Origin of the sequence: Azospirillum sp. B4 (genome assembly GCF_000333275.1) — a bacterium.
Classification (GTDB): Bacteria; Pseudomonadota; Alphaproteobacteria; order Azospirillales; family Azospirillaceae; genus Nitrospirillum.
In genome coordinates this window covers 1-42,882 of record NZ_BACU01000031.1, presented here as the reverse complement: position 1 = coordinate 42,882, position 42,882 = coordinate 1, and the positions used below count along the sequence as shown (strand labels likewise).

The window sequence follows — 42,882 nt, the reverse complement described above, 5'->3', positions numbered from 1 at the left end:
CAGATGAGAGCTGCAGCCGCAGGTGGAGGCGATCCGCAAGGCCGCCGGCGACGACAAGCAGAAGGCGTCGCTGGAGATGATGGCGCTGTACAAGAAGGAAGGCGCCAACCCCATGACGGGCTGTCTGCCCGTCCTGATCCAGATGCCGATCTTCTGGTCGCTGTACAAGGTGCTGTCGGTCACCATCGAGATGCGGCACGCGCCCTTCTTCGGCTGGATTCACGACCTGTCGGCGCCCGACCCGACGACCGTGTTCAACCTGTTCGGCCTGCTGCCCTTCACCCCGCCGCTGTTCCTGCACCTGGGCGTCTGGCCCATCCTGCTGGGCTGCACCATGTTCCTGCTGCAGAAGATGACGCCCACCCCGGGCATGGATCCGACGCAGCAGAAGGTGATGATGACCATGCCGTTGGTCTTCACCTGGATGATGGGCTCCCTGCCCGCCGGCCTGGTGATCTACTATGTCTGGTCCAACATGTTCAGCGTAACCCAGCAGTACGTGCTGATGCGCCGCATGGGTGTTAAGCCGACCTGACCCGGCGCCAAACGCCAGGTTTTCATACCGCCGGGGGCATGGGACAAGGTTCCGTGCCCCCGCGCCATTTCAAGCCAGTGAGAGAGTACGGCCCATGGCCACCAAGCCGCTGCCCCCCCTGCCCGCCCTGACCCCCATCACGCCCGAGGCGCTGGAGGCTGGCCGCCTGCTGTTCGCCAAGGAGTGCGACTTCAAGTGGGGGGCGTCAGCCAAGGACAACCTGCCGCCGGAAGGCCTGCCCGAGATCGCCTTCGCCGGCCGGTCCAATGTGGGCAAGTCCAGCCTGGTGAACGCCCTGACGGGGCGCAAGACCCTGGCCCGCACCTCCCATACCCCCGGCCGGACCCAGCAGCTGAACTTCTTCGACCTGGGCGACCGCGTGTCGCTGGTGGACATGCCGGGCTACGGCTACGCCAAGGAAAGCAAGGACAAGGTGGAAGCGTGGAATGAGTTCGTCCGCGCCTACCTGAAGGGCCGCGTGACCCTGCGCCGCTGCTGCCTGCTGATCGACAGCCGCCACGGCTTCAAGCCCATCGACATGGAGGTCATGGGCATGCTGGACAACGCCGCCGTGGTCTACCAGGTGGTGCTGACCAAGACCGACAAGCTGACCCGCCTGGCCCTGAACCATGTGCACGCCGCCACGCAGGCGGCGATCAAGAAGCACCCCGCCGCCCATCCCGAGGTGCTGTTCACCAGCAGTGAGACGGGCGAGGGCGTGCCGGAACTGCGGGCCAGCCTGGCGGCTTTAGCCAATCCGTAACACGCGGAAACCCTCGGGGGCGGTTATGCTGTCCCCAACGCCGCGGACCGGGAGACGGGGGATTGCCCTGGGCCCGGGTCGGGTATAGATACGAACCGCCTTTCCATCCCGTGACACGGATCCCAAGCCGATGACCGCTGCCACCGCCGCTTCCGCTTCCCTGGCCGCCACCCGCGAGGAATGGTTGGCCAAGGCCACGACCCTGTCGGAAGCGCTGCCCTACATGCGCCGCTACGCCGGCCAGACCTTCGTCGTGAAGTATGGCGGCCACGCCATGGGCGACGAGCGCCTGGGCGAGATGTTCGCCCGCGACATCGTCCTGCTGAAGCAGGTGGGCATCAACCCCGTGGTCGTGCACGGCGGTGGGCCCCAGATCGGCCAGATGCTGGACCGGCTGAAGATCAAGTCCGAATTCATCGACGGCCTGCGCGTCACCGACAAGGAGACGGTGGAGATCGTCGAGATGGTGCTGTCCGGCTCCATCAACAAGCAGCTGGTCCAGCTGATCAACGACCAGGGCGGCCAGGCCATCGGCCTGTCGGGCAAGGACGGTGAGCTGATCGAGGCCAAGAAGGTCATGCGCACCAAGCGCGACCCCGACAGCAACATCGAGCGGGTGCTGGACCTGGGCTTCGTCGGCGACCCCTACAAGGTCAACCCGGGCATGATCCGCCGCATCCAGGATGCCGGCCTGATCCCCGTCATCGCCCCCATCGGCTATGGTCCGCATGGCGAGACCTTCAACATCAACGCCGACACCGCCGCCGGCGCCGTGGCCGCCGCCGTGAACGCCAAGCGCCTGCTGCTGCTGACCGACGTGGCCGGCGTGCTGAACAAGGACAAGCAGCTGGTCCCCGAGCTGTCGGTGGACCAGGCCAGGACCCTGATCGCCGATGGCACCGCCAGCGGCGGCATGATCCCCAAGATCGAGACCTGCATCCAGGCGGTGGAGAATGGCGTCGACGCTTCCGTCATCCTGGACGGCCGCGTCCCCCACGCCATCCTCATGGAAATCTTCACCGAAGGCGGCGCCGGCACCCTGATCGGGCACAAGTAAGTTTCTTGTTCCCTCAATCGCCGGGCGCCGCCGTCCGGCGGCTTGGCTTCCTCCCTTTGCGATCCGCTTCGCTCCCCGCAAAGGTCCGGCGGACGCGGTCGCGTCCTACAGCGACATGAGGCGAAACCTCATGCCGCTGACGTAAGCACCAAAGTCGACTTCAGAACGCGAAACGCCGGGTGGATCGCTCCGCCCGGCGTTTTTGTTTGCGGTTCAGAACCCGCAATCGTGACAGCCCACCACCTCACTCCACCCCGAAGAACTCCAGCTGCCATTTCATCTCGTCGTCGGTCATGGGGTACTTGGTGCCCTCGCGCGCGTTCAGCACGTTGGAGGGGGGAATTTGGGCCAGGCGCATCTGCACCTGGCGCGCGGCGCGCATGGTCAGCTTGGCTTTCCAGCACAGCGAGGTGACGCCGCGCGGGCTCTGCCCGGCGATGATCTTTTCCACGATGGGCAGCGGCAGGCCGGACAGCAGCGCCAGCGAGGCCATGACGAAGCCCCGGTCGCCCTGGCCCAGGGCCATGGTCACCGTGTCCTCCGTCAGCTTCTTTTCCTTGTGCAGGCGCCGGGCGCGGTCGGCCGGGCGCTCCTTCGGCGCCTCCTCCTCCACCAGGCCGTTGCCATTGCCGGTACCGGCCTTGCCGGCGGGCAGGCGCTGGCGCACCGCCTGGGTGATGGCCTGGCGGGTTTCCAGCGGCAGGTCGGTACGGCCTTCCAGCACCTTGACCAAGCTGTCGGTGACGAAGCCGGCGATGCGGGCGGCGGCGGCGGCCGGCAGTTGGGGACGCCGCACCAGGGGGGCGTGCCAGGGTTCGTGCTTGGGCGCCAGATCAAGGATGCGGTCCAGCGTCTCTTCCCGGATTTGGGCGCTGGCGTTGCCCAGCAGGCTGGCCACCGCCGCCTCCCGCTCCGTCTGCACGATGGCGTCGGACACGGCGACGCTGACGTCCGCACGCTCGGCGATGGCGCACAGCCGTTCATCCTCGGGCGCGCCGGCGATGATCTCCAGCAGGTCGTCATCGGTCAGGATGGGAGAGTGGCGCAGCACGGGGCCAGAGATGGTGGCGTCCAGGTCGCGGGCCAACTGCTGGATGACGCTGGGCGGGGCGTTGGGCAGGTCCTTCAGCGCCGCCACCATGACACCGCGCACCGCCACGGCGCGGTCGCGGGCCAGCGTCTCCAGGATCTGCAGGGTCATGCGTTCGATCTGCCCCACCCGGTCGGCGGACAGCGAGGGTACCAGGGCGGCGATCTTGGTGGCCAGGCCGCTGCGCACGCCCTCATCCACGTCGGTGGACAGCATCATGTCCGCCTGGCGCGGGGTGGCGCTGTTCAGCGCGATCTCCCGCCGCACCTCCGCGCTCTGGTCCGTGGCCAGCAGGTACAGGATTTCCGGCCGGGTTTCGGCGCGCGAGGCGACGAACTTCCGGTCGGCCATGTCACCGGTGGCCAGCTTCTTGGCGGTATCGTAGTCCAGTCCGCCCATCACATGTCCTTTCCCGCCGACCCATCACCGGCGTAGGCGGGCGACAGGCTGCGGTGGCCCTTGCCCAAGCGCTTGGCGGCATACATGCCCTGGTCGCCGCGATCCACCAGTCCCTGCACAGGTTCCCCGCCGCCGCCCTGGTGCACGGCCACGCCCACCGACACGCCCAACGGCTTCTCCGGCCCGGCCGACAGGGGGCGCAGGAACTCCGCCGCCTCGCGCAACAGCCGGTCGGCCACGGACAGGGCCTGGGCCTCATCCACCCGGTCCACCCAAAGTACGAACTCGTCACCGCCCAGTCGGCCGGCCAGATCGCCCGGCCGCGCCATACGGCGCAGCAGGTCGCCCACGGCCCGCAGCACATCGTCGCCGGCGGTGTGGCCGCGCAGGTCGTTCACCGCCTTGAAGTTGTCCAGGTCGAAGTACAGCAGGGCGGAGGAGCCGCCGGTCTTCCCACCCAGCCGCTGCTCCAGCATATCCATAACGGTGCGGCGGTTGTAGAGGCCGGTCAGTCCGTCACGCTCCGACAGGGTCTTCAGCCGTTCCTGGTAGCGGGCCTGGGCGATGGCCGCCCCCACATGGTCGGCGATGGTGCGGGCCATGGACAGGTCATCCGCCGACCAGCCGTCCTGGCCGCCGGGCTTCTCGCCCGCGTCGTCCTTCTCCGAACCCTGGGCCGCCGGCCGCCAGACCAGGACGGCGCCGTTGACCTCATGCCGGAACAGGGTGCGGGCGGCCAGCACGTCATAGCCGGCGGCCGTGACCGTCACCGCCCCCTCGCTCAGCGCCGCGCGGTGGGGCAGATCGGCCAGGGTGGCCTCCAGTTCCGGCGGGATGCTCTCGGCCACGCCCACCGGAGCGTAGTCGCCCGTGCCCTCCACCCGGGCGCGCAGGGCGGAACCGGCGGCGCCGGTGGCGTTGACGGCCACGCCGGCCGCGATCTCCAGCGTGCGGGCGGGGTCGACGTCATCGCGGGTGGAGGAGACGATGTAGCCCAGATAACGTTCGCGCAGGCGCACCTGGGCCAGCTCCATGGCGCGCAGCCGGGCCTCGGTGATGTCGCGGCAGGCGCCGCGGGCGCCCACCCACTGCCCGTCCGGCCCCGTCAGCGGCAGGGCGGAGGAGATGAGGCAGGCGGGATGGCCATCGGCCGCGCGCAGCCAGACCTCCACCCGCTCGATGGCCTCGCGCGCCTCGAAGGGGGACAGGCCGTCGTCGAATTCCGGCAACAGGAAATCGTTGGGGTGGCGGCCCACCAGATCATCCGGGCGGTAGCCGATGGCGCCGGCCGGGGAGACGAAGGCGAAGCGCCCGTCCGGCCCCGTCTCCCAGGCGAAATCGCTGGAGATCTCCACCAGGTCTTTGTAGCGCTGCCGCGACTCGGTCAGCGCCTGGCGCAGGCGGCGCTCCAGCGTGGCCATGCGGCCCAGCAGCAGGTAGCGGGTGCGGCCCGGTTCATCGGTCTGCCCAGTGGCGGGGCCGACGGTCGGCCCACTGGAAGGCAGCGCCAGCGGCGTCCATTCCACCACCTCCTGGTCCGGCAGGGGGCTGGAATGGGTGCCCGGCTGCAGCACGCCGCCATCGACCACCCAGCGGGACAGCAACTCCAGCCAACCGTCGTCGCGCGCCAGCAAGGCCGCGCCGGCGCCGTTCATGCCGGTGACGCGGCCCCCGGCATCGATCTCCAGCCCCGGGCCGGCCCAGCCGGCCAGCAGCGCCTGCGCGTCCATCGCGGGCGCGCCCGACTGGGTATCGTGGAAATCGGATGCCATGCCCCGCCTCGCTCGCCGCCACCCCAGGTGCCCGGACGGGGCCACCGCCAGCCCCATGACCAAGCCCGTGGGACGAAAGGTTTCATTACCAAAGGAGTAGCCTACTCCCCCGGTGGCGGCAACTGGCCCGGACGGGCACCCTGGGCCGCGTGTGGATAGGTCGCGGCGTCTCCTGACGCGCGGGATCGCTTGCCCCCGGGCGGCGCCGGGCCCATGTTCAGGTCATGATGACGAACGCCCCCGCCGCCACCCCCGCCACTCCCCCCGCCGGCCGCAGCGCCCCCGGCGCCTTCGGCCATGTCGACACCTGGATCTTCGATCTGGACAACACGCTGTACCCGGCGGCGTGCAACCTGTTCGCCCAGGTGGACGTGCGCATCGGCGCCTATATCGCCCAGGCGCTGGGCCTGGACGCGGCGGCGGCCAAGCGGTTGCAGAAGGACTATTTCCGCCAGTACGGAACCAGCCTGCGCGGACTGATGCTGAATCACGGGGTGCGGCCGGAACCCTTCCTGGACTATGTCCATGACATCGACGTCAGCGCCATCCTGCCGCAGCCGGGCATGGCCGACAGCCTGGCCGCCCTGCCGGGGCGCAAGATCATCTACACCAACGGGTCCAAGGGGCATGCGGAGAACGTGATGCGGCGCCTGGGCGTGGCCGACCACTTCCACGCCGTGTTCGACATCGTGGCCGCCGATTTCACGCCCAAGCCGGAGGCGGCCCCCTACACCACCCTGATCCAGCGCCACGCCATCGACCCCACCCGGGCGGTGATGGTGGAGGACATCGCCCGCAACCTGGAGCCGGCGGCGGCCCTGGGCATGGCCACCGTGTTCGTGGACACGGGCTCCCCCTTCTCCCTGCCCAATCCGGAGGCGCCGTCCCAGATCCCGGCCTATGTGCAGCACCGCATCACCGACGTGCCGGCCTGGCTGGCCCAGGTGGCGGCCGAGGTTGGCGGCTGAGGTGGCGGCGCCCGCGCAATAAACTGTCGCGCGAGGGCTCCTAAAGTAGGGTCTGTCCTGTCCCCGGGGGCGTTGACAGGGGGGGAAGGCCCCCGCCATTGTCGCGACGCCCGTTGGACGACCCAGCCAACCGCCCCGATTCCAAGCCGCCGCCAAGGCGCCATCCGGACGACGCCCCATGACCGTTTTCACCGACCTGCAAAGCCAAATCGAGCACGCGTGGGATGCCCGCGACACCCTGAACGCCAGCACCAGGGGCGCCGTCCGCGACGCGGTGGAGGAGTCCCTGTCGGCGCTGGACCGCGGTGACCTGCGGGTGGCGGAGAAGGTGGACGGCGCCTGGGTGGTGAACCAGTGGCTGAAGAAGGCGGTGCTGCTGTCCTTCCGCCTGACCGACAGCGCCCCCATCCCCGGCGCGCCGGGCGGCAGCACCTGGTTCGACAAGGTGCCGACCAAGTTCGAAGGCTGGGACGACGCCCGCTTCCGCGCCGCCGGCTTCCGCGCCGTGCCGGGGGCCATCGTGCGCCGCAGCGCCTACATCGCCCCGGGCGTGGTGCTGATGCCCAGCTTCGTCAACATCGGCGCCCGCGTGGGCAAGGGCACCATGGTCGACACCTGGGCCACGGTCGGTTCCTGCGCCCAGATCGGCGCCAACGTCCACCTGTCGGGCGGCGTGGGCATCGGCGGCGTGCTGGAGCCGCTGCAGGCCGGCCCCGTGATCATCGAGGACAACTGCTTCATCGGCGCCCGGTCCGAGGTGGTCGAGGGCGTGGTGGTGGAGGAAGGCGCCGTCCTCTCCATGGGCGTCTACATCGGTGCCAGCACCAAGATCATCGACCGCACCACGGGTGAGGTGTTCGTGGGCCGCGTGCCCGCCTATTCCGTCGTCGTGCCCGGCAGCCTGCCCGGCAAGCCCCTGCCCGACGGCACCCCCGGCCCCAGCCTGTACTGCGCCGTCATCGTCAAGCGCGTGGATGAACAGACCCGCGCCAAGACCTCGATCAACGACCTGCTGCGGGACTGATCGCCCATGGCCGTCGTCAGCACCGCCGCCGCCCTGGACGCGACCGATCCGGTGGCGCTGACCCAGGCGCTGATCCGCTGCGCCAGCGTCACGCCGGCCGACGCCGGCGCCCTGGGGGTGCTGGAGGGGGTGCTGGGCGCCCTGGGCTTCACCTGCCACCGCCTGACCTTCACCCAGGAGGGGACGGCGCCGGTGGACAATCTGTATGCCCGCCTGGGCGACAGCGGTCCCAACTTCTGCTTCGCCGGCCACACCGACGTGGTGCCGGTGGGGGATGAGGGCGCCTGGAGCGTGGCGCCCTTCGCCGGCCAGATCGTCGACGGCCGGCTGTTCGGCCGGGGTGCTTCGGACATGAAGGGGGCCATCGCCGCCTTCGTCGCCGCCGTGGCCCGGCACCAGGCCGCCGGTCTGCCCCTGGCCGGCAGCCTCAGCCTGCTGATCACCGGCGATGAGGAAGGCCCGTCCATCAACGGCACGCGCAAGGTGCTGGGCTGGCTGCAGGACCGGGGGGAGGCGCTGGACGCCTGCCTGGTGGGGGAACCCACCAACCCCCAGACGCTGGGCCAGATGATGAAGATCGGCCGGCGCGGCAGCATCACCTTCACCCTGACCAGCCTGGGCACCCAGGGCCACGTCGCCTATCCCCACCTGGCCGACAATCCCCTGCCCCGCCTGGCCCAGGCCCTGGCCCGCCTGTCGGGGGAGCCGCTGGACGAAGGCACGCCCCATTTCCAGCCCAGCAGCCTGCAGATCACCACCATCGACGTTGGCAACCCCACCACCAATATCATTCCGGCCAAGGGCACGGCCGTCCTCAACATCCGTTTCAACGACCTGCACACGCCGGCCAGCCTGGAAGCCCGGGTGCGCGGCGTGCTGGCCGAGGTGGGCGGGGCGTGGGATGTGACGGTGACGGTCAGCGGCGACGCCTTCCTGACCCCGCCGGGGAAGCTCAGCGGCATCGTTTCGCAGGCGGTACAGTCCGTGACGGGGCTGGCGCCGGAACTCAGCACCAGCGGCGGCACCTCCGACGCGCGCTTCATCAAGAACCACTGCCCGGTGGTGGAGTTCGGCGGCGTGGGCGCCAGCATGCACAAGGTGGACGAGCATATCGTCGTGGACGATCTGCTGCGCCTGACCGACATCTACGGCCGGGTGCTGTCCGACTGGGTCGCGGCCCAGTCTGGTGCGGCCGCATGATGGGCGACCTGGGCCGCGGCCTGGCCGGCGCCCTGCGCCTGGCCTTCCTGGACAAGAGGGGGGCCGCCCTGTTCCCGGCCGACCGCGCCGGCGCCCTGCGCAGTTTCTGGGTGCTGCTGGTCCTGCTGCCGGGCGTGGTGGCGCTGGACACGGTGGACCGCTGGATGGGCCATCCGCTGCCCCCGCTGGAGGGGAGCGCCCCCGCCGCCATCGTGCCCCTGGCGCGCAGCGTGCCCGCCAGCCTGCTGGCCTTCATCATCGGCACCTTCGGCTATCTGCTGATGGTGGACCGCATCCTGCGCCTGCAGGGCATGGCGCCCCAGTTCGCCCGCTTCATCGCCGCCACCAACTGGTCCAGCGTCGTCACCCTGGCCCTGCTGCTGCCCCTGACGGTGCTGACCCACAGCGGCCTGGTCTCCCTGCCCCTGGCGGCGGCCATCCAGGTGGTGGCCTTCCTCTGGACCCTGTTCTACGAAGCCTACGTGGTGCGCGCCACCCTGGCCAGCGGCTGGCTGACCGCCATCGGCTTCGTCATTCTGGACGTCGCCACCACCGACCTGATCAGCACCCTGGTGCATGGTCCGCTGACGGCTGTCAGTTAGTTTTCCCTCAATCGCCGGGCGGCCACATCCGTGGCCTTGGCTTGTCCTCGATTTCCAGTCCGCTTCGCTCCCCGGAAATCTCCGGCGCCCGCAGTCGCGGGCTACAGCGGCACGAGTCAATATCTCGTGCCGCTGGTATCATTCATACCAGGCTTCGGTGAAGTACAGCCCGTCCGGTGGGGCGGTCTGGCCGGCAGCGGCGCGGTCGCGCGCTTCCAACGCCCGGGTGACGTCATCGGGCGTCCACTTGCCCTCGCCCACCAGGCGCAGCGTGCCGATCATGTTGCGGATCTGGTGGTGCAGGAAGGACCGGGCGCGGGCCACCATGTGCACCTCATCCCCCACCCGGCTGAGGGTCAGCAGGCTCAGCGTCTTCACCGGGCTCTTGGCCTGGCAGATGCTGGCGCGGAAGCTGGTGAAGTCGTGGTTGCCCACCAGGCGCTGGGCGCCTTCATTCATGGCGTCGGCGTCCAGCGCCACCGGCACGTGCCAGGCGCGGCCGATGTCCAGCGCCAGGGGCGCCCGGCGGTTGACGATGCGGTAGAGATAGGCGCGGCCCTTGCACGACAGGCGGGCGTGGAAGTCATCGGCCACCGCCTCCACCTTCACCACAGCCACCGGCTCCGGCCGCAGGTGGAAGTTCAGGGCGTCGCGCACCGTGTCGGGCTTGGTGGGCTTTTCCAGGTCGAAGTGGCAGACTTGGCCCAGGGCATGGACGCCGGCGTCGGTGCGTCCGGCGGCGTGCACCCGCACCGTCTCGCCCGAAAACCGCCGGATGGCCTCCTCCAGGCAGGCCTGGACGGAGGGGCCGTGCGGCTGCAACTGCCAGCCCTGGTAGGGCCGGCCGTCATATTCGACGGTGAGCTTCCAGCGTTGCATCACTGGGCGATCCGCTGGCCCACCTGATGCGGGAAGCCGCGCAGGAAGGCGGCACCGTCCACCGGACCCTTGCCCGGACGCTGCACGGTGACAAGGCGCAGGGCGCCCTCGCCGCAGGCCACGGTCAGGCCGGTATCCAGCAAGGTGCCGGGCGCGCCGGAGCCGGCCACCGGCTCGGCCGCCAGCACCTTGATCTTCTCAATCGCCCCCCCCTCGAGGGCCGCCTCGAACCAGGTGCCGGGCCAGGGGGTCAGCGCCCGCACCTGGCGGTCCAGCTCGGCCGCCGGCTTGGTGAAGTCCAGGCGGCCTTCCTCCTTGGCCAGCTTGGCGGCGTAGGTCACGCCGTCCTCCGGCTGCACGGTGGCCGGCAGGTCGCCGGCCGCCAGGCGATCCAGCGCCGTGACGATCAGTCGGGCGCCCGTGGCCGACAGGCCGTCGTGCAGCTGGCTGGCGGTCATGCGCGGGGTGATCGCGATGCGTTCCTCCAGCAGCATGGGGCCGGTGTCCAGCCCGGCCTCCATCTGCATGATGGTGACGCCGCTCTCGGCGTCACCGGCCAGGATGGCGCGCTGGATGGGGGCGGCCCCCCGCCAGCGCGGCAGCAGCGAGGCGTGGATGTTCAGGCAGCCCAGGCGCGGCGCGTCCAGCACCGGCTGCGGCAGGACCAGGCCGTAGGCCACCACCACCGCCACATCCAGGTTCAGGTCGCGGAACTCCCCTTGCGCCTCGGCGTTGCGCAGGGATTTGGGCGTGCGCACGGGAATGCCCAGCGCCTGGGCCCGCGCGTGCACCGGCGTCAGCTGTTCCTTGTGCCCCCGCCCGGCGGGACGCGGCGGCTGGCTGTAGACACAGGCGACCTCATGCCCCGCCGCGACCAGGGCGTCCAGCACCGGAACGGAAAAGTCGGGCGTGCCCATGAAGGCAAGGCGCAGGCGGGTCATGGCGACCTCCAACCAAAAAGTGAACCAAGCCTGCGACCGCAGGCCCCGGAGATTTCTGGGGAGCGTAGCGGACTGGAAATCGAGGATAGCCAAACGGCCGGACGGCCGCGCCCGGCGCCTGAGGGAACAGCGTCAGCGAGACGCCTTGGTGACCTTGCGCAGGATCATGTTGCGCTTCAGGGACGACAGATGATCGATGAACAGCACGCCGTTCAGGTGATCGACCTCATGCTGGATGCAGCGGGCCAGCAGGTCGTCGCAGTCACGCTCCTGCACGCTGCCGTCGCGGTCGACATAGCGCACGCGAATCTGCTTGGGCCGGACCACATCGGCGTAGATCTCGGGGATGGAGAGGCAGCCCTCGTTGTGCACGCTGGTCTCGTCCGACAGCCACAGCAGCTCCGGATTGGCCATGGCGATGGGTTCCTTGGCGCCTTCCTTGTGCTCCGACACATCGACCACGATGATGCGCTCCAGCAGACCGATCTGCGGGGCGGCCAGGCCGATGCCGGGGGCCTTGTACATGGTCTCCAGCATGTCATCCATCAGCTTCACCACGCGGCCGTCGACGTTGGCGATCGGGGCGCACTTCTTCTTCAGGCGGGCGTCAGGAACGGTGAGGATGGGCAGGAGGGCCATAGTGGTCGTGTCCGGATAAGGCGGCTAATGCCAGGTAAGGCGGTTAATGCCAGATAAGGCAGTTAATGGATGAGGGTGCCAAGTATAATCACTTGTTCCCCTGCGAGATAGGGGAAGGCGCGCGCCAGGGCAAGGGGCGGTTGTGACCGGGGGGTATGCGACCCGCCACAGGTCGGGAACAGGCGTTTCCAAGGGTTGATTCCGCCCATCCCTTATTCTAACGCTAGGTTCATGCGTGAAGGGGGAAACCGCGCGTGACCATGCACCATCGCCATCATTGCCTGCTTGCCGCCTTATGCCTGGCCCTGCTGCCGGCCATCGCCGGCGCGGCGGACCCGCCCGACCCGGCACAATCCCAGTTGGACCTCGCTTCCTTCAAGCGGCCAGACTATCCGGTGGAGTCGGCGCATGCGGGCGAGGAAGGTCGCGTGGGCATCAGTGTCCTGTGCGGGGTGGATGGTAACGTCACCGATCCCCAGCTGGTGGAGCCAAGCGGCTACGCCCGGCTCGACAACGCCGTGCTGGCGGTGGTGCCCGGCCTGCGCTGCTTCCCCGGCCACGATGCCCAAACCGGCGAGGCCGTCACCGGCCGCGCCCGGTTCCGCTACAATTTCAAGCTACGCGCCCCGCCCCTGCCGCCCTCGCATCAGACCACCCTGCAACTGGATCGGGAGGAAACGCTGGCCCTGATGGCCGAAGCCCGCGCCGCCAATCCGGACATCGCCATCCCGGCGGCAACAAACCAGGAGGGCTACAGCGCCGCCTGGTCCATGACCCTGGAGGCCCGCTTTAGCTCCGGCGCCTTCCAGCCGCCCCCCTACCCGGCCGACGCCCTGGCAGGGCGGGAAACGGGCACCGTCACCGCCGCCTTCCTCTGCGGCCGCGACGGCACGGTGCAGCGCGCGCGGCTGATCCGCTCCTCAGGCAGCGTGCACCTGGATGAGGCCCTCCTGCGCGCCTTCCCCACCGGCGCCGCCTGCCAGCCCGCCCATGCTTCCAAGAATGGGCTACCCGTCACCTCCTGGGGTATGATGGCCTACTTGTTCGCCCCGCCGGAGATGGCGTCGGCGGACAAGGCTGCACCGCCGCCCGGGGGAAACTAAGCCGCGACATGCTGGCCCGTGTTCGACAAAGATGGGCTCCACGAAAAGTGAGCGAAAATGGTCTACCGCTTTCAGCCTTCCAGCGCCCCGACCGCGTCCCCACTGAGTGGCGTTAACCCGCCATCCCAGGCTCATAATGGAGAACAGCGGTGAGGACATTGGCCGTCGGGCTGCTCCTTATGCTGACGCTGTCTGTCGGCAACGGCCGCGCCATGAGCCCGCTCGTTGAGACATGCGCCATCGCGCTGCCCGAGACGGTGCCCCTGGGGGTGGCGCCAAAATTCCTGAACGCGTCCTTCAAGGCGCCCAACTATCCGCTGGAATCGCGGGTCGGCGGTGAAATGGGGCGGGTAGCGTTGGGCCTGCTCTGCCAGCCGAACGGTCATATCACCGACGCCCAGATCCTGGCGTCCAGCGGCTACGTCCGGTTGGATCAATCCGCCCTGAGCATGGCGAAGGCTGACGTCTGGCGCTGTGTCCCAGGTATCGGTGCTGAGACTGGCCAACCGGCGGCCGCATGGTTGCAGGCCACATATTGGTTCGTCCTGTCCAAGGATGAACGCACTCTTCCAGGCGGGATCAAGGTGCGCCGGCCAATCCAGACCGTGCCGGCGGGCTCATGTCCGAATGATTTGCCCCCTCCCTTATGGGATCCCCCCGAACATGAACCGCTGAGCCAGCAGGCACGGATCTTCATCCCCACCTTCATACCACCGCCCTATCCAGCGACGTCCTTGAAGCGCCGGGAAGAGGGGGCCGTGACTTTCGCCGTCCCGTGCGAAGTCGACGGCCATATCGGGAAAAGCAGGCTCCTCCATTCCAGCGGCTATCCCCGACTGGACGCAGCCATGATGGATCACCTCATAAAAAACTCCTGGCGCTGCGATCCTGGAATCAGCGCCAAGACCGGTCAACCTGTCGCCACCTGGATAAAGGTCCGATATCGGTTCATACTGCCCGGGTCACCACCTCGCCAATGATGACGCCATTAGGCCCTCTCCCATCGCAGTGGTGCCTAGCTTCGCTGAATGCCATACCGGCCCAAGCCAGGGTCGCGATCCTGTCGCTATCCGGTCATGCTTGGTGGATAGGAGGTTACTGACGGCTGCCCGATCCGGCCAGTGGCGCTGCAAGCCGGCCTCCATAAATGGGCTACCAGAAACCTCATGGGCTAGAGCGAGCTTTTGGTTCCGTCTCAGCGATGTCGGAAAAGCCTGCGGACGCCAGGCTGTCGCTGGAAACACCTCACCCCAGGGTGCGCCGCGCCCGTAGGGCCGCCGTCAGGGTGCCGTCGTCAAGGTAGTCCAGCTCACCCCCCACCGGCACGCCGTGGGCCAAGCGGGTGATGGCGACGTTCAGGCCGGAGAGGCGGTCAGTCAGGTAGTGGACGGTGGTCTGGCCGCCGGCGGTGGCGTTCAGGGCCAGGATGACCTCACGCACCGGCGTGCCGCCCGCTCCCTGGGCGACGCGGGCCAGCAATCCGGGCACGGCCAGGTCGTCGGGGCCGATGCCGTCGAGCGCCGACAGGGTGCCGCCCAGCACGTGGTACAGGCCGCGATAGGCGCCGGTGCGCTCCAGCGCCCAGAGGTCGCCCACCTCCTCCACCACGCACAGGGTGGTGCCGTCGCGCGACGGGTCGCGGCAGACGCCGCAGGGTTCCACCGTGTCCAGGTTGCCGCAGACGGGGCAGGTGCGGATGCGGGCGGATGCCGCCGCCAGCGCCTCGGCCAGCGGGTCCATCATCTGTTCGCGCTTCTTGATCAGATGCAGGGCAGCGCGGCGGGCCGAGCGCGGGCCCAGGCCCGGCAGGCGCGACAACAGCTGTATCAGGCGGTCGATTTCAGGGCCGATCATGGCGCTTAAGATAAGAGGTGCGCCCGCTTCGTTCCAGCGATGAAACAACTGACCTCACCGAAGGCGAACGAGCCCCTTCCCAACTTTACTCGCCGCCATTTGGGACGAGGCGGCAATACTCCCCTTTCCAAGGGTGGGGTGCCGGAAGCGGCATTTCCCCGGACCAGGGCTCCGCCTTTTGGTATCGCTCCAGCGACTTGCATCCAGCGGCGGTCGCCGCCTGCAATTCCTGAAACTGCGGATCGGCCCGGGAGAATGGCTCCCGTCCTTCACAGAAGCGCTTCTCCACCTGCTCCCCGCAATTCAGGAATCGGGAAAGGGCGCGCTTGAAGCGTTTCCCCTCCAATTCCGTCTGTGTGATCGTGATGCTAGTAATACATTGACTTCCATAAACAAGCGTCATGGTCGTCTTCGAATAATCATCCCACTTCCCAACATAGGACCAATCTCTATAACCTTCTGATCCCGCATTAAATTCAGAAGACGGCAATACACTACGAATATCATTCGCTTTTATGCAAGAAAATGCATTGACGCCGGAAAAATATATCTGTGATTCTTTGTATCTTTCGGGCTTATATTCATAATTACGGAAAATACATCCGGAATATTCATGATGTTTATAATTAGCATAAGGACTGTCCAGAATCGTAACAATAGGATTCATGTAACCACCACCCACGGTTTCCACAATTCCCTCTTCCGTCCTCCTATACCAATCCGGAAAATCAAATATATAAAAATCATTCACCTCAGAACAGCCATAATACTCTTGGTCCAGAGTGCTATTTTGAATTTTCTTTTGCACACGCAGAGAAAGGGCATCAAACACAGCATCACGATCAAGAACGATTCCTTGATCCGCAATCATCTTAACGCGCTGCAGCAACCACACGGCGCGGCCTTGGTCCGGTGGCCGGGGCGCTTCCGAGATAGCCGAAAGGTGGCTGCATCCGGCGAGATACGCCATGCATGCCAGCAGCAACATCCGCACGCATCGCCCCATGGCCCCCTCCGCCAAAAGATAACGCCGGACCCGTCGCCAGGCCCGGCGTTCAAAACCACACCCTGAAGGGCGGCGCCGATCAGAATGGCAGCTTCATGCCCGGCGGCAACTTCAGGCCGCCCATGAGCTTGTTGGTCTCTTCGGCGATGTGCGCCTCGACCTTGCTCTTGGCGTCGTTGAAGGCGGCGACCAGCAGGTCCTCCAGCACCTCGATATCCTCGGGATCGACCACGGACTTGTCGAGCTTCACCTTCTTCAGCTCGCCTTTGCCGTTGACCACGACGCGGACCATGCCGGCGCCCGATTGGCCGTCGGCCTCGATCTCGCCCAGCTTGCCCTGCATCTCCTGCATCTTGGCCTGCATCTGCTGGGCCTGCTTCATCATCTGGCCGATGTTCTTCATGGCCTAAAAATCTCCTTCCCAGTCGCCATCACCCATGTCGGGCGGCGCGTCGAAATAGGGGTTGTCCGGGGCATCCATACCGCCATCCTCGTAAGAAGGGAAGGCGGGGGCGCGTGCGGCCTCTTCCGCGGCGGCCTTTGCGGCGGCCGCGGCCACCTGGTCCAGGTCGCGCACCGCCGTCATCCTGGCACCGGGGAAGGCGGCCATCAGGGCCTGCACCAGGGGACTAGCGGCCGCCTGGTCGCGGGTGCGGTTCTCCGCCGCCTTGTCCTGGTCGCTGAGCGTGGGTTCGCCGGGCGCGCCGGAAACGGTGACGATCCAGCGCCGGCCGGTCCACTCGGTAAGCAGCTGGCCCACGCGGCCGGCCAGGTTGGGCACGGCCATGGCGGTGGGGCGCAGCTCGATCAGCCCGGGTTCGAACTTGACCAGGTGGACCATGCTCAAGAGGTTGCCTTGCAGCATGCCCTCGCGCCGGGCGCCGAACAGCTCCGCCACCTCGCGGAAGGATTTTGGATCGGCCGGGGGCAGCTCCGGCACGGGCTCCGCCACCGGCGCCGGGGCCGCCACGGGCGCCGCCTTCACCGCGCCGGCCAGGCCGCCGCGCAGCACAGCCATCGGGGCGCCGCCGCCGTTCGACGTGCCGCTGGATAGGGCCATGCCCCGCGCCATGGCGCCGCCGCCCATCGGCGCGCCGCCACCGTTACCACCGCCGCCGCCCGTGGGGGCACCGGCGGGCACGCCACCCTCCATCACCTTGCGCACCAGGTCGCCAGGCGTGGGCAGGTCGGCGGCGTAGGCCAGGCGGATCAGCACCATTTCCAGGGCCTGCATGGGCACCGGCGCCTGCTGCACCTCGCCCAGGCCCTTCAGCAGGATCTGCCAGGCGCGGGCCAGCGCGGGCATGCCCAACTTGGATGCCAGCTCGCCACCACGCACCCGCTCCATCTCCGGAATGCCCTGGTCCTGGGCCGTGCCCGGCACCACGCGGGCGCGGGTCAGGAAATGGGTGAAGTCCAGCAGATCCTGCGCGATCACCACGGGGTCGGCGCCGCGCTTGTGCAGATCATCCAGCACGGCCAGCGCGTCCGCCGGCTTGCCCGACAGGGTCGATTCGAACAGGTCTACCACCAGGGTGCGATCAGCCAGGCCCAGCATGTCGCGGACCTGAAGGCCGGTCACGGCACCACCACCCAGGGCGATGGCCTGGTCCAGCAGCGACAGGCCGTCACGCACCGACCCGTCGGCCGCACGGGCGATGAGGCTCAACGCCTCCGCCTCCACCGGCACCGATTCCTGCCCGGCGATGCGGCCGAAATGGGCCTGCAAGGTGCCCTGGTCCACGCGGCGCAGGTCGAAGCGCTGGCAGCGCGACAGCACCGTCACCGGCACCTTGCGGATCTCGGTGGTGGCGAAGACGAACTTCACATGGGGCGGCGGCTCCTCCAGCGTCTTCAGCAGCGCGTTGAACGCGTTGCGCGACAGCATGTGGACCTCGTCGATCACATAGACCTTGTAGCGGGCGCCGGCGGGGGCGTAGCGCACGCCCTCGATGATCTCGCGGATGTTGTCGACCGAGGTGTTGCTGGCGGCGTCCATCTCGATGACGTCGACGTTACGGTCCTGGGAGATGGACACGCACTGCTCACACACGCCGCAGGGGCTGACGGTGGGGCCGCCCTGGCCATCGGGGCCGACACAGTTCAGGGCGCGGGCAATGATGCGGGCGGTGGTGGTCTTGCCCACGCCGCGCACGCCGGTCAGCATGTAGGCCTGATGGATACGTCCCGACTGGATGGCGTTGCGCAGGGTGCGCACCAGGGCGTCCTGGCCGATCAGCTCATCGAAATTGCGCGGGCGGTACTTGCGGGCCAGGACGCGGTAGACGGCATCACCGGCAGGGGACTTGGCATCGGGGGACTTGACGGCGGGGGAAAGCGGGCTCTGATCGGTCACGGGATCGCTCAACCCTTCCGGCGCTGGCAGGCCGCCGGCCGACGGGGCCGGATACCGTGATCGGTCACGGGACGGCTTTCTGATGTTTGAGGTGGGAGGCTGGACATGCGACCCGCGCCGAAACTCGTTACGGCTGCTTCCTTCCGGACCTGACCGGGTTGGCGAGGGACACGTCCGCCGCCAACCTCCCGCCGCCATATATCGGCATGCGACCACCCCATAGCAAGTGAAAAGGCGGCAGGGCCGATCCACCCGTCCCGATGGGCCGTCCGAAAGGGGGGGCCCTTGCCGGCCCGGGGGCTTCATGAGACCAATGGTGATCATGACGAACCGGTCCCAGAAAAACTTCTACACCGGCGCCGGCCTGGACCGCGCCACCGTCGCCCGCAAGCAGGCCGACTGGCTGGCCCAGCGCCTGGCGGCACCCGAAAGCCGTTTCCTGGCCGTCTGGCGCGGCCAGTTCCTGGTGGCGCCGTCCCCAGACGGGACGGAAGCCGCCACGCGGCCGGCCTACCTGGACCCCAGCGCGCCCTGGTGGCGCGAGGCCGCCACCCTGGCCCCCGCCTTCCTAGGCGTGGAGGGCGACATCGCCCATTTCGCCGTCGACCTGTCGGGCCTGGAGGAAGGCCACCCGGAGCTGCTGGGCCTGGGCGCGCCGACGGAGTTGCGCACCCTGGCCCACCAGGTGGACCGGCCCACGGCCAGCCTGCTGGCCTATGTCCGCGGCCTGCTGGGCTGGCACCAGCGCCACCGCTTCTGCGGCGTCTGCGGCACGGTGACCGAGGTGATCGAGGGCGGGCATGTCCGCCGCTGCACCAACCCCGACTGCAAGACCCTGCACTTCCCCCGCACCGACCCCGCCGTGATCATGCTGGTGCATGACGGCGACCGCTGCGTGTTGGGCCGGCAAGCCCGGTTCGGCCTGGGCATGTATTCCACGCTGGCCGGATTCGTCGAGCCGGGCGAAAGCCTGGAGGAGGCGGTGGCGCGCGAGGTGATGGAGGAGGCGGGCATCCAGGTGACGGACGTGCGCTATCAGTCATCCCAGCCCTGGCCCTTCCCCTCCTCCCTCATGCTGGGCTTCCACGCCCGCGCCGTGACCACCGAGCTGAAGGTGGATCTGGAGGAACTGGAGGACGCGCGCTGGTTCAGCCGCGACGAGGTGTACCAGGCCAGCCTGCGGCGCGGGCCGCCGGACGGATCCTTGCGCCTGCCCGGCGCCGACAGCATCGCCCGCCGCCTGATCGAGGATTGGCTGGCCAGCGACGTGTGAACGGAACGATTCGGGGGGAAGTCATCATGTCGGGCGAGACGCAAACCAGCACATGGCCGCTGCCCAAGGTCTATTTCTCGGTCCAGCTGGGCGGCGGCGTCACGGCCCGCGTCCAGGAAGTGACCGGGCTGGACACCGAAGCCCAGCCGGCCGAGTCCCCGCGCGGCGGTGAGCCCCTCCCCCGCGCCGCCGATGCGCCGGGCCGACCCAATGCCGGAAACGTCACCCTGCGCAGGGGCGTCTTCGCGAACGACCCCGCCCTCTGGGACTGGTTCAACCAGATCAAGCTGAACGCCACCGCGCGCCGGACGGTGGTGATCGGCCTGCTGGACCAAGCCGGGGCGCCCAAGAGGGTCTGGACGCTGAACAACGCCTTGCCAACCAAGATCACGGGCATGGACCTAAAGTCGGAAGGCAACGAGGTGGCCGTGGAGTCGGTCGAGATCGCCTACGAGACGCTGGTGATCTCCGCCCCGTGATAGGGGCGGCGCGACTCAGGCCCTTACCCACCCATGATGGCCAAGGCCTCGGCATGGGCCCGCGCATCGCCGGAGGCGACGACCTCGCCCACCGCACCCAGCACCAAGTCACGGCCCTGCCAGTCGGTCATGCGGCCGCCGGCCCCTTCCACCACCGGCACCAGGGCGGCCCAGTCCCAGGGCGCCAGGTCACGCTCCACCGAGATGTCCAGCCAGCCGTTGGCTACCTGGGCATAGCCGTAGCAGTCGCTGCCATAGACGACGTAGCGCGACGCGGCCTTCAGGGTGGCGAAGCGTTCCGCCTCCGCACCCTTGAACATGTCGGGACTGGTGGTGGTCACGGTCGCCTCGGCCAAGCTGGCGCAGGCGCGGGTGCGGACGGGCGTGCCGTTGAAGCGGGTGGGGTGGCCGGCGCCGCCAATCCAGCGTTCGCCCAGGATGGGCTGGTCGATGACGCCCAGCACCGGGCGGCCATGGCGCAGCAGGCCGATCAGGGTGCCGAAGATGGGCCGGCCGGTCATGAAGCTCTTCGTGCCGTCGATGGGGTCCAGCACCCAGACATACTCCCGGTCCAGGCCGTGGGTCCCCAGTTCCTCGCCCAGGATGCCGTCATCGGGACGCTCGACGGCCAGGATGGCGCGCAGGGCCTCCTCCGCCTGGCGATCGGCGATGGTGACCGGCGTCAGGTTGGACTTGGCATCGATCTCGACATCCGCCCGGAAATAGCGGCGGATGACGGCGCCCGCCGACTCGGCCATGCGATGCACGAGGGCGACGAATTCATCGGGTACCGGCGTCGTCATGGGGGCGCTTCCTGATAGGGGTCGGGGCACGATTGGACACGCCCGGATTGGACATGAAAAGAGGGGCGGCCCCGGCTGGGACCGCCCCCGCTTTTATACCGGAGTGGCCGCCGCCTCAAACCCAAGGCGGCGGTCTATCGCTTACGCGCCCGGTCAGGGCAGCGGGGCCGGGGTGTCGGCCTGGCTGCGCAGGTAGGCGATGACGTCGGCGCGGTCCTTCACGGACTTGAAGCCGGCGAAGGTCATCTTGGTGCCCGGGGCGTAGGTCTTGGGGCTGGCCAGGAACTCGTTCAGCTTTTCATAGTCCCAGGTGCCGCCCAGCTTTTTGATGGCATCGGAATAGGCGAAGCCCTCCATATGGCCCTGCTTGTTGCCGATGATGCTCCACAGGTTGGGACCTACCTTCGCGGCGCCTCCCTTGTCGAAGGTATGGCAGGCCTGGCAGACCTTGGTCAGCTTGGCACCGTTCTCCGCGCTGGCGGCTGCCAGCAGGGGGCTGACCGGATCGGGCTTGGCCGGTGCCGCCGGTTCGCCACCGGCGGCGGGCGCGGCCTCCACCCCTTCGATCTTGTAGACGTTCTCAGCCAACATCGTCGGGTGCACGGCCTTCTTGGCGATGAATCCCGCCAGCAGGGCGACCAGCGCCCCCAGGAGAATGGCCATGGAAATCTTGTTGAAGAAGCTACCCGCCATCAGATCAAGCCCTCATGTCCACGCTGCTTGCGGTTCGCGTGCTGGTTATGGTCCCTGCGCGTCCAGGTTAACGCCAGGTGGTGACGCTTGTCGATGCCCGGGGCCGCCCCAGCAATGCAGAGGGGGTCCGGCCATCTTCTCCCAAATTCCGGGCGACGATAAGCGGCCTGTTCAACCAGGGCAAGATAGTTCGGCGCCCCGCTTGTAAACCGGCTTGACCATGGGAGGTAAATGTCGCACGCCTGCCCCAGCCATGAGCCAAATCAATTCGTAGGCTTAGCCCCCATGTCTTCAAGCCCCGCCGCCTCCTCCCTGGGCGCCCCGAAAGCCCCCATCGTCATCATCCCGGCGCGGATGGCATCCACCCGGCTGCCCAACAAGCCGCTGGCCGACATCGGCGGCGTGCCCATGATCGTGCAGGTGTGGCGCCGGGCGGCGGAGGCCGACATCGGCCCCGTGCTGGTGGCGGCGGCGGAGCGGGAGATCGTGGAGGCGGTGCGCGATGCCGGCGGCCAGGCGGTGCTGACCGACCCCAACCATCCCTCGGGCTCCGACCGCATTTACGAGGCGCTGCGCCAGGTGGACCCGGACGGGCGGCACGACGCCGTGGTCAACGTCCAGGGCGATCTGCCGACGGTGGAGCCAGCCACCATCCGCGCCGCCTTCGGCCCGCTGGCCAATCCGGAGGTCGACATCGCCACTCTGGCCGTGGAGATCACGGTGGAGGAGGAGCGGCATAACCCCAACGTGGTCAAGGCGGTGATCGAGCTGGCGCCGGGATCCCGGGTGGGCCGTGCCCTTTATTTCACCCGTACAACCACCCCCTGGGGGGCGGCCCCGCACTATCACCACATCGGCCTGTACGCCTATCGCCGCGCGGCGCTGGCCCGTTTCGTCGCCCTGCCGCCCGCCGCACTGGAGCAGCGGGAGAAGCTGGAACAGCTGCGGGCGCTGGCCAACGGCATGCGCATCGAAGTGGCGGTGGTGGACGCCGTGCCCCTGGGCGTGGACACGCCGGAGGACCTGGAGCGCGCCCGCGCCCTCATCGGCCGCATAGGCGCCCCCTAATTCCAGCGGCATGAGCACCGCCTCATGCCGTTGTAGGATGCGCCCCCGATATGCGGGGAAGGGCCGCCGCAGCTTTTTGGGGAGCGAGGCGGACTGAAAAGCGAGGAAGCCAGGCCGACGGATGTCGGCGCCCGGCGTTTGAGGGGAAAAGACCATGTCCAGCACTGCTGACAACACCATCGCCTATCAGGGGGCGCCGGGCGCCAATTCCGATATGGCGTGCCGCCAGGTGTTCCCGGACATGGTTCCCCTGCCCTGCCACTCGTTCGAGGACGCCTTCGCCGCCGTGACGGAGGGCCGCGCCCGCCTGGCCATGATCCCCATCGAGAATTCGGTGGCCGGCCGCGTCGCCGACATGCACCACCTGCTGCCCCAGGGCGGCCTGCACATCATCGGCGAACATTTCCAGCGTGTGATCCACTGCCTGGTGGCGCCCAAGGGGGCGACCATCGCCGGCCTGCGCCAAGTGCATTCCCACATCCAGGCGCTGTCGCAGTGCCGGGGTTATCTGCGCACCCATGGCCTGGCGCCCGTCACCCACGCCGATACGGCGGGGGCGGCGGCCGACGTGGCCAAATGGGGCGACCCGACCCAGGGCGCCATCGCCTCGGAACTGGCGGCCCAGATCTATGGGCTGGAGGTGCTGGCCCGCGGCATCGAGGATGCGGAACACAACACCACCCGTTTCCTGATCCTGGCGCGGCAGCCCAAGGTGGCACCGCGTGGGGCGGGCCCCGTCATCACCAGTTTCGTCTTCCGGGTGCGCAGCGTGCCGGCGGCCCTGTACAAGGCCATGGGCGGCTTCGCCACCAACGGCATCAATATGACCAAGCTGGAAAGCTACATGGTGGGCGGCCGGTTCTCCGCCGCCCAGTTCTACGCCGACGTGGAAGGCCATCCCGAGGACCGCCCCCTGCGGCTGGCGCTGGAGGAACTGGATTTCTTCGCCCGCGAACTGAAGATCCTGGGCGTCTACCCCGCCCACCCCTTCCGCTCGGAAAGCAGCCAGCAGGACGACGGGCAGGATTAAGGAGTCCTCTCATGGCCCTGCTGTTCGTCTCCGCCCACGACCATGCCCCCGACTGGGTGGCGGAGCTGACGGCCCAGTTGCCGGGAATCGAAGTCCGCGTGTGGCCGTCTGGCCACAGGGACGTCCGGGTGTGGCCGGAGGGCCTGGGCGATCCGGCGGAAATCGACACCGCCCTGGTGTGGAAGCCGCCGGCCGGCCTGCTGGCCAGCCTGCCCAACCTCAAGGTCATCTTCTCGCTGGGCGCCGGCGTCGACGCCCTGCTGGCCGACCCCACCCTGCCCGGCCTGCCGCTGGTGCGCATGGTGGAGCCGGGACTGACCGAGGGCATGACCGAATATGTCTGCCTGCACGTCCTGCGCTGGCACCGCGACGCCCCGCTGTTCGAGGCGCGGCAGCGCGCCGGCGTCTGGCGGCAGTTGACCCACCAGCACCTGGCGCGGGAACGCCGGGTGGGCATCCTGGGCCTGGGCGCCCTGGGCGGCGACGCGGCCTTGGCACTGAAGGCCCTGCGCTTCGATGTGGCGGGGTGGAGCCGATCCCCCAAGCATCTGGAGGGTATCGCCACATATCATGGCGCCGAGGGCCTGGGGCCCTTCCTGGCACGCACCGACATCCTGGTCTGCCTGCTGCCCCTGACGCCCGAGACCGAGGACATCCTGGATGCCGGCCTGTTCGCCCAGCTTCCCCGGGGCGCCGTCGTCATCAACGCCGCCCGGGGCCGGCACCTGGTGGAGGAGGATCTGCTGGCCGCGCTGGACAGCGGGCAGCTGGCGGGCGCCACCCTGGACGTCTTCCGCACCGAACCGCTACCGGCCAGCCATCCCTTCTGGAGCCATCCCAAGGTGACGGTGACGCCCCACGTGGCCGCCATCACCCAGGCGCGCACGGCGGTGGAACAGGTGGTGGACGGGCTGAAGCGCCTGGCCGCCGGCCGGCCGCTGGTCAACCTGGTGGACCGGGCGCGGGGCTACTGAGCCTGGGCGCGTTCAGCAGCCTTCCGACAGATCGGTCAGGGCGGCGATGTCCAGCAACTCCACCATCTGGTCGGGCAGCAGGCGGATGTGGCGGCTGGTCTTGAGCTTGGTGAAGGCGCGGGACACGGTTTCCATGGTCAGCCCCAGAAAATCCGCGATGTCCGTGCGGGTCATGGGCAAGGAGATGCGGCAGTGGTCCTCGGGCTCCGGCGTCAGGCGGCGGGCTTGGCGCAGCAGGAAGCTGGCCAGCCGTTCGGTCGCGGTCTTGCGGCCCAGCAGCAGCATCTGATCCTGCGCCACCTGAAGCTCCGTGGCGGTGGCCGCCAACAGGCGTCGGCGCAGGTCGGGGTCCCGGTCCAGCAGCGCGTCGAACTGGAAGCGGGACAGACGCCGCAGGGTCACCGGCGTCACCGCCTCGGCGGAGTAGAGATAGCTGCCGGTCAGCGCCAGGCCCAACATGTCGCCCGGCTGCAGGAAGCCCACGATCTGGCGGCGACCGTCGGGCATCATCCGCAGGATGCGGACCATGCCCGACGTGACGATGCGGACGCTGGTGGCCGGGTCGCCCTCGGAAAAGATCACCTGGTCACGGTCGCAGGCGCACGCGTCATCCCCCCAGAGGGCAGGGGGAGCGACCGGCACGGGCCGTGCGGCCGACGGGACCATGGCGGCGAAAACGGCGGGGCTGCGGGCGGCGGCTGGGCCGGTGGCGAGCGATGGCGTCATCTGGGGCTCCCGTGTTCTTCCGGGCCCTCACGCGGCCCGTCGTCATTCCGTGCCGTGACGTTAGCGCCCAGCCGCCCGCCTGGTCAGTTCGGTCTTCTACGTAGGTAAAACCCCGTATTCCGGCGTCGGTGCCAGGCGCTACGGACGGCTGGCGGGGGCGGCCAGCCGGCTCAGCTCATCCACCAGGCGGGTGGTGTCGACCGGCTTTTCCAGAAAGGCCACCACACCCGCCCTGAGGGCGCGTTCCCGGGTCTCCGCCTCCAGGTTGGCGGACATCATCAGGATGGGCAGGCCACCCAGCCTACCGCCATGGCGTTCCACGAAATCGACGCCGGTCATCTCCGGCATGTGCTGGTCGAGCAGCAGGCACCCCGGCGTGCCGTCGAACGCCGCCGCGAAGTCCTGGCACGAGGCGTAGAGGTCAACCTCGAAGCCATAGAGCCGCAACAGGAACTTGAGTGAATCCCGGACGGATTCGTCATCGTCGACGATATAGATCCGTCCTGGCGCCGCCTCTGCCAAACCAAGCCTCCCGGGGGCGGGAAAGTCACACTAGGGTAGTGCCGCCCCTGTCATGGGCCTAAATTTAGAAGGACAAGGTTCCGGCGGTAATACGGGTTTCCCCGTATACGGCCCGCGTTTGACAAGGATCAGTCCGCCTTGGGACGAATGCCGGCGGCCAGCGCCAGGCGCACCAGGTGGGACAGGCTGCCGGCGCGCATCTTCTCCATCACCCGGGCACGATGGATTTCCACCGTGCGGGGACTGATGGACAGATCGAAGGCGATGATCTTGTTGGGCTTGCCGTCGATCAGGCCGCGCAGCACCTCCATCTCCCGCGGGGTCAACGCCTCCAGGCAGGCCAGCACCTCGGCCGGGGGCGCTTCGGCCACGGGCTCCGCCGGACCGGACGGCGCGGGTTCGGCGGCGGCACGCGGACGCGCCAGGGCCGCCTGGATGGAGGCCAGCAGCGTCTCCTCCTCGAACGGCTTCTCGATGAAGTCCACGGCCCCCGCCTTCATCGCCGCCACCGCCAGGGGCACGTCGCCATGGCCGGTCATGATGATCACCGGCAGGCCGTATCCAGCCGCCACCAACCTTTCCTGGACCTCCAGCCCCGTCAGTTCCGGCATGCGCACGTCCGCCACCAGACAGGCGCACCGCGTGGGCGCGTCGGACTCCAGAAAGGCCAGCGGGGACGGGAAGACCATCGCCTGGTACCCCGACGCCAGCAGCAGGAACCGCAGGGAATCCCGCACGGCGGCGTCATCATCCAGGATGGCGATGATGGGATCAGCGGCCATGGTTTTCCCCGGTCTCCGACATCAGGGGCAGGGTGAAGCGGAACGTGGCCCCGCCCCGGTCGTTACGCTCCGGCCACAGCCGGCCGCCGTGGGCCTCGATGATGGAGCGGCTGATCGACAGGCCCACGCCCATGCCCCGCTCCTTGCCGGAGACGAAGGGCTGGAACAGGCGGGCCATGACCGCTTCGTCCAGGCCATGGCCTGTGTCGGCCACGGCGACCTCCATGAACCCCGCGCCGTCGGGCGCCGCGGTGATGGACAAGGTCCGCTCGGGCCGGCCGCTCATCGCCTCCACGGCGTTGCGGATCAGATTCAGCAGCACCTGCTGGATTTGAATCTTGTCGATCAAGGCGCGATGCTCCTGGCGTCGCAGGTGCATTTCAACCCGGACCCCGGACTCCCGCGCCCCCACCAGCGCCAGGGCGACCGCTTCCTCGACGATACCATCCAGGCTTTCCACGCGCCGGTCGGTGCTGCCCTTGGCGATGAAATCCCGCAGCCGCCGGATGATCTGCCCGGCGCGCAACGCCTGTTCGGACGCCTTTTCCATGGCCTCCCGCGCCAGGGGCAGGTCGGCGTCCTCCGCCCGCTCCAGCAGCCGCATGGACGCCTTGACGTAGTTGACCACGGCGGTCAGCGGCTGGTTCAGCTCATGCGCCAGTGCCGACGCCAACTGGCCCATGACGCTGACCCGGCTGACATGCAGCAGTTCGGCCTGAAGCTGCTGCAGGCGCCGTTCCACCGCCTGGTGTTCCGTCAGGTCGTGGACGAAACCAGTGAACAGCCGCTCGCCCTCCAGGTCCACGGCGCCCACCGCCAGCTCCATGGGAAAGACGGAACCGTCGCGGCGCTGGCCGGAAACGATGCGGCCGACACCGATGATCCGCTTCTCCCCGGTGGCGAGATAGCGGGCGATATACTGGTCGTGCTGTTCCCGATAGGGCGAGGGCATGAGCATGCTGATGTTCCGGCCCAGCACCTCCGCCTCCTCGTAGCCGAAAAGGCGCCGCGCCGCCGGGCTGAAGGACCGGATCAACCCCTTGTCGTCGATGACGATCAGGGCGTCGGGGATGGTCTCGATGATGGAGGCCAGGCGCGCCTCGCGCTCGCGCAGGGCCTGCTCCGCCGCCCGCCGGTCGGTGATGTCACGGATGATGCCGATATAGGCGGGCGGTCCATCCGGCAGCGCCTCGCCCACCGACAGTTCCATGGGGAAGGTGCTGCCGTCGCGGCGCAGGCCCGTGACCTCACGGCCGATGCCGATGATGCGCCGCTCCCCCGTGGCACGGTAATGCGCCAGGTACTGGTCATGTTCCGCCTGATACGGCTCGGGCATCAGCATCTTGACGTTGCGGCCGATGACCTCCGCCGCCGTCCAGCCGAAAAGCCGTTCGCAAGCGGGGTTGAAGGATTGGACCGTGCCCTGGCCGTCGATGACGATGACGCCGTCCGGCACGGTATCCATCAGGGCGCGGAAATGGGGCGACAGCATCCGATCCTCCGTCGCGATCGGCACGGATCGCCATCGAAACGGTTGGCAGACTGAACCAATTCACCGCCATTTCATAGGATTGAAATTCCCCGGCGCATGCACGTGAAAGCCCCAATCCTGGCCGCGCCGCCACGGGCGCGGCGGCCTTCACCCCAGCCGCTTCACCGCGGTAACGCCCTTGCCGGCGGCGGCGCGGGCCAGCACGTCGGCCAAGGGTTCGCATACCGTCGCCATGTGGTGGGCGTTGGCATGCACCAGGTGTGTGTCGTCGGCCATGATGCCGACATGGCCGGGGAAAAACACCAGGTCGCCCCGGGTGTAGGCATGGCCCTGGCCATCGGCGGAGACCTGCGTGCCCAAGGCGGCCTGCTGCTGGTCGCTGTCGCGCGGGCAGGGCAGGCCGGCGGCGTCCAGCGCCACCTGGATGAGACCGGAGCAGTCGATGCCCACGCTGGTGCGGCCACCCCAGAGGTAGGGGGTGCCTAGCAGGCGCAGGGCCGTGTCCACCGGGTCGGCCTTCAGGCCGCCAATCTCCGCCACATGGACCAGGGGGACCCAGCCGCCGCCGGCGACGCCGGCGAAGCCGTTCTCCACCGCCACCACGCTCAGGGGGGCGCCCAGGCTGATCATGTCCAAGGGCGGGGTCTTCAGGTCGGGTTCGGGGTGGAAGAAGCTGCGCAGCGCCGTCAGCTTGTGCGTCGGCTCCGCCAGCTCGTCATCCAGCGCCTCCAGCTGCAGGTAGCCGACGTAGCCGTCGGTGGCGTTCTGGCCCCAGACCCAGCCGTCCTTCTCCTCGAACACCGTGAACACCTCGCCGAACAGCAGCTGGCTGGACTGGCGGGCGGTGGCCGACGGTTCCTCCTTCAGGCTGACGTAGCCGGCGCGCACCTGGCAGGGCACGCCGTCCACATAGCGCTCTGCCGTCACCTTGCCATACAGGTGGGCGGAGGCGAGGTCGGAACGGTAGGGGTTCACGCGCGGGTCCAAACGCGGATCCGGGACCGGCGTGGTCTTGGACTTGGGGGGCATTCACATCATACCGGCGCGGAAACCGGCTCCGAAGCTGAAGGGGCGGGGCCTGGCGCGGGCGCCGCCGGGGACACGGCGGCGGGCCGCAGGCGTGAGGCGTCCAATGCGCCCTGCACGGCCCCGGCGTCAATCACCATCTGCCCGAACTCATGCAGGAAGACGGAGCCCTTGACCGTGCGCTGGACCAGGACGTTGCGCCGGTCCTCGGCGTCGCGCTTGCGCTTGGTGAAGCCCAGGCGTCCCAGCCGGTCCAGCGCACGGGTGATCGCCGGCTTGGACACGTTCAGCGTCGCCGCCAGCCCGCGCACGGTGTGGGGTGGCGGGGTCATGTACACGGTCAGCAGCAAGGCCAGCTGGCGGGCCGATAGGTCCGGGCTGGCGGCCCGCACGCTGGCCACCAGCGCGCCGCGCCAGAGTTCCAGGGCTTCGAGATTACGCGACATCCTGCCCCCCGCATCCGGAAACGGTCATCCGGTTGAACTGTTGTTCCGGCCCCACCGTCGTTCCGGCAGCGTATCGGGCAGGTCGCAACTGTCCGGGAGTGTGCCGAAAGTCCCGCGCAGCGGCAAGGGCCTGCCACCCCATTGGGAGTGGCAGGCGCGCTGAATTCTCGCGTTTTTTTGCCGCCGTGAGGATCAGACCGGCTGTGGGCAGAGGAAACTGGCGGTGAGGTTGCTGAGCGGGCCGGGCCAAGTGCCGAACTGGATGGCGCCGCTGTAGAAGTAGAGCGGGGGGGCCGGGAAGGCCAAGGTCATGTCGAACTTCAGGTGCTCATCCACGCTCTGCGCGATCAGCGTCAGCGGAAAGCCAATCGCCGGCGCGTTGTCGTAAATGAACATGACCCCGGTGAACGGCGAGATCACCGGTGCCGCCGGGTTGGGAAAGGACAGGGTGCCGGTGACCGGTACCACGTCGCACCGGGCGGCCGACGCCTCCGTATGCCGCCCCTTCACCGCCGACTTCAGATCCGGCACAACGACGGTCAGGTCATATTCGAATCCCACCTGTTGGGCGGAGTCCACCACGATGGCGGGCTGATAGACGGTCAGTTTCAGGGCAAGAGTCTCAGGCATCGATTCCTCCTCAGTCCGTTTGGTTCAGTCGGTTTGGGGCAGAGATCGAGCGGCGCCGCGTCATTCCCTTATGGTGGTGTATTTTATGTGCACTGCACCTAAATGGCGAGTCTTTTCGCGCCCAGACTTCAGCGATATTTCATATGCGATGCACAACCCGCCCTGGTTGCGCACATCGATATTAAATGACCCGGCGCCATGGGCGCCGGGTCTGTGGCGGAGCGGGCGGGCAGGCTTACGCCGTCGCGGGATAGCGGCGGCTGAGCATGGCGAAGGCGGCGCGCAGGCCCATGGCCTCGCCCCCCTCAGGCCGGCCCGGCCGTGTGGCGGTGTTCCAGGCCATCAGGTCGATATGGGCCCAGGGCGTGCCCTTGGTGACGAAGCGTTCCAGGTAGAGTGCTGCCGTGATGGCACCGCCATAGCCGCCGCCCGGCGCGTTGTTGAGGTCGGCGATCTTGCTGTCCAGTTGCTTGGCGTAGCCCTGCCACAGCGGCAGGCGCCACAGCGGGTCACCCGTCTCTTTCGCCGCCGCCAGGATGTCGTCGGCCAGTTGGTCGTCATTGGCGAACAGGGCCGGCAGGTCGGTGCCCAGGGCGATGCGGGCCGCCCCCGTCAGGGTGGCGAAGTCCAGGATCAGGGCGGGCTTGGCGCTGTCGGCCTCCGCCAGGGCGTCGCACAGGATCAAGCGGCCCTCGGCGTCGGTGTTGCCGATCTCCACCGTCAGGCCCTTGCGGGTGGTGATGATATCCATGGGGCGGAAGGCGTTGCCGGAAATGGCGTTCTCCACCGCCGGCACCAGCACGCGCAACCGCACCGGCAGCCTGGCCGCCATGACCAGGCGGGCGAGGCCCAGCACGTGGGCGGCACCGCCCATGTCCTTCTTCATCAGCAGCATGCCGCCGGCGGGCTTGATGTCCAGGCCGCCGCTGTCGAAGCATACGCCCTTACCCACCAGGCAGACCAGCGGGTGGGAGGTGTCACCCCAGGTTAGCTCGATCAGGCAGGGCGCCTTGGCCGCCGCCCGGCCCACGGCGTGGACGGTGGGATAGTTCCGCGCCAGCAGGTCGTCACCGACGATGACGGAGACGGCGGCGCCGAATTCCGCCCCCAGGTCCCGCGCCGCCTTGGCCAAATCGGCCGGCCCCATGTCCTCTGCCGGGGTGTTGATCAGGTCGCGCACCAGGGTGACGGCGCGGGCCATGCTGTCCACCGCGTCGGCATCCGCCCCCGTCGGCAGCACCAGGCGCGGCAGGTCCTTCGTGGCCTTGCGGTAGCGGGTGAAGCGGTAGCTGGCCAGCGCCCAGCCGGTGGCGGCGGCCGTCGCCTGCTCTGGCGTCAGGCTGTCGTCCAGGGCGTAGCTGGCTTCCCCTTTCCCCGCTGGCAGCGTCGTCGGCAACCCGGCGAAGCTCCACAGGTCCAGGGTTTCGCCCACGCCCACCAGCACCCGGTCCAGCTGCCCGTCCGCCGACGGCAGCAGGGCGGTGGTGCCCGGCTCAGCGGCGAAGCCGGTGCTGCGCACCCAGGCGGCCGTCGCGGCCGGGGCCGTTTCCAGCCAGGCGTCCAGCCCCTCCTTGCGCACGGGGATCAGAGTGACGGTGTCGGCGGCCTTCTGGGCCAGGAAGCAGGGCAGCACGGGGGAAAACCTTTCGGCTTCGGAAAGTCAGGCCGGCAGGGTTCCACATCCGGCGGGATGTTTCAAACATGGCGGTGTCACACCTGTTGGCAACACCGGGGGCGCCCGTTAACCTTCCGCTCCCCGCCCCACCCTCGCCTTGCCAAGGGAAGCCCCCATGTCCGCCGACCTGACCCTGATCCTGGGCAGCAAGACCTATTCCTCCTGGTCGCTCCGCCCCTATCTGGCGCTGCGCCACGCCGGGCTGGCGTTCGAGGAGGTGGTGATCCCCCTGCGTCAGGCGGACAGCAAGGCGCGCATGCTGGCCCACAGCCCGGCGGGCAAGGTGCCGGCCCTGATCCACCGCGCCGACGGCGGCGACGTCACCGTGTGGGACAGCCTGGCCATCTGCGAATACGCGGCCGAGCTGGCGCCCGATGCCCAGCTGTGGCCGCGGGAGCGCGCCGCCCGGGCACACGCGCGCTCGGTCAGCGCCGAGATGCACTCCGGCTTCATGGACCTGCGCCGCAACCTGTTCATGGACCTGGGGCGCACCATCGACCGGCCGGAGCGCCTGGCCAAGGCCGCCGGCGATATCGCCCGGATCGAGGTGCTGTGGGCCGATTGCCTGAACCGCCATGGTGGCCCCTTCCTGTTCGGCGCCTTCACCATCGCCGACGCCATGTACGCGCCGGTGGTCACCCGCTTCCAGACCTGGAAGGTGCCGCTGACCGAGGCCAGCCAAGCCTACGTCACCGCCATCGAGGGCCTGCCCGCCATGAAGGACTGGCGCGCGGCGGCGGCGCAGGAGACCCTCGTTCTCGACATGCTCCTGGACTGAGGACTCAGCCCGACATGGCCAGGGTCACGTCGAAGCCCTGCTCCCGGTAATAGCGCGCCGCTCCCGGGTGCAGGGGCACGGCCAGGCCGGTCAGGGCCGCCTCTTTCCGGATGCTGTCGCCGCGCGGGTGGCCAGCCACCAGCAGGCGGTGGGTGTTGGGGTGCCACAGCGCCTTGACGATGCCATAGGCCAGATCGTCCGGCAGGGCGGTGGTGGCCAGCCACTGGGCGCCCACGCCCAGGGTCTTGGTTTCCGGCACGCCGACATAGGCGCCGTCGCCGCCGATCATGGTTTCGGTGAACAGCGGCAGGCCGGGGCTGAGGCGCGGCAGGCGGGAATCGATGATGGAGATCAGGCGCACCGGCAGGCGGGCCGCCACGTCCGCCACCGCCGGCAGGGGATAGCCGCCAATGATGAAGAAGGCGTCCAGCTGGCCCGAAGCCAGGCGGTCCCCCGCCGTGCCGGGGTTCAGGTAGAAGGGCTGCACCGTCTTTTCCGACAGGTCGTGCGCCTGCAGGATCAGCAGCGCCGTGGGCAGGGTGCCGGAGCCCTTTTCGCCCAGGGCCACGCGCCGGCCCTTCAGGTCGTTCACCGTCTTGATGGGGCTGTCGCCGCGCACCACCAGGTGCACCGTCTCGCTGTACAGGTTGGCCAGGGCCCGCAACTCAGTGAAGGGCGGCTTGCCGGCGTAAGGTCCCTTGGCCTTGTAGGCCAGGAAGCCGATGTCGGCCTGCACCAGCCCCGTCTCGAACCGGCCGGCGCGCAGCGCCTCCACATTCTCCACCGCGCCGGAGGTGGTCTGCGCCACGGCGATGACGCCCGGCACCCCGCAGCTGCCGCCCCGGTCACACCCAGGGCTGCCCGGCGGATTGCTGACGGCGTTTGCCAGGATGCCGCCGATGGGGAAATAGGTGCCGCCGGTGGTGCCGGTACCGATGGTCAGGAAGCGGATGGACTCAGCCCGAGGCGCGCGCCCGCCGCCGCCCCATGCCAGGCCAGCCGCCGCCAGCGCGCCCAGCGACCCGGTGAGCACCCGCCGGCGCGATGGCGATGGGAAACCCGGCGTAGGGGCATCCGCGCGGTCCTTCCCTGACGACGGGAAAGGGCTCCGGCTGTCGGGGGCCTCGGACACGGGGAAACATCCTTCAACGGACGGCGCGGCGGCCCCGGGAAACGGGGGGCGCTCGGGTAATTATTATCGCGCCGACGGTGCGGCCGGCGCAATGTTTGAATGCCGCACGCGCACACTTCCTACCCCACTGTGGCCTTATTACCCTCGGCCACCGGCCACGGGGGGATGCGTCAAGGCGCCACCAGGCGCAACTCGCGGCGGAGCAGCCGGGCACGGTCCTGGAACACCCGCAGGCGCACCTTGAACTGCTCCGGCGTCGGCTGGTAGTGCATGACGATGGCCAGCCGGTCCAGGCTGCCGTCCGTCCCGCGGAACGGCAGGCCGATGCGGGGCACGTTGTACATCACACCGTCATCCGTGCCGATCTGGTCCTGGCCGTAGATGGGCTGGGCGTCGCGCGCGATGGCCGACTGGAAGCCCAACGCCGCCTCCAGCATGTCGGGCGGATAGAACTCATCGAAATACTGGCCGGTGGGGTCGGTGCCGGCGGCCAGCGCCGAAAGGGACCCACAGAACACCACCCGCACCCGCCCATCGGCGCGGAAGGCGGTGGTCACGGCCAGATAAGGCAGGAAGCTGTCGGGCACCGCCGCCAGGTCCAGCGCGGCGGACGGGGGCGGCACGGCCCCGCCGCCCAGCCCCCGCCACCATGCGTAGGCATGGGCGATGGGGCCGTCGGGCAGGTCATCGGCATGGATGACGCCCGCGATATCCGGCAATGGTTGGGCCGCGTTCAATGGCATAATGCATCGACCATAGCGTCAGGACCGACCGACCGCCAGCCGCAAGACCGGCATGCCTGTACACCTTTACGGTCAGAGGAGAAGGCCCATGAAACTCTACGGTGCCGCCCTGTCCCCTTATAGCGCCCGCGTGATGCTGGCGATCCGCGCCAAGGGATTGGAAATTCCCCTGGTGGACCCGCCCGGCGGCCAGAAATCGGCCGCGTTCCTGGCCCTCAATCCCATGGGGAAGACCCCGGTGCTGGACGCCGATGGCGCCGTGGTCATCGAGTCCGCCGTCATTTGTGAATTTTTGGAGGACGCCTTCCCCGACCCCGCCCTGCTGCCGGCGCAGCCAGCGGCGCGGGCGGCCCAGCGCACGGTGGCGCGGCTGCTGGACCTCTACGTCCTGCCGCCACTGCTGTCGCTCATGGCCCAGACCGGCGACTCCACCATCAACGCCGCGCGCCTGGACAAGCTGACCCGGGGATTGGACGCGCTGGAAGCGGTGGTGAGCCGCACCCCCTTGCCCGCGCCGGCACCGACGACCCTCAGCCTGGCGGATTGCGCGCTGGCGCCCACACTGCTTTTCCTGGAACGGTTCCTGCCGCGTTACAGCCAGGAAGACCTGCTGGCCAAGCGTCCGGCGCTGGCGGCCCTGTGGACCGCCTATGCCAGCCACCCCCTGGTGACGCCCGTGGCCCGGGAGATGGAACGGGCGCTGGAGGCGTTCGGCCAGCGGCGGGGCTGACGCCCCGCCGCACCTCGACAGCCCCAGCCTCTCCAGGAACTTACTTCGCGTTCATCCTGACCGCGCCGTCCAGGCGGATGGTTTCGGCGTTCAGCATGACGTTGCGGCAGATGGCCAAGGCCAGGTCGGCGTACTCCTCCGGCTTGCCCAGGCGCTTGGGGAAGGGGATGGAGGCCGCGAGGCTGTCCTGCACCTCCTGCGTGAAGCCCGCGACCATGGGGGTCCAGAAGATGCCGGGGGCGATGGTCATGACGCGCACGCCCACCCGGGCCAGCTCGCGGGCGATGGGCAAGGCCATGGCGTGCACGCCGCCCTTGGACGCGGCATAGGCCGCCTGGCCCAGTTGGCCATCGAAGGCGGCGACGGAGGCGGTGTTGATGATCACGCCGCGCTCGTTGTCCTCCAGCGGGTCCAGCGTGCTCATGTCGGCGGCGGCCAGGCGCAGGATGTTGAAGGTGCCGATCAGGTTGATCTCGATGACCTTGCGGAAGGCGTTCAGATCCAGCGGGCCCTCACGGCCCAGAACGCGGCCGGCGGTGGCGACGCCGGCGCAATTGACGGCGATCCGGGCCGCACCATGCGCCTCACGGGCGGCGGCGATGGCCGCGGTGGCGCTGTCGGCGCTGGTCACATCGCAGCTGAGCGCCAGCCCGCCGATCTCGGCGGCCACGGCCTGGGCCGCGGCCACGTTGACGTCCAGCAGGGCGACCTTGGCGCCCTCCGCCGCCAGGCGGCGGGCGGTGGCGGCGCCCAGACCCGAACCACCGCCGGTGATGATGGCGGCAACACCTTGAACCTGCATGCTTCTCCCCTTTTTTTCCCGAAGTTGGCTGGTGAACGACCGGACACGAGCGCCGGCTCTTTGCCGCCTTTCTGGCAAGGATGGGCGCCCAAGTCCAGGGCACACCCGGTTTGCCGCCCCGTATGTCACAGGAAAGGGCGGGGTGTCACAGCGCCCCTCCCTTGACGGCCGCACGCCACGACAATTGGATATTTTCGCGCTTAACGTGTATTTTGCGGGTAAGTCGCCTGGCCAGGGCGGGGGGATAGGGGGGATCACGTCATGCGCGGGACCATGGTGCGGCGGGCGACCCCGATCGCCCTCGCGGGGGCGGCCGTCCTGGGTGTCAGCGTCCTTTCGCTGGCTGGACCGGGCCGGGCCGAAACACCGGCGGCACCCGCCGTGGTGCGCCTGCTGGACCAGAACTGGCCGCAATCGGTGCGCCAGGGCTTCTACACCACCAGCCAGGGCTCGCAGCTGATGCCGTACAACTGGTTCAAGGCGCTGGAGCGGCCGGGCTCGACCCAGCTGTTCCTGGCCGACCGGCTGGCCCGTTTCGGCTATCTACCCAACGAGGTCTCGGCGCAGAACCCGGAGCGGCTGCCCGTGGGTTTCGCGCTGGACCGGGGCACCGGCCCCACCTACATCGGCATGACCTGCGCCGCCTGCCATACCGGGCAGATCACCTACCAGGGCACGGCGCTGCGGGTGGACGGCGGGCCGGCCGACGCCGACTTCCAGGGCATGCTGGTGGAACTGTCGGCGGCGCTGGCCGAAACGGTGTCCGACCCGGCCAAGTTCAACCGTTTCGCCGCCCGGGTCGGCGGCGACAGGGCGGCGCTGAAGACCAGCCTGGCGGCCTTCGCCGCCGCCTGGGGCCAGTTCTTCGGCGCGGCGCTGGATGGCCAGGCCTGGGGGCCGGCGCGGCTGGACGCCTTCAGCATGATTTTCAACCGACTGACCGGCCTGGACTTCAAGGTGCCGTCCAACGTGGCGCCGGCCCATGCCCCGGTCAGCTACCCCTTCCTGTGGAACGCCCACCGGCAGGACGCGGTGCAGTGGAACATGTCCGCCCCCAACGGCAACTACATCAAGGCCCTGACCCGCAACACGGGGGAGGTGCTGGGCGTGTTCGGCGCGCTGAACGTCTGCGTCGCCGGCAAGGACATCGCCGGCAACGCCTGCCCCGGCGACCGGCGGCGCTTCGCCTCCAAGCTGTTCCCCCACATCCCCTTCTACGACACCTCGATCAGCGTGCCGGGCCTGATGAAGCTGGAATGGGCCATCACCGTGCTGGCGCCCCCCGCCTGGCCCTCCACCGTCTTCGGGCCGGTGAACGCCGGCCGGGCGGAGGATGGGCGCCAGCTGTTCAACGAGGTCTGCGCCGACTGCCACCACATGACCAAGGCGGCGCTGAGCCAGGAGGTGTGGCCGGTGCTGGACCAACGCCCGACCGACACCGACCCCACCATGTACCGCAACGCCCTGCGCTGGGTGAAATCCGGCCCGCTGGACGGCACCCGCGCCTTGCTGTTCGGCGATGACGGCGCCGTCACGGTGGGCGACATGCCGGCGGAGGCGCCGGCTGTCAGCGTCCTGACCAACGGTGTCATCGGCGGCATCGTCGACGGCCTGCTGAACCAGAAGGGCGGGAAGCTGAACCACGACGACTATTCCAACCTGGGGCTGACGCCGCTGAAGCTGATCAAATTGGCCATCGACCAGAAGACGGGCACCGTCAACGCGGTGGAGGAAGCCGCCGGCCCTGCCTTCAAGACCGTGCGGCCGGCCGGCCCACCGGCGCACAAGACCTCCTGCGTCACCAGCGACGGGGCGGCGGGTGACCAGACGCCGCCGGTCTATGAGGCGCGGCCGCTGTTCGGCATCTGGGCCACCGGCCCCTACCTGCACAATGGTTCCGTTCCCACCCTGTGGGGCGTGCTGAAGTCATCCGCCCGGCCGGCCGCCTTCGCCGTGGGATGGCGCGAGTTCGACCCGGTGCAGGTGGGCCATGTCAGCGCCGTGGGGACGCCGGGCACCTGGACGTACGACACCCGCCTGCCCGGCAACTGCAACCGCGGCCATGACGACTATCGCCGCGCCGACGGCAGCGAACTCACCGATGACCAGCTGTGGGCCATCCTGGAATTCCTGAAGATGCTGACCACACCCGACCAGTTATGGCGGAGTGTGTATTAGCTTTTGGACGCCCTCAAACGCCGGGCGCCCCCATCCGGGGGCTTGGCTTCCTCGGTTTCCGGTCTTCCCCGGAAACCTGCGGCGGACTAGGTGAGCGTCCTGGTCGCTACGCTCCATTGAGCCAAGGCCCTGAGGTCATGCCTCAGCTCGGATCCTCGATGAACGCGATCAGCGGGGCCCAGTCCTGGCGCAGGTCGGCCAGGCGCTTGGCCTTCTGGTCGAACAGGCTGAGGCCGGCGGCGGCCGCGTCGGGATAGGCCTGGCTGTCGCGCAGGCGGGTCACCACGCGGTGGCCCACCGTGCCCAGGAAGGTGTCCAGCCGGTCGGCGGCGCGGGTACGGGCGCGGACGCGGTTGCCCACCACCGCGACGGCCTTGCGGCTTTTGCGGATGGGCTTCAGCTCATCCAGCTTCTTCAGGAAGCGTTCTGTCGCCTGCTCATCGAAGGCGCCGGGCAGCAGGGGCAGCACCACCACGTCGGCCTCGGCCACCAACTGCTCCACCTCCTTCGCCTTCAGGGCGGCGGGGGCGTCGATGACCAGCACGTCGGCGCCCTTGGGCACGCCGCCGATCTCCTTCGTCCAGTCCAGCGCGGCGATCACCGGGGCCGTCACCGGCCGGCGGGCCAGCCAGCCCAGGGAGGACTTCTGCCGGTCGACGTCGGCCAGCACGGTCTGCCGGCCGTCGGCGGCGAAGGCGGCGGCCAGGTGGGTGGCGACCGTGGTCTTGCCGACGCCGCCCTTGATGTTGGCCACGAGGATGGAAAGCATGAGGTACCGGTTCCTTAAACGTGCGGCATGGAATTGCGGTTAGGGGGGACTGCGGTTAGGGGTCAGGAGGGCGGGTGCGGCCAGTGGTCGACCGGCGCCCAGAAGGGATCGGCGTCCAGGAAGTCCTCCACCGCGCGGCAGAGCGCCTCCTCCCCCACCGCCATGTGGGCGGCGTGCCAGCCCAGCACCAGGCCAGCGCCCATGTCCCAGCCGGCGGGGGTTGTGTCCTTGGCTCCCACGAGATCGGCGCGCAGGTCGCGGATCAGGCCATCCATGGTGGCGACGTCGTTCAGGTGGCCCAGCCCGTCCTGCAAGGCGGACAGCCGGTCGAGATAGCGGCGCACGCCCTTTTGCGGATAAAGGCAGCGGAAGAAGTCCACACCATAGCGCAGCTTCTTCAGCGCGATGCGCAGGCCGTGGCGGGCGGGGGCGTCCAGGCGGGCGAAGTGGCGGCCGCGCTTGGCGGCGCGGTGGCGCAGGCGGGTCAGCACCGCGTCGGCGAAGGGAGGCAGCGGCTGGCCCAGCCAGGCCAGGCGATCGGCCGGCGCGTCGTCACGCCAGCAGCGCCCGTCCACCCAGCGCCCCAGGGTCAGCAGCAGCTCGGTATAGCCGGGGCCGGACACGGTGGCGCGGGCGACGGCATGGCCCCGCCCCCGGGCGCCCTGGGCGGCCACGGCCAGCGCGCCCAGGCTTTCCTGCTCCGGCATCGCCGCCGACACCGGCGTCAGCAGCTCTTCCAGGAACACGTCCCAGGCGCGGGCGGGGCCGACGGCATCGGCCAGCCCCTTCAGCGCCACCTTCAGACCGGCGCTCTGCGCCGGCGGCAGGATGGCCTTGAACAGGGTGAGGGCGGAGCGCAGGCGCCGCACCGCCACGCGCAGCTGGTGGACGCCGGACGGGTCACCCGCCAGCACCGCGGCCTCGTTGGCGGCCATGTGGTGGACGCAGGCGCGGACCACGCCGGCCAGCGCCGCTTCCACCGTGTCGTTGGCGCCGAACTCCAGGGGGCCGGCCTTCACCGCCTTGGGCTCCGCCACCTCCCCCTTGGCCAGGGCATAGCCCCGGTCCGCCTTGGTGCGCATTTCCAGGCGCAGGGGCACGGCGCGATGCACCGCCAGCGCCAGGTCGTAAAGCACGCGGCGGTCCTGGCCGGCGGCCAGTTCCAGCTCCAGCTCCGCGATCGGTTCCTCCCGCCCGTCGGCGCTGCGGGTGACTCCCTGGTCAACCGCCACCTCCACCGCCAGGCCGGCCGCCAAGGGCACGGTGCGGGTCCAGCGCTTGACCTCATTGCTGAACACGGGCGCCAGCCGGCGCAGGTCCACCCCCGCCAGCAGGGCCTGGGCCTCGTCGGTGAAGGCCTGGGGCACCAAATGGCCGTCGGGGGCCGGGATTTCCCATTCCGACCGGGACAGGGCCATGCCGCGCGCCGTGGACGGCCCCTTCAACGTCTGCAGCAGCTTGGCGCCCGACTGGCGCAGGCGCAGGCTGACGCCCCGCGCGGCCAGTTCCCCTTCGGGCGTGTCGAAGTAGGTGTTGATCAGCGTCTTGGTGGCGGCGCGCGGGCCGGCCAGCACCGGTGCCGCCTTCAGGCGCGCCAGGTGCTTCGGATCCGCCGCCAACTTAAGCTCAATCTCCTGTGGGGCTTCCACCGGGGACGGGACGGGCGTTCCCTCCGCCGGGGCGGCGGAAGGTGCAGGAGGCGGCGACGGATGGTCAGGCATCAAGGCGGGGGTCCGGCTTTGACAGGGGCGCGGGGCCGGCGGCCGGGCACGCCCATGAGCCCAACGCTATAGGACCCCCCGGGCGGCGACAATATGGTGAATGGTTAAACTTTGGCGGGGCCGGCCAATTGTTCGGCTGGTCAAAGGTGGCCGCCGTCACAAATGGCCGTGGCGCACGATCGCCAGGTTTATGGCCAAGTGCGTCACCACCATCAGCGTGAACCACAGCGCGCGGGCGGCGGGATACGTCGCCCGCACCGCCCACAACTGGCCGAACGACAGGGCCACGTGCAGCAGGCTGGGGACGGAGCGCGCCACCAACACCGTGCCCAGGGCCAGCAGCGGCGGGAACCCCAGGCTGAGGCAGTGGGCGTCGCCGGCGGCGCACAGCGGCAGCATGCCGCGCGCCAGCGCCCACACGGCCACGCCCAGTTCCCAGGCAGCCCAGGCATAGCCGGCACTGACCGCCGCCCGGGTATCGCGCCGGCTCAAGGACAGCAGCAGGTAGCGCCCCGCCTCCTCCACGCCGGCGCCCAGGATCAGCAGCAGGGTGACGGGGCCGACATGACCGCCGGACAGGCCCAGGGCGCCCAGGTCGCGGGCGGCCCAGTCCTCCATGGCCGTCACGCCGGGCAGGACCAGCAGGCCGGCGGCCAGCACCCGCCCTTCCAGCACGCCGCGCCGCGCGAACACGAGCGTGAGCAGCGCCAGGACGATCAGGAAAGCGATGTAGTAGATCACGGAAATGCACCCCCATCCGGCCCCGCATCCGCCTTTCGGCCAGAGAGGTGTAGCGGGCCGCCTTGTGCGGTTGCAACAGGGTCCCGCCTATGCTTCCTTGGCCCCGTCCTTCGCATTCCACGATGATATGGGCCGGGAACCGACGCCATGACTTTCAAGACCCTAGACGATATCGCCCCCGCCAACCGCACCGTGCTGGTCCGCGCCGACCTCAACGTCCCCGTCCAGGACGGCAAGGTGACGGACGCCACCCGCCTGGTCCGTCTGGTCCCCACCTTGAAGGAACTGGCGTCCCAGGGCGCCAAGGTCGTCGTGCTGTCGCATTTCGGCCGGCCCAAGAACGGCCCGGATGAGAAGAACTCCCTGCGCCAGGTGGTGCCGGCCCTGTCGGACGCCCTGGGCGCGCCGGTGGCCTTCGCCAGCGACTGCATCGGCAAGCCGGCGCAGGACGCCATCCGCGCCCTGGAAAAGGGCCACGTGCTGGTGCTGGAGAACCTGCGCTTCCACGCCGGTGAGGAAAAGAACGACGCCGCCTTCGCCGCCGAGCTGGCCAAGCTGGGCGACCTTTACGTCAACGACGCCTTCTCCGCCGCCCACCGCGCCCATGCCTCGACCGAGGCGCTGGCCCGCCTGTTGCCGGCGGCGGCCGGCCGCCTAATGCAGGCGGAACTGGTGGCCCTGTCCAAGGCCCTGGGCCAGCCGCAGCGGCCGGTGGCCGCCGTGGTCGGCGGCGCCAAGATCAGCACCAAGCTGGACCTGCTGCTGAACCTGGTGGGCAAGGTCGACATCCTGGCGCTGGGCGGCGGCATGGCCAACACCTTCCTCTACGCCCAGGGCGTGGACGTCGGCGCCTCGCTGGCGGAGAAGGACATGGCCGACCAGGCGCGCGCCATCCTGGCCAAGGCCGAAGCCGGCGGCTGCCAGATCCTGCTGCCCAAGGACGGGGCCGTGGCCAAGGAATTCAAGGCCCATGCCGCCAACCGCATCGCCGCCCCCGGCGACATCGCGGCGGATGAGATGATCCTGGACGCAGGCCCCGCCACCGTCGCCTACTACGGTGAGAAACTCGCCACCGCCAAGACGGTGGTGTGGAACGGCCCCATGGGCGCCTTCGAGATCGAGCCGTTCGACACCGCCACCAACGCCGTGGCCAAGATCGTGGCCGACCTGACCAAGGCCGGCAGCGTCCTGTCCGTGGCCGGCGGCGGCGACACCGTCGCGGCCCTGGAGCACGCCGGCGTGGCCGATGCCTTCAGCTACATCTCCACCGCCGGCGGCGCCTTCCTGGAATGGCTGGAAGGCAAGGAGCTGCCGGGCGTGAAGGCGCTGGAAGCGTAAGCTTCAATCGCGGGGCGGCCCCCTTTCATGTGAACGAGGGGTCGCGTGCGACAGCGGCATGAGGCAATCCCATGCCGCTGGTTGCGGCCCTGCGGCGACCTTGAGCACTTAGAGTATCCGTTATGTGCAAGCCGCTTTTTCCT

The 42,882-nt window shown here is 69.0% G+C and carries 43 protein-coding genes and 1 other RNA gene; 18 read left to right on the top strand and 26 right to left on the bottom strand.

The features are described 5' to 3' along the window. The first annotated feature begins 10 nt into the window (after positions 1-10). The 3 genes from yidC (at position 11) to argB (ending at position 2,355) form a co-directional block, all read left to right on the top strand. Entirely contained in the window at positions 11-535 is a 525-nt protein-coding gene (gene yidC / locus I55_RS01350) for a membrane protein insertase YidC (protein ID WP_286364276.1), read from the top strand. Between the two features lie 94 nt (positions 536-629). After that, entirely contained in the window at positions 630-1,298 is a 669-nt protein-coding gene (gene yihA, locus I55_RS01345; protein ID WP_044558627.1) for a ribosome biogenesis GTP-binding protein YihA/YsxC, read from the top strand. 130 nt (positions 1,299-1,428) lie between these two features. Beyond that, positions 1,429-2,355 carry an acetylglutamate kinase gene (argB, locus tag I55_RS01340; RefSeq protein WP_044558625.1) on the top strand — a complete coding sequence of 309 codons (927 nt, stop codon included), beginning with the start codon at positions 1,429-1,431 and terminating at the stop codon, positions 2,353-2,355. A gap of 244 nt (positions 2,356-2,599) precedes the next feature. On the opposite strand, the gene I55_RS01335 is transcribed toward argB, so the two are convergent. After that, positions 2,600-3,844: a DUF2336 domain-containing protein gene (locus I55_RS01335; protein WP_044558624.1), complete on the bottom strand. Its 1,245-nt coding sequence runs from the start codon at positions 3,842-3,844 to the stop codon at positions 2,600-2,602. Next, the gene (locus I55_RS01330) at positions 3,844-5,616 is read right to left on the bottom strand and encodes a GGDEF domain-containing protein (protein WP_044558623.1); all 1,773 of its coding nucleotides are present in this window, start codon (positions 5,614-5,616) and stop codon (positions 3,844-3,846) included. Before I55_RS01330 ends, I55_RS01335 begins: the two co-directional genes overlap by 1 nt. Before the next feature lie 224 nt (positions 5,617-5,840). Between I55_RS01330 and I55_RS01325 the strand changes: the two genes are divergently transcribed. From I55_RS01325 to I55_RS01310, 4 genes are all read left to right on the top strand, one after another. After that, entirely contained in the window at positions 5,841-6,584 is a 744-nt protein-coding gene (locus tag I55_RS01325) for a pyrimidine 5'-nucleotidase (protein ID WP_044558622.1), read from the top strand. 178 nt (positions 6,585-6,762) lie between these two features. Next, complete coding sequence (gene dapD, locus I55_RS01320) at positions 6,763-7,608, top strand: 2,3,4,5-tetrahydropyridine-2,6-dicarboxylate N-succinyltransferase (RefSeq protein ID WP_044558621.1); 846 nt, start codon at positions 6,763-6,765, stop codon at positions 7,606-7,608. Positions 7,609-7,614: 6 nt separating this feature from the next. Further along, entirely contained in the window at positions 7,615-8,808 is a 1,194-nt protein-coding gene (dapE, locus tag I55_RS01315; protein WP_044558620.1) for a succinyl-diaminopimelate desuccinylase, read from the top strand. After that, positions 8,805-9,410: a hypothetical protein gene (locus I55_RS01310; RefSeq protein WP_044558619.1), complete on the top strand. Its 606-nt coding sequence runs from the start codon at positions 8,805-8,807 to the stop codon at positions 9,408-9,410. The genes dapE and I55_RS01310 overlap by 4 nt, the downstream gene beginning before the upstream one ends. Before the next feature lie 138 nt (positions 9,411-9,548). On the opposite strand, the gene truA is transcribed toward I55_RS01310, so the two are convergent. The 3 genes from truA to def form a co-directional block, all read right to left on the bottom strand. Beyond that, positions 9,549-10,289: a tRNA pseudouridine(38-40) synthase TruA gene (truA, locus tag I55_RS01305; protein WP_044558618.1), complete on the bottom strand. Its 741-nt coding sequence runs from the start codon at positions 10,287-10,289 to the stop codon at positions 9,549-9,551. Continuing rightward, positions 10,289-11,230: a methionyl-tRNA formyltransferase gene (gene fmt, locus I55_RS01300; protein ID WP_044558617.1), complete on the bottom strand. Its 942-nt coding sequence runs from the start codon at positions 11,228-11,230 to the stop codon at positions 10,289-10,291. The genes truA and fmt overlap by 1 nt, the downstream gene beginning before the upstream one ends. Positions 11,231-11,362: 132 nt before the next feature. Further along, entirely contained in the window at positions 11,363-11,869 is a 507-nt protein-coding gene (def, locus tag I55_RS01295) for a peptide deformylase (RefSeq protein ID WP_044558615.1), read from the bottom strand. Between the two features lie 260 nt (positions 11,870-12,129). Here def and I55_RS01290 point away from each other — a divergent pair, with 260 nt between their 5' ends. Then, complete coding sequence (locus I55_RS01290) at positions 12,130-12,972, top strand: energy transducer TonB (protein WP_044558613.1); 843 nt, start codon at positions 12,130-12,132, stop codon at positions 12,970-12,972. Between the two features lie 179 nt (positions 12,973-13,151). After that, positions 13,152-13,952 carry an energy transducer TonB gene (locus tag I55_RS32570; protein ID WP_148293519.1) on the top strand — a complete coding sequence of 267 codons (801 nt, stop codon included), beginning with the start codon at positions 13,152-13,154 and terminating at the stop codon, positions 13,950-13,952. A gap of 265 nt (positions 13,953-14,217) precedes the next feature. On the opposite strand, the gene recR is transcribed toward I55_RS32570, so the two are convergent. The 5 genes from recR to ffs form a co-directional block, all read right to left on the bottom strand. Further along, positions 14,218-14,826, bottom strand: a complete 609-nt coding sequence (recR, locus tag I55_RS01280) for a recombination mediator RecR (protein ID WP_044558612.1) — start codon at positions 14,824-14,826, stop codon at positions 14,218-14,220. An 85-nt stretch (positions 14,827-14,911) separates the two neighbouring features. After that, a complete protein-coding gene (locus tag I55_RS35615; RefSeq protein ID WP_148293518.1) occupies positions 14,912-15,820 on the bottom strand; it encodes a hypothetical protein in 909 nt (302 codons plus the stop codon). Positions 15,821-15,911: 91 nt separating this feature from the next. Continuing rightward, on the bottom strand, positions 15,912-16,235 hold the full coding sequence (locus I55_RS01275; RefSeq protein WP_040842623.1) for a YbaB/EbfC family nucleoid-associated protein: 324 nt from the start codon (positions 16,233-16,235) through the stop codon (positions 15,912-15,914). 3 nt (positions 16,236-16,238) lie between these two features. After that, entirely contained in the window at positions 16,239-18,188 is a 1,950-nt protein-coding gene (locus I55_RS01270; protein WP_044558633.1) for a DNA polymerase III subunit gamma/tau, read from the bottom strand. A 91-nt stretch (positions 18,189-18,279) separates the two neighbouring features. Beyond that, positions 18,280-18,377, bottom strand: an RNA gene (ffs, locus tag I55_RS33805) — signal recognition particle sRNA small type. A gap of 133 nt (positions 18,378-18,510) precedes the next feature. On the opposite strand from ffs, the gene nudC reads away from it, so the two are divergent. Together nudC and I55_RS01260 are read left to right on the top strand one after the other, a co-directional pair. Beyond that, the gene (nudC, locus tag I55_RS01265; protein WP_044558632.1) at positions 18,511-19,461 is read left to right on the top strand and encodes an NAD(+) diphosphatase; all 951 of its coding nucleotides are present in this window, start codon (positions 18,511-18,513) and stop codon (positions 19,459-19,461) included. Between the two features lie 26 nt (positions 19,462-19,487). Next, positions 19,488-19,940, top strand: a complete 453-nt coding sequence (locus I55_RS01260) for a phage tail protein (RefSeq protein WP_044558611.1) — start codon at positions 19,488-19,490, stop codon at positions 19,938-19,940. 23 nt (positions 19,941-19,963) lie between these two features. Here the strand turns inward: I55_RS01260 and hisN are convergent, their stop codons facing one another. Next, positions 19,964-20,743, bottom strand: coding sequence for a histidinol-phosphatase (gene hisN / locus I55_RS01255; RefSeq protein ID WP_044558610.1), 780 nt, complete (start codon positions 20,741-20,743; stop codon positions 19,964-19,966). A 153-nt stretch (positions 20,744-20,896) separates the two neighbouring features. Then, a complete protein-coding gene (locus I55_RS01250) occupies positions 20,897-21,436 on the bottom strand; it encodes a cytochrome c family protein (RefSeq protein WP_044558609.1) in 540 nt (179 codons plus the stop codon). Between the two features lie 285 nt (positions 21,437-21,721). Between I55_RS01250 and I55_RS01245 the strand changes: the two genes are divergently transcribed. From I55_RS01245 to I55_RS01235, 3 genes are all read left to right on the top strand, one after another. Beyond that, positions 21,722-22,504: a 3-deoxy-manno-octulosonate cytidylyltransferase gene (locus I55_RS01245; protein ID WP_044558608.1), complete on the top strand. Its 783-nt coding sequence runs from the start codon at positions 21,722-21,724 to the stop codon at positions 22,502-22,504. Positions 22,505-22,658: 154 nt separating this feature from the next. After that, on the top strand, positions 22,659-23,534 hold the full coding sequence (locus tag I55_RS01240) for a prephenate dehydratase (RefSeq protein WP_044558607.1): 876 nt from the start codon (positions 22,659-22,661) through the stop codon (positions 23,532-23,534). An 11-nt stretch (positions 23,535-23,545) separates the two neighbouring features. Beyond that, positions 23,546-24,508 carry a glyoxylate/hydroxypyruvate reductase A gene (locus I55_RS01235; protein ID WP_049973720.1) on the top strand — a complete coding sequence of 321 codons (963 nt, stop codon included), beginning with the start codon at positions 23,546-23,548 and terminating at the stop codon, positions 24,506-24,508. Between the two features lie 12 nt (positions 24,509-24,520). On the opposite strand, the gene I55_RS01230 is transcribed toward I55_RS01235, so the two are convergent. From I55_RS01230 to I55_RS01195, 8 genes are all read right to left on the bottom strand, one after another. Next, on the bottom strand, positions 24,521-25,234 hold the full coding sequence (locus tag I55_RS01230) for a cyclic nucleotide-binding domain-containing protein (protein ID WP_049973719.1): 714 nt from the start codon (positions 25,232-25,234) through the stop codon (positions 24,521-24,523). Between the two features lie 138 nt (positions 25,235-25,372). Continuing rightward, positions 25,373-25,756 carry a response regulator transcription factor gene (locus I55_RS01225; RefSeq protein WP_044558606.1) on the bottom strand — a complete coding sequence of 128 codons (384 nt, stop codon included), beginning with the start codon at positions 25,754-25,756 and terminating at the stop codon, positions 25,373-25,375. Positions 25,757-25,884: 128 nt separating this feature from the next. Continuing rightward, entirely contained in the window at positions 25,885-26,538 is a 654-nt protein-coding gene (locus tag I55_RS01220) for a response regulator transcription factor (RefSeq protein WP_044558605.1), read from the bottom strand. Beyond that, positions 26,528-28,030, bottom strand: a complete 1,503-nt coding sequence (locus I55_RS01215) for a PAS domain-containing sensor histidine kinase (protein ID WP_044558604.1) — start codon at positions 28,028-28,030, stop codon at positions 26,528-26,530. The genes I55_RS01220 and I55_RS01215 overlap by 11 nt, the downstream gene beginning before the upstream one ends. Positions 28,031-28,177: 147 nt before the next feature. After that, entirely contained in the window at positions 28,178-29,059 is an 882-nt protein-coding gene (locus I55_RS01210; protein WP_044558603.1) for a C40 family peptidase, read from the bottom strand. Positions 29,060-29,064: 5 nt separating this feature from the next. Beyond that, on the bottom strand, positions 29,065-29,502 hold the full coding sequence (locus tag I55_RS01205) for a MarR family transcriptional regulator (protein ID WP_044558602.1): 438 nt from the start codon (positions 29,500-29,502) through the stop codon (positions 29,065-29,067). A gap of 192 nt (positions 29,503-29,694) precedes the next feature. Then, positions 29,695-30,132, bottom strand: coding sequence for a hypothetical protein (locus I55_RS01200; RefSeq protein ID WP_044558601.1), 438 nt, complete (start codon positions 30,130-30,132; stop codon positions 29,695-29,697). 235 nt (positions 30,133-30,367) lie between these two features. After that, positions 30,368-31,765, bottom strand: a complete 1,398-nt coding sequence (locus tag I55_RS01195) for a M17 family metallopeptidase (protein ID WP_044558600.1) — start codon at positions 31,763-31,765, stop codon at positions 30,368-30,370. Between the two features lie 157 nt (positions 31,766-31,922). On the opposite strand from I55_RS01195, the gene I55_RS01190 reads away from it, so the two are divergent. Beyond that, positions 31,923-32,585 carry a glutathione S-transferase family protein gene (locus I55_RS01190; protein ID WP_044558599.1) on the top strand — a complete coding sequence of 221 codons (663 nt, stop codon included), beginning with the start codon at positions 31,923-31,925 and terminating at the stop codon, positions 32,583-32,585. A 4-nt stretch (positions 32,586-32,589) separates the two neighbouring features. Here the strand turns inward: I55_RS01190 and I55_RS01185 are convergent, their stop codons facing one another. Beyond that, on the bottom strand, positions 32,590-33,717 hold the full coding sequence (locus tag I55_RS01185; protein WP_083900746.1) for a TAXI family TRAP transporter solute-binding subunit: 1,128 nt from the start codon (positions 33,715-33,717) through the stop codon (positions 32,590-32,592). A 170-nt stretch (positions 33,718-33,887) separates the two neighbouring features. Further along, positions 33,888-34,460 (bottom strand): hypothetical protein, encoded by a 573-nt coding sequence (locus I55_RS01180; protein ID WP_148293517.1) that lies wholly within the window; start codon positions 34,458-34,460, stop codon positions 33,888-33,890. 88 nt (positions 34,461-34,548) lie between these two features. Here I55_RS01180 and I55_RS32565 point away from each other — a divergent pair, with 88 nt between their 5' ends. Beyond that, a complete protein-coding gene (locus tag I55_RS32565) occupies positions 34,549-35,190 on the top strand; it encodes a glutathione S-transferase family protein (protein ID WP_049973718.1) in 642 nt (213 codons plus the stop codon). Positions 35,191-35,230: 40 nt separating this feature from the next. On the opposite strand, the gene I55_RS01170 is transcribed toward I55_RS32565, so the two are convergent. Then, on the bottom strand, positions 35,231-35,992 hold the full coding sequence (locus I55_RS01170; RefSeq protein WP_044558597.1) for an SDR family NAD(P)-dependent oxidoreductase: 762 nt from the start codon (positions 35,990-35,992) through the stop codon (positions 35,231-35,233). A 261-nt stretch (positions 35,993-36,253) separates the two neighbouring features. Here I55_RS01170 and I55_RS01165 point away from each other — a divergent pair, with 261 nt between their 5' ends. Continuing rightward, complete coding sequence (locus tag I55_RS01165) at positions 36,254-38,170, top strand: di-heme-cytochrome C peroxidase (protein WP_044558596.1); 1,917 nt, start codon at positions 36,254-36,256, stop codon at positions 38,168-38,170. 142 nt (positions 38,171-38,312) lie between these two features. Here the strand turns inward: I55_RS01165 and I55_RS01160 are convergent, their stop codons facing one another. From I55_RS01160 to I55_RS01150, 3 genes are all read right to left on the bottom strand, one after another. Next, positions 38,313-38,939 (bottom strand): ParA family protein, encoded by a 627-nt coding sequence (locus tag I55_RS01160; RefSeq protein ID WP_044558595.1) that lies wholly within the window; start codon positions 38,937-38,939, stop codon positions 38,313-38,315. A 62-nt stretch (positions 38,940-39,001) separates the two neighbouring features. After that, on the bottom strand, positions 39,002-40,660 hold the full coding sequence (locus I55_RS01155) for a CYTH and CHAD domain-containing protein (RefSeq protein WP_083900744.1): 1,659 nt from the start codon (positions 40,658-40,660) through the stop codon (positions 39,002-39,004). A gap of 156 nt (positions 40,661-40,816) precedes the next feature. After that, the gene (locus I55_RS01150; RefSeq protein WP_044558592.1) at positions 40,817-41,401 is read right to left on the bottom strand and encodes a hypothetical protein; all 585 of its coding nucleotides are present in this window, start codon (positions 41,399-41,401) and stop codon (positions 40,817-40,819) included. A 147-nt stretch (positions 41,402-41,548) separates the two neighbouring features. Between I55_RS01150 and I55_RS01145 the strand changes: the two genes are divergently transcribed. Further along, positions 41,549-42,739, top strand: a complete 1,191-nt coding sequence (locus I55_RS01145; protein ID WP_044558591.1) for a phosphoglycerate kinase — start codon at positions 41,549-41,551, stop codon at positions 42,737-42,739. Positions 42,740-42,882: the final 143 nt, after the last annotated feature.

What these genes read in the sequence shown, in the direction of transcription:
- yihA (WP_044558627.1), top strand. Translation starts at nt 630, where the DNA reads ATGGCCACCAAGCCGCTGCCCCCCCTGCCCGCCCTGACCCCCATCACG.
- argB (WP_044558625.1), top strand. Translation starts at nt 1,429, where the DNA reads ATGACCGCTGCCACCGCCGCTTCCGCTTCCCTGGCCGCCACCCGCGAG.
- I55_RS01335 (WP_044558624.1), bottom strand. Translation starts at nt 3,844, where the DNA reads ATGGGCGGACTGGACTACGATACCGCCAAGAAGCTGGCCACCGGTGAC.
- I55_RS01330 (WP_044558623.1), bottom strand. Translation starts at nt 5,616, where the DNA reads ATGGCATCCGATTTCCACGATACCCAGTCGGGCGCGCCCGCGATGGAC.
- I55_RS01325 (WP_044558622.1), top strand. Translation starts at nt 5,841, where the DNA reads ATGATGACGAACGCCCCCGCCGCCACCCCCGCCACTCCCCCCGCCGGC.
- dapD (WP_044558621.1), top strand. Translation starts at nt 6,763, where the DNA reads ATGACCGTTTTCACCGACCTGCAAAGCCAAATCGAGCACGCGTGGGAT.
- dapE (WP_044558620.1), top strand. Translation starts at nt 7,615, where the DNA reads ATGGCCGTCGTCAGCACCGCCGCCGCCCTGGACGCGACCGATCCGGTG.
- I55_RS01310 (WP_044558619.1), top strand. Translation starts at nt 8,805, where the DNA reads ATGATGGGCGACCTGGGCCGCGGCCTGGCCGGCGCCCTGCGCCTGGCC.
- truA (WP_044558618.1), bottom strand. Translation starts at nt 10,289, where the DNA reads ATGCAACGCTGGAAGCTCACCGTCGAATATGACGGCCGGCCCTACCAG.
- fmt (WP_044558617.1), bottom strand. Translation starts at nt 11,230, where the DNA reads ATGACCCGCCTGCGCCTTGCCTTCATGGGCACGCCCGACTTTTCCGTT.
- def (WP_044558615.1), bottom strand. Translation starts at nt 11,869, where the DNA reads ATGGCCCTCCTGCCCATCCTCACCGTTCCTGACGCCCGCCTGAAGAAG.
- I55_RS01290 (WP_044558613.1), top strand. Translation starts at nt 12,130, where the DNA reads ATGCACCATCGCCATCATTGCCTGCTTGCCGCCTTATGCCTGGCCCTG.
- I55_RS32570 (WP_148293519.1), top strand. Translation starts at nt 13,152, where the DNA reads ATGCTGACGCTGTCTGTCGGCAACGGCCGCGCCATGAGCCCGCTCGTT.
- recR (WP_044558612.1), bottom strand. Translation starts at nt 14,826, where the DNA reads ATGATCGGCCCTGAAATCGACCGCCTGATACAGCTGTTGTCGCGCCTG.
- I55_RS01275 (WP_040842623.1), bottom strand. Translation starts at nt 16,235, where the DNA reads ATGAAGAACATCGGCCAGATGATGAAGCAGGCCCAGCAGATGCAGGCC.
- nudC (WP_044558632.1), top strand. Translation starts at nt 18,511, where the DNA reads ATGACGAACCGGTCCCAGAAAAACTTCTACACCGGCGCCGGCCTGGAC.
- I55_RS01260 (WP_044558611.1), top strand. Translation starts at nt 19,488, where the DNA reads ATGTCGGGCGAGACGCAAACCAGCACATGGCCGCTGCCCAAGGTCTAT.
- hisN (WP_044558610.1), bottom strand. Translation starts at nt 20,743, where the DNA reads ATGACGACGCCGGTACCCGATGAATTCGTCGCCCTCGTGCATCGCATG.
- I55_RS01250 (WP_044558609.1), bottom strand. Translation starts at nt 21,436, where the DNA reads ATGGCGGGTAGCTTCTTCAACAAGATTTCCATGGCCATTCTCCTGGGG.
- I55_RS01245 (WP_044558608.1), top strand. Translation starts at nt 21,722, where the DNA reads ATGTCTTCAAGCCCCGCCGCCTCCTCCCTGGGCGCCCCGAAAGCCCCC.
- I55_RS01240 (WP_044558607.1), top strand. Translation starts at nt 22,659, where the DNA reads ATGTCCAGCACTGCTGACAACACCATCGCCTATCAGGGGGCGCCGGGC.
- I55_RS01235 (WP_049973720.1), top strand. Translation starts at nt 23,546, where the DNA reads ATGGCCCTGCTGTTCGTCTCCGCCCACGACCATGCCCCCGACTGGGTG.
- I55_RS01230 (WP_049973719.1), bottom strand. Translation starts at nt 25,234, where the DNA reads ATGACGCCATCGCTCGCCACCGGCCCAGCCGCCGCCCGCAGCCCCGCC.
- I55_RS01220 (WP_044558605.1), bottom strand. Translation starts at nt 26,538, where the DNA reads ATGGCCGCTGATCCCATCATCGCCATCCTGGATGATGACGCCGCCGTG.
- I55_RS01215 (WP_044558604.1), bottom strand. Translation starts at nt 28,030, where the DNA reads ATGCTGTCGCCCCATTTCCGCGCCCTGATGGATACCGTGCCGGACGGC.
- I55_RS01210 (WP_044558603.1), bottom strand. Translation starts at nt 29,059, where the DNA reads ATGCCCCCCAAGTCCAAGACCACGCCGGTCCCGGATCCGCGTTTGGAC.
- I55_RS01205 (WP_044558602.1), bottom strand. Translation starts at nt 29,502, where the DNA reads ATGTCGCGTAATCTCGAAGCCCTGGAACTCTGGCGCGGCGCGCTGGTG.
- I55_RS01200 (WP_044558601.1), bottom strand. Translation starts at nt 30,132, where the DNA reads ATGCCTGAGACTCTTGCCCTGAAACTGACCGTCTATCAGCCCGCCATC.
- I55_RS01190 (WP_044558599.1), top strand. Translation starts at nt 31,923, where the DNA reads ATGTCCGCCGACCTGACCCTGATCCTGGGCAGCAAGACCTATTCCTCC.
- I55_RS01180 (WP_148293517.1), bottom strand. Translation starts at nt 34,460, where the DNA reads ATGCCATTGAACGCGGCCCAACCATTGCCGGATATCGCGGGCGTCATC.
- I55_RS32565 (WP_049973718.1), top strand. Translation starts at nt 34,549, where the DNA reads ATGAAACTCTACGGTGCCGCCCTGTCCCCTTATAGCGCCCGCGTGATG.
- I55_RS01170 (WP_044558597.1), bottom strand. Translation starts at nt 35,992, where the DNA reads ATGCAGGTTCAAGGTGTTGCCGCCATCATCACCGGCGGTGGTTCGGGT.
- I55_RS01165 (WP_044558596.1), top strand. Translation starts at nt 36,254, where the DNA reads ATGCGCGGGACCATGGTGCGGCGGGCGACCCCGATCGCCCTCGCGGGG.
- I55_RS01160 (WP_044558595.1), bottom strand. Translation starts at nt 38,939, where the DNA reads ATGCTTTCCATCCTCGTGGCCAACATCAAGGGCGGCGTCGGCAAGACC.
- I55_RS01155 (WP_083900744.1), bottom strand. Translation starts at nt 40,660, where the DNA reads ATGCCTGACCATCCGTCGCCGCCTCCTGCACCTTCCGCCGCCCCGGCG.
- I55_RS01145 (WP_044558591.1), top strand. Translation starts at nt 41,549, where the DNA reads ATGACTTTCAAGACCCTAGACGATATCGCCCCCGCCAACCGCACCGTG.